Annotated in this window: 52 protein-coding genes, 1 pseudogene and 1 riboswitch; of the genes and pseudogenes, 27 read left to right on the top strand and 26 right to left on the bottom strand. The window is 73.3% G+C overall.

Features of this window, described 5'->3' with window-relative positions:
* Positions 1–277: 277 nt before the first annotated feature.
* A complete protein-coding gene (locus ACFVHV_RS26325; protein WP_380353968.1) occupies positions 278–928 on the bottom strand; it encodes a hypothetical protein in 651 nt (216 codons plus the stop codon).
* 100 nt (positions 929–1,028) lie between these two features.
* On the opposite strand from ACFVHV_RS26325, the gene ACFVHV_RS26320 reads away from it, so the two are divergent.
* Together ACFVHV_RS26320 and ACFVHV_RS26315 are read left to right on the top strand one after the other, a co-directional pair.
* Positions 1,029–1,676 (top strand): helix-turn-helix domain-containing protein, encoded by a 648-nt coding sequence (locus ACFVHV_RS26320; RefSeq protein ID WP_359905239.1) that lies wholly within the window; start codon positions 1,029–1,031, stop codon positions 1,674–1,676.
* Between the two features lie 5 nt (positions 1,677–1,681).
* Positions 1,682–2,434, top strand: a complete 753-nt coding sequence (locus tag ACFVHV_RS26315) for an RNA methyltransferase (protein ID WP_359905236.1) — start codon at positions 1,682–1,684, stop codon at positions 2,432–2,434.
* Between the two features lie 40 nt (positions 2,435–2,474).
* Here ACFVHV_RS26315 and ACFVHV_RS26310 read toward each other — a convergent pair whose 3' ends face one another.
* From ACFVHV_RS26310 to ACFVHV_RS26290, 5 genes are all read right to left on the bottom strand, one after another.
* Positions 2,475–3,818, bottom strand: coding sequence for a peptidoglycan-binding protein (locus ACFVHV_RS26310; RefSeq protein WP_380353966.1), 1,344 nt, complete (start codon positions 3,816–3,818; stop codon positions 2,475–2,477).
* A gap of 157 nt (positions 3,819–3,975) precedes the next feature.
* Positions 3,976–4,884 (bottom strand): pyridoxamine 5'-phosphate oxidase family protein, encoded by a 909-nt coding sequence (locus ACFVHV_RS26305; protein WP_380353963.1) that lies wholly within the window; start codon positions 4,882–4,884, stop codon positions 3,976–3,978.
* A 32-nt stretch (positions 4,885–4,916) separates the two neighbouring features.
* The gene (locus ACFVHV_RS26300) at positions 4,917–5,387 is read right to left on the bottom strand and encodes a VOC family protein (RefSeq protein WP_359905227.1); all 471 of its coding nucleotides are present in this window, start codon (positions 5,385–5,387) and stop codon (positions 4,917–4,919) included.
* A 195-nt stretch (positions 5,388–5,582) separates the two neighbouring features.
* The gene (locus tag ACFVHV_RS26295) at positions 5,583–6,590 is read right to left on the bottom strand and encodes an XRE family transcriptional regulator (RefSeq protein ID WP_359905225.1); all 1,008 of its coding nucleotides are present in this window, start codon (positions 6,588–6,590) and stop codon (positions 5,583–5,585) included.
* 300 nt (positions 6,591–6,890) lie between these two features.
* Positions 6,891–9,047, bottom strand: a complete 2,157-nt coding sequence (locus ACFVHV_RS26290) for a protease pro-enzyme activation domain-containing protein (RefSeq protein WP_380353960.1) — start codon at positions 9,045–9,047, stop codon at positions 6,891–6,893.
* A 256-nt stretch (positions 9,048–9,303) separates the two neighbouring features.
* Between ACFVHV_RS26290 and ACFVHV_RS26285 the strand changes: the two genes are divergently transcribed.
* The gene (locus tag ACFVHV_RS26285; RefSeq protein ID WP_359905219.1) at positions 9,304–9,870 is read left to right on the top strand and encodes a CGNR zinc finger domain-containing protein; all 567 of its coding nucleotides are present in this window, start codon (positions 9,304–9,306) and stop codon (positions 9,868–9,870) included.
* A 105-nt stretch (positions 9,871–9,975) separates the two neighbouring features.
* Here ACFVHV_RS26285 and ACFVHV_RS26280 read toward each other — a convergent pair whose 3' ends face one another.
* From ACFVHV_RS26280 to ACFVHV_RS26270, 3 genes are all read right to left on the bottom strand, one after another.
* Entirely contained in the window at positions 9,976–11,466 is a 1,491-nt protein-coding gene (locus ACFVHV_RS26280; RefSeq protein ID WP_380353956.1) for an FAD-dependent monooxygenase, read from the bottom strand.
* A gap of 145 nt (positions 11,467–11,611) precedes the next feature.
* Positions 11,612–13,312 carry a phenylacetic acid degradation protein PaaN gene (gene paaN / locus ACFVHV_RS26275; RefSeq protein ID WP_380353954.1) on the bottom strand — a complete coding sequence of 567 codons (1,701 nt, stop codon included), beginning with the start codon at positions 13,310–13,312 and terminating at the stop codon, positions 11,612–11,614.
* Between the two features lie 160 nt (positions 13,313–13,472).
* Positions 13,473–14,711 (bottom strand): hypothetical protein, encoded by a 1,239-nt coding sequence (locus ACFVHV_RS26270; protein ID WP_359905210.1) that lies wholly within the window; start codon positions 14,709–14,711, stop codon positions 13,473–13,475.
* Between the two features lie 159 nt (positions 14,712–14,870).
* On the opposite strand from ACFVHV_RS26270, the gene ACFVHV_RS26265 reads away from it, so the two are divergent.
* Positions 14,871–15,455, top strand: a complete 585-nt coding sequence (locus ACFVHV_RS26265; protein ID WP_359905207.1) for a TetR/AcrR family transcriptional regulator — start codon at positions 14,871–14,873, stop codon at positions 15,453–15,455.
* Positions 15,456–15,519: 64 nt separating this feature from the next.
* Here the strand turns inward: ACFVHV_RS26265 and ACFVHV_RS26260 are convergent, their stop codons facing one another.
* Positions 15,520–15,966 (bottom strand): Lrp/AsnC family transcriptional regulator, encoded by a 447-nt coding sequence (locus ACFVHV_RS26260; RefSeq protein ID WP_359905204.1) that lies wholly within the window; start codon positions 15,964–15,966, stop codon positions 15,520–15,522.
* Positions 15,967–16,130: 164 nt separating this feature from the next.
* Between ACFVHV_RS26260 and ACFVHV_RS26255 the strand changes: the two genes are divergently transcribed.
* From ACFVHV_RS26255 to ACFVHV_RS26240, 4 genes and pseudogenes are all read left to right on the top strand, one after another.
* Positions 16,131–17,273, top strand: coding sequence for a thiamine pyrophosphate-dependent dehydrogenase E1 component subunit alpha (locus tag ACFVHV_RS26255; RefSeq protein ID WP_380353950.1), 1,143 nt, complete (start codon positions 16,131–16,133; stop codon positions 17,271–17,273).
* A gap of 104 nt (positions 17,274–17,377) precedes the next feature.
* The gene (locus tag ACFVHV_RS26250) at positions 17,378–18,346 is read left to right on the top strand and encodes an alpha-ketoacid dehydrogenase subunit beta (RefSeq protein WP_359905247.1); all 969 of its coding nucleotides are present in this window, start codon (positions 17,378–17,380) and stop codon (positions 18,344–18,346) included.
* Positions 18,346–19,701, top strand: a pseudogene (locus tag ACFVHV_RS26245) (dihydrolipoamide acetyltransferase family protein); the annotation flags it as partial. The gene ACFVHV_RS26250 and the pseudogene ACFVHV_RS26245, both read left to right, overlap by 1 nt.
* On the top strand, positions 19,696–21,699 hold the full coding sequence (locus tag ACFVHV_RS26240; RefSeq protein ID WP_380353970.1) for a globin domain-containing protein: 2,004 nt from the start codon (positions 19,696–19,698) through the stop codon (positions 21,697–21,699). The pseudogene ACFVHV_RS26245 and the gene ACFVHV_RS26240, both read left to right, overlap by 6 nt.
* Here ACFVHV_RS26240 and ACFVHV_RS26235 read toward each other — a convergent pair whose 3' ends face one another.
* The gene (locus tag ACFVHV_RS26235; protein ID WP_359905196.1) at positions 21,700–22,272 is read right to left on the bottom strand and encodes an NUDIX domain-containing protein; all 573 of its coding nucleotides are present in this window, start codon (positions 22,270–22,272) and stop codon (positions 21,700–21,702) included.
* Positions 22,273–22,510: 238 nt separating this feature from the next.
* On the opposite strand from ACFVHV_RS26235, the gene ACFVHV_RS26230 reads away from it, so the two are divergent.
* Entirely contained in the window at positions 22,511–23,410 is a 900-nt protein-coding gene (locus tag ACFVHV_RS26230; protein ID WP_359905193.1) for a helix-turn-helix domain-containing protein, read from the top strand.
* A 196-nt stretch (positions 23,411–23,606) separates the two neighbouring features.
* Positions 23,607–24,032 carry an SsgA family sporulation/cell division regulator gene (locus ACFVHV_RS26225; RefSeq protein WP_359905190.1) on the top strand — a complete coding sequence of 142 codons (426 nt, stop codon included), beginning with the start codon at positions 23,607–23,609 and terminating at the stop codon, positions 24,030–24,032.
* Positions 24,033–24,134: 102 nt separating this feature from the next.
* Here ACFVHV_RS26225 and ACFVHV_RS26220 read toward each other — a convergent pair whose 3' ends face one another.
* On the bottom strand, positions 24,135–24,515 hold the full coding sequence (locus ACFVHV_RS26220; RefSeq protein ID WP_359905187.1) for a phage holin family protein: 381 nt from the start codon (positions 24,513–24,515) through the stop codon (positions 24,135–24,137).
* Between the two features lie 120 nt (positions 24,516–24,635).
* Here ACFVHV_RS26220 and ACFVHV_RS26215 point away from each other — a divergent pair, with 120 nt between their 5' ends.
* Together ACFVHV_RS26215 and tenA are read left to right on the top strand one after the other, a co-directional pair.
* Positions 24,636–24,953: a cupin domain-containing protein gene (locus tag ACFVHV_RS26215; RefSeq protein ID WP_359905184.1), complete on the top strand. Its 318-nt coding sequence runs from the start codon at positions 24,636–24,638 to the stop codon at positions 24,951–24,953.
* A 26-nt stretch (positions 24,954–24,979) separates the two neighbouring features.
* Positions 24,980–25,651 (top strand): thiaminase II, encoded by a 672-nt coding sequence (tenA, locus tag ACFVHV_RS26210; RefSeq protein ID WP_359905181.1) that lies wholly within the window; start codon positions 24,980–24,982, stop codon positions 25,649–25,651.
* A gap of 93 nt (positions 25,652–25,744) precedes the next feature.
* On the opposite strand, the gene ACFVHV_RS26205 is transcribed toward tenA, so the two are convergent.
* Positions 25,745–27,016 (bottom strand): hypothetical protein, encoded by a 1,272-nt coding sequence (locus ACFVHV_RS26205; protein ID WP_380353946.1) that lies wholly within the window; start codon positions 27,014–27,016, stop codon positions 25,745–25,747.
* A 278-nt stretch (positions 27,017–27,294) separates the two neighbouring features.
* Here ACFVHV_RS26205 and ACFVHV_RS26200 point away from each other — a divergent pair, with 278 nt between their 5' ends.
* Both ACFVHV_RS26200 and thiC read left to right on the top strand, forming a co-directional pair.
* Complete coding sequence (locus tag ACFVHV_RS26200; RefSeq protein ID WP_049653234.1) at positions 27,295–27,495, top strand: DUF5326 family protein; 201 nt, start codon at positions 27,295–27,297, stop codon at positions 27,493–27,495.
* A gap of 221 nt (positions 27,496–27,716) precedes the next feature.
* Positions 27,717–27,851, top strand: a riboswitch (TPP riboswitch).
* A complete protein-coding gene (thiC, locus tag ACFVHV_RS26195; RefSeq protein ID WP_380353943.1) occupies positions 27,846–29,660 on the top strand; it encodes a phosphomethylpyrimidine synthase ThiC in 1,815 nt (604 codons plus the stop codon). It overlaps the preceding riboswitch by 6 nt.
* Before the next feature lie 66 nt (positions 29,661–29,726).
* Here the strand turns inward: thiC and ACFVHV_RS26190 are convergent, their stop codons facing one another.
* Genes ACFVHV_RS26190 through ACFVHV_RS26180 form a run of 3 tightly spaced genes read right to left on the bottom strand, consistent with a single transcriptional unit; the run spans position 29,727 to position 30,963 of the window.
* Positions 29,727–30,146, bottom strand: coding sequence for a nuclear transport factor 2 family protein (locus tag ACFVHV_RS26190; RefSeq protein WP_359905173.1), 420 nt, complete (start codon positions 30,144–30,146; stop codon positions 29,727–29,729).
* Complete coding sequence (locus tag ACFVHV_RS26185; RefSeq protein WP_380353942.1) at positions 30,143–30,589, bottom strand: SRPBCC family protein; 447 nt, start codon at positions 30,587–30,589, stop codon at positions 30,143–30,145. Before ACFVHV_RS26185 ends, ACFVHV_RS26190 begins: the two co-directional genes overlap by 4 nt.
* A gap of 17 nt (positions 30,590–30,606) precedes the next feature.
* Positions 30,607–30,963, bottom strand: a complete 357-nt coding sequence (locus ACFVHV_RS26180) for a VOC family protein (RefSeq protein WP_380353939.1) — start codon at positions 30,961–30,963, stop codon at positions 30,607–30,609.
* Between the two features lie 113 nt (positions 30,964–31,076).
* Here ACFVHV_RS26180 and ACFVHV_RS26175 point away from each other — a divergent pair, with 113 nt between their 5' ends.
* On the top strand, positions 31,077–31,877 hold the full coding sequence (locus tag ACFVHV_RS26175) for a helix-turn-helix transcriptional regulator (RefSeq protein ID WP_380353937.1): 801 nt from the start codon (positions 31,077–31,079) through the stop codon (positions 31,875–31,877).
* Between the two features lie 15 nt (positions 31,878–31,892).
* Here ACFVHV_RS26175 and ACFVHV_RS26170 read toward each other — a convergent pair whose 3' ends face one another.
* Positions 31,893–32,318: a CBS domain-containing protein gene (locus ACFVHV_RS26170; RefSeq protein ID WP_359905161.1), complete on the bottom strand. Its 426-nt coding sequence runs from the start codon at positions 32,316–32,318 to the stop codon at positions 31,893–31,895.
* A gap of 277 nt (positions 32,319–32,595) precedes the next feature.
* Between ACFVHV_RS26170 and ACFVHV_RS26165 the strand changes: the two genes are divergently transcribed.
* Together ACFVHV_RS26165 and ACFVHV_RS26160 are read left to right on the top strand one after the other, a co-directional pair.
* The gene (locus tag ACFVHV_RS26165; RefSeq protein ID WP_359905158.1) at positions 32,596–33,084 is read left to right on the top strand and encodes a DUF5994 family protein; all 489 of its coding nucleotides are present in this window, start codon (positions 32,596–32,598) and stop codon (positions 33,082–33,084) included.
* A 164-nt stretch (positions 33,085–33,248) separates the two neighbouring features.
* Positions 33,249–33,686 carry an SRPBCC domain-containing protein gene (locus ACFVHV_RS26160; RefSeq protein WP_359905155.1) on the top strand — a complete coding sequence of 146 codons (438 nt, stop codon included), beginning with the start codon at positions 33,249–33,251 and terminating at the stop codon, positions 33,684–33,686.
* Positions 33,687–33,777: 91 nt separating this feature from the next.
* Here the strand turns inward: ACFVHV_RS26160 and ACFVHV_RS26155 are convergent, their stop codons facing one another.
* Positions 33,778–34,164, bottom strand: coding sequence for a VOC family protein (locus tag ACFVHV_RS26155; RefSeq protein ID WP_359905153.1), 387 nt, complete (start codon positions 34,162–34,164; stop codon positions 33,778–33,780).
* Positions 34,165–34,293: 129 nt separating this feature from the next.
* Between ACFVHV_RS26155 and ACFVHV_RS26150 the strand changes: the two genes are divergently transcribed.
* Positions 34,294–35,217, top strand: a complete 924-nt coding sequence (locus tag ACFVHV_RS26150; RefSeq protein ID WP_380353932.1) for a LysR family transcriptional regulator — start codon at positions 34,294–34,296, stop codon at positions 35,215–35,217.
* Between the two features lie 48 nt (positions 35,218–35,265).
* Here ACFVHV_RS26150 and ACFVHV_RS26145 read toward each other — a convergent pair whose 3' ends face one another.
* A complete protein-coding gene (locus ACFVHV_RS26145; RefSeq protein ID WP_380353929.1) occupies positions 35,266–36,102 on the bottom strand; it encodes a helix-turn-helix domain-containing protein in 837 nt (278 codons plus the stop codon).
* 101 nt (positions 36,103–36,203) lie between these two features.
* On the opposite strand from ACFVHV_RS26145, the gene ACFVHV_RS26140 reads away from it, so the two are divergent.
* A complete protein-coding gene (locus tag ACFVHV_RS26140) occupies positions 36,204–36,800 on the top strand; it encodes an NAD(P)H-dependent oxidoreductase (protein WP_359905145.1) in 597 nt (198 codons plus the stop codon).
* A gap of 83 nt (positions 36,801–36,883) precedes the next feature.
* Here ACFVHV_RS26140 and ACFVHV_RS26135 read toward each other — a convergent pair whose 3' ends face one another.
* The 5 genes from ACFVHV_RS26135 to ACFVHV_RS26115 form a co-directional block, all read right to left on the bottom strand.
* Positions 36,884–37,444 carry a hypothetical protein gene (locus tag ACFVHV_RS26135; protein WP_359905142.1) on the bottom strand — a complete coding sequence of 187 codons (561 nt, stop codon included), beginning with the start codon at positions 37,442–37,444 and terminating at the stop codon, positions 36,884–36,886.
* 214 nt (positions 37,445–37,658) lie between these two features.
* On the bottom strand, positions 37,659–39,200 hold the full coding sequence (locus ACFVHV_RS26130) for an alpha/beta hydrolase family protein (protein WP_380353925.1): 1,542 nt from the start codon (positions 39,198–39,200) through the stop codon (positions 37,659–37,661).
* Positions 39,201–39,368: 168 nt separating this feature from the next.
* On the bottom strand, positions 39,369–40,274 hold the full coding sequence (locus ACFVHV_RS26125) for a hypothetical protein (RefSeq protein WP_380353922.1): 906 nt from the start codon (positions 40,272–40,274) through the stop codon (positions 39,369–39,371).
* A gap of 334 nt (positions 40,275–40,608) precedes the next feature.
* Complete coding sequence (locus tag ACFVHV_RS26120; protein ID WP_380353920.1) at positions 40,609–42,060, bottom strand: metallophosphoesterase; 1,452 nt, start codon at positions 42,058–42,060, stop codon at positions 40,609–40,611.
* 172 nt (positions 42,061–42,232) lie between these two features.
* Positions 42,233–43,390, bottom strand: coding sequence for a LacI family DNA-binding transcriptional regulator (locus tag ACFVHV_RS26115; protein WP_359905133.1), 1,158 nt, complete (start codon positions 43,388–43,390; stop codon positions 42,233–42,235).
* 340 nt (positions 43,391–43,730) lie between these two features.
* Between ACFVHV_RS26115 and hisC the strand changes: the two genes are divergently transcribed.
* The 5 genes from hisC (at position 43,731) to ACFVHV_RS26090 (ending at position 49,310) form a co-directional block, all read left to right on the top strand.
* Positions 43,731–44,810, top strand: coding sequence for a histidinol-phosphate transaminase (gene hisC / locus ACFVHV_RS26110; protein ID WP_359905131.1), 1,080 nt, complete (start codon positions 43,731–43,733; stop codon positions 44,808–44,810).
* A gap of 362 nt (positions 44,811–45,172) precedes the next feature.
* The gene (locus tag ACFVHV_RS26105) at positions 45,173–46,546 is read left to right on the top strand and encodes an efflux RND transporter periplasmic adaptor subunit (RefSeq protein ID WP_380353917.1); all 1,374 of its coding nucleotides are present in this window, start codon (positions 45,173–45,175) and stop codon (positions 46,544–46,546) included.
* 8 nt (positions 46,547–46,554) lie between these two features.
* Positions 46,555–47,379 carry an ABC transporter ATP-binding protein gene (locus tag ACFVHV_RS26100; RefSeq protein WP_359905125.1) on the top strand — a complete coding sequence of 275 codons (825 nt, stop codon included), beginning with the start codon at positions 46,555–46,557 and terminating at the stop codon, positions 47,377–47,379.
* Complete coding sequence (locus ACFVHV_RS26095) at positions 47,376–48,587, top strand: ABC transporter permease (RefSeq protein ID WP_380353914.1); 1,212 nt, start codon at positions 47,376–47,378, stop codon at positions 48,585–48,587. The genes ACFVHV_RS26100 and ACFVHV_RS26095 overlap by 4 nt, the downstream gene beginning before the upstream one ends.
* A gap of 12 nt (positions 48,588–48,599) precedes the next feature.
* A complete protein-coding gene (locus ACFVHV_RS26090) occupies positions 48,600–49,310 on the top strand; it encodes a DUF5666 domain-containing protein (RefSeq protein ID WP_380353911.1) in 711 nt (236 codons plus the stop codon).
* 84 nt (positions 49,311–49,394) lie between these two features.
* Here the strand turns inward: ACFVHV_RS26090 and ACFVHV_RS26085 are convergent, their stop codons facing one another.
* Complete coding sequence (locus ACFVHV_RS26085) at positions 49,395–49,646, bottom strand: hypothetical protein (protein ID WP_380353909.1); 252 nt, start codon at positions 49,644–49,646, stop codon at positions 49,395–49,397.
* Positions 49,643–50,005: an ATP-binding protein gene (locus ACFVHV_RS26080; protein WP_380353907.1), complete on the bottom strand. Its 363-nt coding sequence runs from the start codon at positions 50,003–50,005 to the stop codon at positions 49,643–49,645. Before ACFVHV_RS26080 ends, ACFVHV_RS26085 begins: the two co-directional genes overlap by 4 nt.
* A 217-nt stretch (positions 50,006–50,222) precedes the next feature.
* On the opposite strand from ACFVHV_RS26080, the gene ACFVHV_RS26075 reads away from it, so the two are divergent.
* The 3 genes from ACFVHV_RS26075 to ACFVHV_RS26065 all read left to right on the top strand — a co-directional run bounded on the left by ACFVHV_RS26075 (position 50,223) and on the right by ACFVHV_RS26065 (position 51,961).
* Positions 50,223–51,089, top strand: coding sequence for a helix-turn-helix domain-containing protein (locus ACFVHV_RS26075; RefSeq protein WP_380353905.1), 867 nt, complete (start codon positions 50,223–50,225; stop codon positions 51,087–51,089).
* Positions 51,082–51,285, top strand: a complete 204-nt coding sequence (locus ACFVHV_RS26070; RefSeq protein ID WP_359905113.1) for a DUF397 domain-containing protein — start codon at positions 51,082–51,084, stop codon at positions 51,283–51,285. The genes ACFVHV_RS26075 and ACFVHV_RS26070 overlap by 8 nt, the downstream gene beginning before the upstream one ends.
* Positions 51,286–51,373: 88 nt before the next feature.
* A complete protein-coding gene (locus ACFVHV_RS26065; RefSeq protein WP_380353902.1) occupies positions 51,374–51,961 on the top strand; it encodes a GNAT family N-acetyltransferase in 588 nt (195 codons plus the stop codon).
* The last annotated feature ends 6 nt before the right edge of the window (positions 51,962–51,967 follow it).

Genomic DNA, 51,967 nt, shown 5'->3' with positions numbered 1-51,967 from the left:
GCCCACTCCGAGGGGTGGGGCGTGGAGACCGTTGGCAGTCTGAAAATCACCCGTCACGCCCCTCTCCGCACCCACCCCCTGCGCCGCCCCCTTCCGCAGCGCGTCCCTCTCGCGGGGGAGGGAGGGGCCCGATCGCGGTGTGGGGGTGCTCCTCTCGGTGGGGGTGGGGGACACCTTTCGCGGTGGGGGGTGGGGGTGCTCCTCTCGGTGGGGGTGGGGGGACACCTTTCGCGGTGGGGGGTGGGGGTGCTCCTCTCGGTGGGGTGGGGTGTTGGGGTCAGGCGGCGTGGGCGGCTTGGAGCCAGTTGGTGAACTCGCAGGCGAAGTGCCACTGGTGGCCGGTGGGGAGGAGGTCGGGGGCGGCTTCCGGGAACTGGACGGTGAGGCGGATGCGCAGGCCGTCGGGGGTGTCGGCGAATTCGTGGAGGACGTGGAGGACCTCGGTGCCGTCGGCGAGGGTGCCGGTGCCGCCGATGCGGACCGGGAAGGTGTCGTCGCCGGGGAGGTCGTGGTGGAAGTGGAGGAAGAAGCGGGCCGGGCCGGTGCCGATGGTTTCGATGATCTCGACCTGCTCGCCGGTGGAGTCGGCGAGGTAGTGCTCGGGGTTGGCGGCGAGCAGGGCGGCGCGGTCGCCGTCCTGCAGGCGGGCCTGCCACCAGGTGAGGAAGGCGTCGGCGTCGATGCCGGTGGCGGTGAGTTCGGTGACGGCGGTGCGCCGGCGGCCGGCGGAGGCCCGGGCCCAGCCGGCCAGGGCGGTGTCGGCGGCGGTGGTGTCGGGGGTGAGCAGTTCGCGCGTCCGGTCGTCGCCGAGGCGCTGCTTGAGCAGGCGCAGGGCGGCGCGGGCGCGGTCGAGTTCCCAGGCGAGGACGGCCTCCCGGGGGTGGGAGGTGCCGTCGATCTCGGTGCGGATGGTGAGGCCGGGCTGCATGGCGTCGCTCCTTGAAGAGGGCGAGAAGGCGGAAGAATTTTCTCCGCTTCTGGTGACGCTAGCATAGGGGGAGAGATTTTCTCCGGTTAGGGAGTTGTGGATGAGGGCCGACGCGGAGCGCAGCCGGCGCAGGATCCTGGACGCCGCCTGCGAGGTGTTCCTGGAGCGGGGCCCGGACGCCCCGTTGGACGCGGTGGTGCGGCGGGCCGGGGTCGGCCCGGGCACGCTCTACCGGCGGTTCCCCGACCGGGAGGCGCTGGTCCGCGAGCTGGTCACCGACCTGCTGGCCCGGCTCACCGAGGCCGCCGAGCAGGCGCGGGCGGCCGAGCCGGATCCGTACCTGGCGCTGCGCCGCTTCGTGCACGCCGCCGCCGATCTGCGGATGGGGGCGGCGATCGTGGTGCTGTTGGAGCACCTGGTGGTGGACGAGGAGCTGGTGGCGGTTCGCCGGGGCACCGTCGTGGCGGTCGAGGGGCTGCTGCGGGCCGCGCGGGAGGCCGGGCGGCTGCGCCCCGGCGTGGGGATGGGGGACCTGGTGCTGCTCTGCGTCCGGGTGTCCCGTCCGCTGCCGGGGGCGCTGGCGGCGCTGGACGCGGACGGCTCCCTGGTCCACCGGCACCTGGACCTCGCGCTGGCCGGGTTGGCCGGCGAACCGGACGGACCGCCGGGGCGGGCGTTGGGCTTCGACGAGGTGATCGCCGCGGCCGGGCGGCCCGGTGAGCCGGTTCCGGGGCGGGTGACAGAGTGACCGCCATGGACGAGGACGAGCTGGTGCGGGCCTGGCGGGCGGGCGAGCGGGAGCCGGGGGCGGTGCTGCTGGACGGGTTCCACGCGCTGAAGCACGCGCTGCGGTTCGGCGGCGAGGTGCGGCGGGTGCTGACCGCCGACCGGGCGGCTCTGCTGCTGTTGGCGGGTGAGCTGGCGCCGGATGTGGTGCCGGCACTGGAGGGGCTCGCGGTGGAGGTGCCGGAGGCCGTGCTGCGGGGGCTGGTGCCGCGGTTGCACCCGACCGGGGTGGCCGCTTCGGCGGTGCGGCCCGGTGCGCGGGCGAACCGGGCGGTGCTGGCCCGTCGGCCGCGGGCGGCGCCGGTGGTGGTGCTGGAGAATCCGCGCAACCTGGGGAACGTCGGGGCGGTGATCCGGCTGGCGGCGGGGTTCGGTGCCACCGGGGTGGTGACCACCGGGGACCTGGATCCGTGGCACCCGAACGTGCTGCGGGGCAGCGCGGGACTGCACTTCGCGACCGCGGTCGAGCGCCTGGATCCGGAGCAACTGCCGGACGGGCCCCTGTACGTGCTGGATCCGGAGGGGGCGGACATCCGGGACGTGCCGTTCCCCGACGAGGCGCTGCTGGTCTTCGGCACCGAGCGGCACGGCGTGTCGGAGGAGCTCAAGGCGCGCGCCGACCACCTGGTGGCGGTGCCGATGCAGCCGGGGGTGTCCAGCTTCAACCTGGCGACCAGCGTCGGGATGGGCCTCTTCCACTGGATGTCGGGGCGGCGCTGAGGCGCGGTGCCCGGGCGGGCACCGCGCCCCGGCGGGGCCGTCAGGAGAAGAGCCGGCGCCAGGTGTCGGGGCCCGGGTAGCCGTCGGCCTCGCCGCCGCGCCAGCCCTGGGCCTGCTGGAAGGCCTGGACGGCGCGGCGGTCGCTCTCCGTCCAGCGCGGGCCGGGGCCGACGCCGTACGAGCCGCCGAAGCCCTTGCGGACCAGCTGTTCGCCGAGCAGACGGACGTGGTCGTTGTTCTGGCCGGGGCCGAAGTACCGCGCACCGGGGAAGGCCGAGCCGCCGGTGGTGGGCGGCGGGGGCGGCAGCGGGGTGCCGCTCCCGCCGCCGATGTCGCGGCCCTTGCCGTTGACCAGGTAGTCCCAGGTGTCCTTGCCGGGGATGCCGTCGGCCTCGTTGCCGCGCCAGCCCTGGGCCTGCTGGAAGGCCTGGGTGGCCCTGCGGTCGGCCTCGCCCCAGCGCGGGCCGGGGCCCTCGGAGTAGAACGCGGCGCCGCCGCGCCGCACCAGCAGTTGGCCGAGCTCGGTGACGTACGCGTTGTTGGCGCCGGGGCCGAACTTGGCGGTGCCGGGGAAGGCGGTCGAGGAGGTGCCGCCGCCGCCGTTGCCGCCGGCGGACAGGCCGGTGTAGCGGTACGGGACGTAGCCGCCGGAGTTGTTCCAGTACGCGTACGGGGTGGAGCGCTTCTTGGTGGCGGGGCCGGTCTGCTCGTAGGCGACGTACTTGGTGCGGGAGGAGTCGGTCCAGCCGCCGAAGATCGTCACGTGCGAGCCGGCCTGGGGGTTGGCCGGGTTGTTGTAGATGAGGACGTCGCCGGGCTGGAGGTCGTTCTTGCCGATCCGCTCGGCGAAGTCGGGCAGTGTCCAGGTGGTCTGACTGCTGCCCAGGCCCCAGGCCATCGAGACGAAGCCGGAGCAGTCCTGGCGGTAGCCGTCCGACCAGTAGCGGCTCATGCTGTACGGCACGCCCTGGTCGACCCAGGTCTGGGCGCGCTGGATGATCTGGGCCCGGGTGAGCGGCGCCGCGGCGGTGCGCGGGGCGGCGAAGGCGCGGGCGCCGGGGGCCTGGCCGTAGAGGCCGCTGACCTCGCCCTGGGGGGTCTGTGACCGGGCGCTGCTGCTGCCGCCCGGGGTGGGGCCGGGCGCGGGGGCCGCGGTGGCGGAGCCGGCGGCGGCCGTTCCGCCGCCTATCGCGGTGCCCACGGCGGCCATCAGGACGGCGGCCCGGCGGCGGACGCTGCGGGCGGCGGCGTGGCCGCCCTCGTGGACCGGCGCGGCGTGCAGCCGTGCGCGTCGGCGGGCGTTGCAGCCCCCGCATATGCAGTCCTCCGCCGGTTCGACGTCGTCGAACTCGATGAGCGGGGACAGGGGGTCGGTCAGGGTCATGCTCCGCCTCTTTCCCGGACTATTCCGCGTGTTATCCGGACCAAAGTCCCAAAGCGGGCGGGATGAGTCACGGTGGGTTAGGCCGAACGGGTGAGACCCGTTCGGCTCCCGGGCGTTGCGTCGATCGGCGGGAGGGCCCAGGGGAGGTGAGGCGCGGTCAGCGCGGGATGGCGGCCGAGTACTCGGGGTCGCTCCAGGTCAGCGGGGTGGCGTCGGCCAGTTCGACGACGCCGGTGACGGTCAGTTCGACCATCCGTTCGGCGCCCGGGACGCCCTGCCGGGCCTCCTCGGACCAGTCGGCGCGGGCCTCGCCGGTCACCAGCAGCGCCCCGCCGGTCTCCCAGTCGGGCAGCAGCAGGCCGGCGCGCGGGTCCAGCTCCAGGTTCCCGAGCGTCAGGAACATGCTGTTGCCCGGGTACTCCGGCCAGCGCAGCCGGTCCGGTGCCACCGGTCGCAGGAAGCCGGGGAGGCCGCCGCGGTGGGAGGCGTCCACGCTGCCGTCCGGGCCGGTGCTGGCGATGAAGAAGGTGTCCGCGGTGGCCGCCGCCAGGCGCTGCGCGGTGGTCAGCGCCGGACCGGTGGCGACCGTGCGGGGCGGGCCGGCGGCCGGGCGGTCCGTCGGGGTGCGGCGCTGGATGTACTTCGGGCAGTTGGCGACCACCTCCTCGGCGTGCACCAGCAGCCCGCCCCGGCCGTCCGGGACGGAACGCCCGTTGAGCCGCATCCGGCGCCGGCCGGCCGGGTCCAGTGCGATGGTGCCGACCCGGGCCGGGCGGTCCAGGGCCCCGGCCAGCGGGTCGGCCCCGGCCGGGAGGGCGGCGACGGCCAGGGTGTGTTCGTCCGGGGCGGAGAGGAAGCCGGCCGGGCCGGCCAGCTGGGTGGCCCAGACCCGGCCGTCCCGGTCGGCGGCGCCGACGACCAGCATCCGGCGCTCGGTCAGGAAGCGGGCGGCGACCGTCGGGACGGTGCGGCGGATCGACCGGCCGGCGTGGTCGGCCCGTCCGGTCCGGTCGGCCCGGGCCTGGACGGTCCGCTCGCCGGGGTGGTACGGCGTGCTGGTGGTCATGGTCGGCTCCCTGGCGGTGGTCGGGGCGCGTTCTAGAAGAAGCCGCAGGTCGGGGCATCGGCGGTGGGGGCTTCGGCCTCGGTGCCGTCCACGCCGGTGCGGGTGTAGACCTCCAGCCGGATGCCGTCCGGGTCGGTGAAGAAGATGCCGCCGGAGGACGAGCCCTCGCTGTGCGGGACGACGCCGTCGTAGGCGAACTCCGCGCCGAGCCCGCGCAGCAGCCGTTCGGTGGCGCGGACCTCGTCGAGGCTCTCGACCTCGAAGGAGAGGTGGTGCAGGCCGGGGCCGGTGGTGGCGAAGGTGCCCGCGCTCTGCTGCCAGAGCGTCACCACCAGGCGGCCGTCGCGGCCGAGCAGGGCGTAGCGGCGTTCGGGGTCGGTGCCTTCGGCGGTGACCTCCAGGCCGAACACGGCGCGGTAGAAGTCGAGCGAGCGGGCCAGGTCGGTGACGTTCAGTCCCACGTGGCCGGTCTGCAGGGTGCGGAGCTGGGTGGTGGCGGACATGCCTGGTCACTCCCGGAGGCTTCGGGGTCCGGCGAGGCTGCTGCCTAACCGGTACTCATGAGAGTAGGAGTTAGGTGATGCAGCGTCAACCAGTGAACGGCGGTGGAACGGTTAGGTTTTGCGGTGGGCACGCGAAAGCCCCGCCGGGCCTGACGGTCCCGACGGGGCTCGGAGGGAGGGAGGCCCGGCCCCTGGCTAGGCCCACTCCCAGCGGATGCCGATGTGGCCCGGCTGCTGGTCCGGGGCCAGGACGTGGGCGCTCGCCGAGGCACCGATCCACAGCTGTTCGCGGCGGTGGTCGACGTCGGCGCCGGGCTCGCGGTCGTAGCGCTCGCAGTGCGCGGGGACGGCCGCCGGGTCGAAGTGCACCTGGAGCACGTACTCGCGCACCGGGCTGGCGAAGCGGCGGCTGTACTCCATGGTCGGGCCGCCGGGCGGGATCTCCACCTCGTACTCGAAGACCGTGCTGTCGCCGAGGCCGAGCGGGCGGTCCAGCATCAGCTCGGCGACGATCAGCCCGGCCTCGGGGCGGCGGCGCACCCGGCCCAGCCGGCCGTGCCGCACCGAGGTGATCTCCGGACAGCCGGCCGCCTCCTCGTCGGCCATGTGCACCACCAGGCAGCGGCCGACGCCGCCGACCGTGGCGCGCACCACCTGGCGCATCCGCAGCAGGTTGCCGCGCCGCTCGGCGTCCACGTAGTAGGAGTCGTGGATGCTCAGCCGCTCCAGCTCGCCGGCCGGCGGGGCGTTCAGCTCGGCGAAGATGTTGGCGATCTCCTGCTCGCCCGGCCAGACGTCCTCCAGTCCGAGGTGGCAGGTGTTGGCCGCGGCGGCCCAGCGGCCGCGCGGGCGCGGCGGGCCGAGCAGGGAGGAGAGCGCGCTGTGCGGCAGGCCGAGCAGTTCCTCCAGCAGGTGGACGGCGCGCAGCGAGCTGGCCCGTTCGGGCTGGCTGCGGCCGCGCCGCCAGTAACTCAGGGTCGTGACACTGACCCTGACACCCCGTCCGGCGAGGGCGGCGCGGATGCGGTCCAGGCTGAGGCCGCTGGCCTCGATGGCCAGGTGCAGGGTGTCCGCGAAGCCGCCGACCGGGGCGAGCCGGCCGGGCGTTGGTGCGGGGGCGCCGGCGGGAGCCGGTCCGGGGCGCTCCGTGTGCGACCCGACCAGCCGCAGTCGCGCGGCGTCCTGTGGTTGCTGTGCGGCCATGCGGTGACCCTCCCCACCAGGTGAGTTCGGCGGGACCGGGCCGGCGCCGGGGCGCGCCGCCAGCGGCTTCACCGAGCTTTGGGGAACCCTATGCACGGTCGAGAGGCTACGTCATCAGTCGTGCGTATGACAGTGGTCACGGCAGGTGGACCGAAGGGTTAGCGATCTTGAAACAGTCCGGAAACACGAGCCGCCGACCTGGGCCCGCACACCGCCGTGGGCGGGCCCGGACGGACACCGCCGGGGCGGGCCATGACGGCTCCGCCCCGGCGGGGGTTCGGTGGTGCTACCGGTCGGTGATCAGCTCACGTTCAGCGCGACGTCGTCGATCACGAAGCTGGTCTGCTGCGACGAGTCCTCGGTGCCGGTGAACTTGATGGTCACGGTCTGGCCGGCGAAGGAGGTCAGGTCCAGGGTGCGCTGGACGTAGCCCGCGGCGGCGTTCGCGTTGGAGTAGGTCGCCAGCGTGGTGCTGTTGGCCTGGACGGTCAGCTTGTCGTACGCGGTGGTGCCGGTCTCCGCGGTGTCGATGTGCAGCCAGAAGGTCAGCTTGGCGGAGGCGCAGCCGGCCGGGATCGAGACGGTCTGCGACATGGTGTCGGTGTGGGCCGAGCCGTAGCCGTTCATCCAGGCCTTCCAGCTGCCCGAGTGGGCCGCCTGGGAGGAGCTGTTGTCGACCACGCCGCTGGAGGTGGTCCACGGGGAGGCGGTGCCGGTCTCGAAGCCGCCGTTGGTGACGAGCTGGGCGGCGGTGCAGCCGCCGGACGGCGGGGTGGTGCCGCCGCCGAGCAGGGCGGTGGTCAGCGCGTCGGCGACCGGGGAGCCCCAGCCGGTGACCTGGTCGTAGCCGGCCTTCGCGGAGAAGTCCTGGTTGGCGCCGGTGGTCACGTCGTGGAAGGTGCTGCCGTAGGCGCTGCTGTTCGCGACCGAGTACAGCCGCGGGCTCGCCTCGCCCAGGACCGGCTGCCCGGCGGTCTTGGCCTTCTGGTTGAACTGGGCCGCGTAGCCGGACCAGAGCGGCGCGGCGGCGCTGGTGCCGCCGTAGACCTGCCAGCCGCCGGCGGTGTAGATCGCGAAGCCGCTGGCCGGGTCGGCGTTGGAGGAGACGTCCGGGACGGTGCGCATGGTGCCGCTGACACCGGTGCCGGTCTGCCAGCTCGGCTTGGCGAACACGGTGGAGACGCCGCCGCCGGCGGTGCTCCAGGCGCTCTCCGAGGAGTAGGCGTTGCCGCTGGAGACCTTGAGGTTGGTGCCGCCGACGCCGGTCTGGTGCGGGCTGGAGGCCGGGAAGTCGACCGCCTTGACGGAGGAGCCGCTGGTGGAGCGGGTGCAGTCGCGGGAGCCGTCGTCGCCGGAGGCGGAGAAGATCGAGATGCCCTGGGCGGCGGCCTGCTTGAAGGCGTTGTCGACCGCGGTCATCGAGGCGGCGGTGGTGTCCGGCTCGCAGGAGCCCCAGGAGATCGAGACCACCGAGACCTTGTTGTCGGTCACGATCTTGTTGGCCATGTCGATCTCGCCCTGGTCGCTGTTGGGCGCCTCGTAGACCAGCTGGGTGGCCTTGGGCGCCGCGCCGCGGACGATCTCGCTGTCCAGCTCGACCTCGCCCTGGCCCTGGCCGGGGGCGGAGTCGTAGTTGGCGCCGTCCACCGAGACGGTGGAGACGGCCGGGCCGGACAGGCCGTACTGGGAGTCGTAGGTGGTCAGGTTGGTCTTGCTGTAGCCGTCGAACTCCCACAGCGCGACCGTGGTGCCGGTGCCGTCCGCGCCGGTCCTGTTGAGGTTGTACGCGCCGGTGTACTGGGCCGGGGCCATGCCGCTCGGGGTGGCGGTCGCCGCGTTCGGGGTGACCGCGTTCGGCGTGGCGATGCGGTTCTTGCGCACCGCGTGGTTGTCCAGGCCGCTGATGCCCTGGACCACGGCGGCCAGGTCGGAGGGGATCGAGGCCGCGGCGTCGTTGGCGAAGAAGGCGCGCTGCAGCTGCGGGTCCAGGTACGAGCTCTCGTGGGTGCCGAAGGCCTGGGAGACCTGGGCGGCGGTGCCGTGGGCGTTGACCACCTGGCGGTTGGCGCTCACCTCGCCGACGGTCAGGCCCTGCTGGGCCAGGTACGTCCTGACCTGGTCGACGGCGGCCTGGGTCGGGCCGAACCGCGCGGTGAACTGCTCCGGCGTCAGGTAGTGGCCGTACTCCGGGGTGCCCGGGGTGGCGACGGCGGTGAGGAAGCGGTCCAGGGCGTCGCTGTCGCGCAGCTTCAGGCTGACGGACACCGCGATCTGCTGCGCGGCCGGAACGTCACCCTTCTTCTCCGAGTGGGCCACCGCGGGGTTCACGGTGTTCGGCAGGGCGACGCGCGGGGTGGCGTTGGGCGTGGCGGCCTGCGCGGTGGAGACACCGAGCGAGACGGCGGTCAGCGGCAGCACGGCTATCGCCGCGGCGAGGGCAAGGGAGCGGGGACGCAACGGATCCTCCTCTGGCCGGCTGTGGGGGCCGGCAAGGGGCCAGGCGTTCAGGGGGTCGAGAACGCTGGCTCGAACATGACAGAACCCGTGTGCGAATTGGCTCATGGCCGGGCAATTCGTTGCTAAAAAACAGTCAACTGTGGAGGGTGGGAAACTCGGCGGTTCCATACAGTGAATGGACGGGATTCCGGGGCCGGTCCGACCCGGTTCGGCCGAGGGGGGCGGACGTAGAATCGGACCGAGCCGAGGGAGAGCCATGACCGATGCGCAGCCCGACCCGAGGGACCCGCGACCGCTGATCGGCGAGCCGCTCGCGCTCGACCTGCTCAACACCCGCTGGGCCGGAACGCCCGTCAACGACCTGCTCACCGACGTCGAGGGGTACGCGATCTGGCTCTCCTCCGCCGGGCTGGGCGGACGCTGCGCGGCCGACGAGGCGGGCCTGGCGGCGATCCGGCAGACCCGCGAGGCGATCCTGTCGGCCGCCCGGGACGCCCGCGAGCAAGGCGAGTTGGGCGCCGCGGCGCGGGACGGACTGGACGCGGTGCTGGCGCGCGGACGGATCCGGCGCACGGCGGCACCGGGCGGGGCCGAGGACCGGATCGAGGCCGACGGGCCGCAGTGGCTGGCGCCCTGGCTGGCGGCGGACGGCTTCCTCGCGCTGCTCGGCGAGGGGGCCCACCGGATCAGGCAGTGCGCGCACGAGGCGTGCATCCTGCACTTCTTCGACGCCTCGCAGAACGGCCGCCGGCGGTGGTGCCGGATGGCGGTGTGCGGGAACCGGGCGAAGGCGGCGCGGCACTATGTGAAGGCCCGGGGCTGACGGGCCTGCGGGCTGACGGACTGACGGGCTGACCGGCGGGTCGGCGGGCGGGCCGGAGCAGTGCGGGCGGACGCGCGACTCGGCGCGCGCCCGCCCGCGGGACGGTCAGGCCGGGGTGCCCAGCCAGTCGGTGAGGGCGGTGCGGAGCTCGCCCTGGCCGGGGTCGACGGCGCCCCAGGCGACGTAGCCGTCCGGGCGGATCAGCAGGACGGTGTCGCGCAGCTTGCCGTGCGGGTCGGCGGGGGCGGCGCAGACCACGCGGTCGGTCCAGGGCTCGGCGGCGGCCAGCTCGTCATTGCTGACCAGGACGAACTTCCCGGCGCGCAGCGCCTCGTAGAGCCGCTCCGGGGCGGCGGGGGCGCCCTCGACGGGCTTGCTCAGGGCGGTCAGCCGCAGGTCCGGGACGCGCTTGCCGACCTGCGGGTGGGCGTCCTTGGGGGCGGGGTAGGAGATGCCGATGCCGGAGACCAGCCTGGCGCCGCGCTCGGTGACCGGGTCGAGGTGGCCGCCCAGCGCGGTCAGCGCCCCGCGCAGGGCGCGGGTGGGGGCGGACTCGGCGAGCGCCAGCCGGATCAGCGCGCCGGAGGTGCGCAGCACCGTCCGGCCGACCGGGTGCCGCTCGGTCTGGTAGGTGTCCAGCAGGGCGTCGGTGGCGTGGCCCCGGAGCGCGGCGGCGAGCTTCCAGGACAGGTTGGCGGCGTCCTGGAGGCCGGTGTTCATGCCCTGGCCGCCGGCCGGGGAGTGGCAGTGCGCGGCGTCGCCGGCCAGGAAGACCCGGCCGGAGCGGTAGTTGGGGGCCTGTCGCTCGTCGCTGTGGAAGGTGGAGCTCCAGCGCACCTCGTGCAGGCCGTGGTCCTCGCCGAGGATGGCCCGGGTGAGGTCGGTGAGCTGCTCGGTGGTGGGGGTGGTGCCGTCCGGGTACCGCTCCTCGCGGTCCCAGGCGATGATCCGGAACCAGCCGTCGCCGAACGGGGCGATGAAGGCGAAGCCGGCCTGGTTGGCGCCGACGGTGATCGCCTGGGCGGGCTCGCGGTCCAGCCGGACGTCGGCCAGCACCACGGAGTCGACCACGGACTCCCCGGGGAACGGGATGCCCAGCAGGTCGCGGACGGTGGAGTGGACGCCGTCGGTGGCGACCGCGTACGCGGCGCGGTGGCTGTGCCCGTCCCGGGTCTCCAGCGTCACGCCCTCGGCGTCCTGGTGCAGCCCGGTGACCTCGGCGCCGCGCAGCACGGTCGCGCCGGCGTGCTCCGCGCGCTCCAGCAGCACCCGCTCGACGTTGTACTGCGGGGTGATCAGGACGAACGGGAAGCGGGTGGGCAGCGAGCCGAGGTCGACGCCGAAGCGGTCGAACATCCTCAGTTCGGCGAGCGGACGGCCGGTGGCGATCAGCTCCTCGGCCAGGCCCCGGGCGTCCAGCAGCTCCAGGCTGCGGGCGTGCACGGCGAAGGCCCGGGTGAGGTTGGACTCGGTGGCCCGCTTCTCCAGCACCGTGACGCCGACCCCGGCGGCGGCGAGGTCGCCGGCCAGCAGCAGTCCGGTCGGTCCGGCACCGACGATCAGGACGTCGGTTTCGGTCGTCGGCTTCACGGCCATGTATTCAGCTCCCGTTCCTCGGAGGGCGGTCGGACGCCGTTCCCGGCGTTCTCCCAGCCTCCATCATCGCGGGCGCCGTCGGGGCTGTGAACCGCCGGGTCCCGGCGGTGGGTGACCGCCGGGATCCGGGTACGGGTCGGACGGCTCAGGCGTGCCGGCGGATCTCCACCGTGCGGAACCGGTTGGCGACGAACGCGCCGTCGCAGTAGGCCGCGTTGGCGGCCGGGTTGGCGCCGGTGCCGTGCAGGTCGGAGAAGGCTGCGGTCTGGTTGGGGTAGACCCCGCCGGTGAGGTTGAGCGAGAGCGAGACGCCGGAGTCCAGCGCGGCCTCGACCAGCAGCGCCTCCACCGCGGGCGAGGTGGTGTAGCCGGAGGCGGTCATGGCGCCCTTCTCGCGGACCGTGGTGCGCAGCAACTCGACGGCGGCGGCGGTGGATTCGACGGCGACGGCGAAGGAGACCGGGCCGAAGCACTCGCTGCGGAAGACCGCGCGGTCGTCCGGCTTGTCGGCGTCCAGCTTGACCAGCGCGGGGGTGCGGACGGTCGCGCCGGGGAAGTCCGGCGAGGTCACCGCGCGCGGGGCGAGGGCGAGTTCGCCGTACTCGCCGCCGGCCGCGGCGGCCGAGCGCTGGAGCACCCCGGGGTTGACCACGGCGCCGAGGATCGCCGCGGCGCGGGCGTCGTCGGACAGCAGGCCCTCGATGGCGCCGGCCAGGTCGGAGACCACCTGGTCGTAGGACTTGTCGCCCTGGTCGGTGGCGATGCCGCCGCGCGGGATCAGCACGTTCTGCGGGGTGGTGCACATCTGGCCGCTGTAGAGCGAGAGCGCGAAGGCCAGGTTGCCCAGCATGCCCTTGTAGTCGTCGGTGGAGTCGATCACCACCGCGTTGACGCCGGCCTTCTCGGTGTACACCTGCGCCTGCTTGGCGTGCTCCTCCAGCCACTCGCCGAAGGCGGTGGAGCCGGTGTAGTCGATCAGCTTGATCGCCGGGTGGACGGCGAGCGCCTGGGCGACGGTGCCGCCCTCGTGCTCGGCGGCCAGGCAGACCAGATCGGCGTCGAAGCCGGCCTCGGCGAGCACCTCGCGGGCGATCCGCACGGTCAGCGCGAGCGGCAGCACGGCCCGCGGGTGCGGCTTGACCAGCACCGGGTTGCCGGTGGCCAGCGAGGCGAACAGGCCCGGGTAGCCGTTCCAGGTGGGGAAGGTGTTGCAGCCGATCAGCAGCGCGAGGCCGCGCGGGACGACGGTGAACTCCTTGGTCATCACCAGCGGGTCGCGCTTGCCCTGCGGCTTGGTCCAGCCGGCCTGCCGGGGCAGCCGGGTCTGCTCGGCGTAGGCGTAGGCGACGGCCTCCAGGCCGCGGTCCTGGGCGTGCGGGCCGCCGGCCTGGAAGGCCATGCCGTAGGCCTGGCCGGTGGTGTGCATGACGGCCTGGGCGAACTCGTGGGAGCGGGCGTTGATCCGGTGCAGGATCTCCAGGCAGACGGCGGCGCGCTCCAGCGGGGTCGCGGCGGCCCAGCCGGGGCGGGCGGCGGTGAGCGCGGCGATCAGCGCGTCCGGGGCGGCGTGCGGGTAGGTGATGCCCAGCTCGACGCCGTACGGGGAGGCCTCGCCGCCGACCTGGTCGCCGTCGGTGGGGTGGCCGTCGAGGGCGAAGGGCTTGCCGAGCAGGGCGTCGAAGGCGGCCTTGCCGTCCGCCGGGCCGCTCTCGCCGTAGGCCTTCGGGAACTCGGGGTAGGGCGACCAGTAGTCGCGCTCGGTGGCGGCGGTGAGCGCGGCGTCCAGGGTGGCCTGGTGGCGCTCGACCAGCTCGCTGACGAGGGGGTGGGTGACCGCTGCGGACATCTGTGCGCTCCTCGGAGGGCCTCGAAAAGCAGGACGGGACACGTCACAGAGTAACCGAACGATCGGTCGGCTCAAGGGGGTGCAGCGGGGGAATCCGGCGGGAACGCACAGGGGGCGCGTCCATGGCGGACGCGCCCCCGTGGGCTCGGGTGGTCCGGGTCTACGGCACGCCGAGCTCGAAGAGGACGTACCCGGCGTACCAGCCGGAGGCGACCGCGCCGGTCCCCAGGACGGTGGCCAGCACCGGCAGGCTCAGCTTGCGCATCGCCACCGCCAGCGCGATGAACAGCGGGAACACGGGCATCAGGTAGCGCGAGACGTTGCCGAAGATGCCGAGGCTGCCGAGCACCGAGACGATCGTGGCCAGCGTGTAGGCGGTCAGCACCAGCGGCGGGCGCAGCCGGACCAGCAGCACGATCAGCACCGGCAGGCTGAACACGATCAGGGTGGCGAGGAGGTCCGGCACCGGGAAGCCGTAGGGGTAGTCGCTGCGGCCCAGCATCACCCCGCGGATCGCGTGCCAGGTGCCCTGGCCCCAGTCGAAGTAGTGCATCCAGGCGTCCTGCTGGATCCGGAAGTAGCCGCCCCACTCGCCCGTCCGCCAGCCCACCCAGCCGACGTAGCCGAGCAGGCCGACCGGGGCCAGCACCATCGCGGTCAGCGGGCGCAGGACGCCGCTCTCCCGGCGGTACAGCTCGACGATCGCGGCCAGGCCGACGGCACCGATCAGGGCCGCGGAGGTGGGCCGGTTGAGCCCGGCGACCAGGGTGATCACCCCGGCGGCGATCCACTGCTTGGTCATCACGCAGTAGCAGGCCCAGGCGGCCAGCGCGACGAACAGCGAGTCCGAGTAGACGGCCCACTCGGCTCCCGACCCCGGGACGATCGCCCAGATGCCGGCCGCGATCACGCCCGAGCGCGCGTCCGAGGTGAGCTTCTCCACGACGGCGTAGATGCCGGCCGCGGCGAACAGCGAGGACACCACCGAGACGAGCATCCCGGCGCCGTACAGGCCGAGGCCGGTGGTCTCCGAGACCATCCGCATCAGGCCCGGGTAGAGCGGGAAGAAGGCGGCCGAGTTCTGCTCGATGGTGTAGCCGATCGGACCGTTGGGGATCGGTACGAGCGCCGGATGGTAGCCGAACTGCGCCACCTGCTGGTACCACCAGCCGTCCCAGGTGGCCAGCACGTCCCAGGGGTTGGCGCCGCCGCCGAACCGGGCCGGCTTCTTGGCGTAGTCGCCGGCGAAGGAGAGCAGCTTCATGAAGACGGTGAAGCCGATCAGCTTCAGCACCGCGTAGCACCACACGGCCGGTCCGTAGCGGACCACCAGCCGGCGGCCGCGTTCCTGCCAGGTGCGCCCGGTGTCCGCCGGCTCCTCGCTGCGCTGCTCTGGCATGTCGGAGGCGACTGCCGGTATTGCGTTCATCAGCCGTGGACCCCAGTGCTCTGGACGTGGACGGATCGTCCGGAGATTCTAGGGCCTGCCTTTCCGGGCTGGTGTGGACCAGTCGGACCCGATCGCGTAACGCGGGGGGCGGCCGGGGATACTCGGAGGATGGCCGATCACACCACGCGCACCGCCTACACCGTGGAGTCACTGCTCGCGGTGACCGTCGACGTGTTCAACGAGCGCGGCTACGACGGCACTTCCATGGAGGACCTGTCCCGGGCGGCGGGGATCTCCAAGTCCTCCATCTACCACCACGTGCGCGGCAAGGAGGAACTGCTGCGGCTGGCGGTCGGGCGGGCGCTGGACGGGCTGTTCGCGATCCTGGTCGAGCCGGCCGCGGTCCGGGGCCCGGCGGTGGAGCGGCTGGAGCACGTGGTGCGGCGCACCGCCGAGGTGCTGCTGGAGGAACTGCCGTACGTGACGCTGCTGCTGCGGGTGCGCGGCAACACGGCCACCGAGCAGTGGGCGCTGGAGCGCCGGCGGGACTTCGACCACCAGGTGGCCGAGCTGCTGCGGGCGGCGGTCGCGGACGGCGCGCTGCGCGCGGACGTGGAGCCGAGGCTGGCCACCCGGCTGCTGTTCGGGATGATCAACTCGATCGTGGAGTGGTACCGGCCGGGGCTCAAGGCCGCCGACGGGGTCGCGGACGCGGTGGTCCACCTGGCCTTCGACGGGCTGCGGGCGCGCTGACCGGCCCGGCCCGCCGCGGCGGGCCGACCGGTGGGCCGGTCGGTGAGACCGGCGGCCCGGCCGGTCAGATCGGCGGCACCTGGTCGGTCTCCTCGAAGACCAGCATGGTCCGGGTGCCGAGCACCTGGGGAATGGACTGGATGCTGCCCAGCACCAGCTCCCGCAGGGCCTGGTTGTCGGCGGTGTGCACCAGCAGCAGGACGTCGAAGTCCCCGCCGACCAGCGCGATGTGCGCCACCCCGGGCAGCTCCAGCAGCCGTTCGCGCACCGTCCGCCAGGAGTTCTGGACGATTTTCAGGGTGACGTACGCGGACGCGGTCTGACCTGCCCGTTCGTGGTCCACCCTGGCAGTGAAGCCGCGGATGATGCCGTCCTCGACCATTCTGGAGATCCGGGCGTACGCGTTGGCCCGGGACACGTGCACCCGCTCGGCCACCGAGCGGATGGAGGCGCGACCGTCCTGCTGCAGCAGCCGAAGGATCGACCGGTCGACCTGATCGAGTCTGGACATCTGTTCAGCAGACATGACCCCCCACCCCCACCGATTGGACACACTGCCACCAGTCGACCGCCGAACAGGCCGAATGTCCACCACCTTGTCACGCTTCTGGTCAAGATGAACAGACGACCGAACAATCGGTAGGGAGCCCCCGCCACCCCTGGAGGTGCCCCGAGATGACCGTTCTCGACCACAGACACCACACGAGCGTGCCCGGCTGGCTGCCCGGGGCCACCGCTCCGCGCACCGACCCGGCGCCCCTCCTCCCGGACCCGTCCCCCGTCCGGGCGCTCGGCACCCCGGCCCTGGAGAAGTACGACCCGGCCCTGCTGCGCGAGCTCTACCGCCGGCTGGTCGTCGGCCGCCGCTACAACCAGCAGGCCACCACCCTGACCAAGCAGGGCCGGCTCGCCGTCTACCCGGCGTCCACCGGCCAGGAGGCCTGCCAGGTCGCCGCCGCGCTGGTGCTCGGCGAGCACGACTGGCTCTTCCCCAGCTACCGCGACACCCTCGCGGTGGTCTCCCGGGGCGTCGACCCGCTGGAGGCGCTGACCCTGCTGCGCGGCAACGCCCACACCGGCTACGACCCGCGGGCCAGCCGCACCGCCCCGCTCTGCACGCCGCTCGCCACCCAGGCCCCGCACGCCGTCGGGCTGGCGCACGCCGCCCGGCTGCGCGGCGAGCCGGTGGTCGCGCTGGCGATGCTCGGCGACGGCGGCACCAGCGAGGGCGACTTCCACGAGGCGCTGAACTTCGCGGCCGTGCTCGGCGCCCCGGTGGTCTTCCTGGTGCAGAACAACGGCTACGCGATCTCCGTCCCGCTCAGCGCCCAGTCCGCCGCACCGAGCCTGGCCCACAAGGCCGTCGGCTACGGCATGGCGGGCCGGCTGGTGGACGGCAACGACGCGCCCGCCGTGCACTCGGTGCTGACCGAGGCGGTCGAGCGGGCCCGGGCCGGCGGCGGCCCGACCCTGGTCGAGGCGCTGACCTACCGGATCGACGCCCACACCAACGCCGACGACGCCACCCGCTACCGCACCGAGCCCGAGGTGGCCGCCTGGCGCGAGCACGACCCGATCCTGCTGATGGAGCGCGCGCTGCGCGGGCTCGGCGTGCTGGACGACCGGCTGGTGCGGGAGGCGGCCGACGAGGCCGAGGCGCTGGCGGCCCGGATGCGGGCCGAGTTCCACGCCGACCCGGCCCTGGACCCGATGGCGCTGTTCGCCCACGTCTACGCCGAACCGACCCCACAACTACGGGAGCAGGAAGCCCAGTTGGCCGAAGAGCTGGCCGCCGAGGCGGAGGTGGCGGACCGGTGAGCACCTCCCACCCGTCGCCCGCGCCCACCCTCGGCGGGGCCTCCCCCAGCCTCCGGCCGGGGGGACCCCCATCGCGGCGCCCCTCCGACGCCCGCCCGTCGAGCATGGCCCAGGCGCTCAACTCCGCGCTGCGGGACGCCATGCGCGAGGACCCGGCGGTGCACGTGCTCGGCGAGGACGTCGGCGCGCTCGGCGGCGTCTTCCGGATCACCGACGGGCTCACCGCCGAGTTCGGCCCGGAGCGCTGCCTGGACACCCCGCTGGCCGAGGCCGGCATCCTCGGCACCGCGATCGGCATGGCGATGTACGGGCTGCGCCCGGTCGTCGAGATGCAGTTCGACGCCTTCGCCTACCCGGCGCTGGAGCAGCTGTTCTCGCACGTCGCCAAGATGCGCAACCGCACGGCCGGCAGGATGCCGCTGCCGATCACCGTCCGCATCCCGTACGGCGGCGGCATCGGCGGCGTCGAGCACCACAGCGACGCCTCCGAGGCGTACTACACCAGCACCCCCGGCCTGCACGTGGTCACGCCGGGAACGGTGGCCGACGCGTACGGGCTGCTGCGCGCCTCGATCGCCTCCGACGACCCGGTGGTCTTCCTGGAGCCCAAGCGGCTCTACTGGGGCAGGGCCGACTTCGACCCGGCGACGCCGGTCGAACCGATCGGCCGGGCGGTGCTGCGGCGCACCGGCACCTCCGCCGTGCTGATCACCTACGGCCCCTCGCTGCCGGTCTGCCTGGAGGCGGCCGAGACGGCGAAGGCCGAGGGCTGGGACCTCGCGGTGCTGGACCTGCGCACCCTGGTGCCCTTCGACGACGAGACGGTCTGCCGGGTGGTGCGCTCGCTCGGCCGGGCCGTGGTGGTGCACGAGGCGAGCGGCTTCGGCGGCACCGGCGCGGAGATCGCCGCCCGGGTCACCGAGCGCTGCTTCCACCACCTGGCCGCGCCCGTGCTGCGGGTCACCGGCTTCGACATCCCGTACCCGCCGCCGATGCTGGAGCACCACCACCTGCCCGGGGTGGACCGGATCCTGGACGCGGTCGCCCGGCTCCAGTGGGAGGACCGAGGATGATGCCCGTCGTGCGCGAGTTCCGGCTGCCCGACCTCGGTGAGGGTCTCACCGGGGCGGAGGTGGTGCGCTGGATGGTCGAGGTCGGCGAGGTGATCGCCGTCGACCAGCCGGTGGTGGAGGTGGAGACCGCCAAGGCCGTGGTGGAGGTGCCCTGTCCGTACGGCGGGGTGGTCACCGCGCGGTACGGCGAGGTGGGCGAGGAGATCGCCGTGGGCGCGCCGCTGGTGACGGTCGCGGTGGGGCCGTCGTCGTCGGGGAGCGGTCCGCAGGCTCCGGATGAGCCGGGCGTCGTCGCCGCTCCCGCGGCCTCCGAGGTGGAGCGGCCGCTGGTCGGGTACGGCGTCGCCGAGCCGGGCCGGGGCGGGCGCCGGCGCCGGGTCGGGGGGCCGGCCGCGGTGCCGGCCCCGGTCGTGGCCGGTGGCGGTGCCGCTGCTGGTGCTGGTGCTGGTGCTGCGGCCGGTGCGCCGGCGGGTGCGGTGGCCGTGCGGGCTCCGGCGGTGCCGACCGGGCCCGCGGTGGTGCCGGTGATCTCGCCGCTGGTGCGGCGGCTGGCCCGGGAGCAGGGGGTCGACCTGACCGCGCTCGCCGGGAGCGGGCCGGACGGACTGATCATGCGTGCGGACGTCGAACGGGCGGTCGCGGCCAGGGTGGCCGCTCCGGCGCCCGCCGGGCCGGCCGTGCGGGACGGTGTGGTCCCGCTGCGCGGACTGCGCAAGGCGGTGGCCGAGAAGCTGAGCCGCAGCCACCGGGAGATCCCGGCGGCGACCTGCTGGGTGGATGCGGATGCCACCGAACTCATGGCGCTGCGAAGGCAGTTGAACGCCACGCCGGGGCCGAAGGTGAGCGTGCTGGCGCTGCTGGCGCGGATCTGCACCGTCGCGCTGGCGCGCTTCCCGGAGCTCAACTCCTCGGTGACCGAGGACGGTTCGGGCATCGTCCGGCATTCGGCGGTGCACCTGGGCTTCGCCGCGCAGGGCGAGCGCGGGCTGGTCGTCCCGGTGGTCCGGGACGCGCAGAACCGCAGCACCGAACAACTCGGCGAGGAACTGGCCCGGTTGACCGAGGCTGCGCGCGGCAGTGAGCTCACCCCGGCCGAACTGACCGGCGGGACCTTCACGTTGAACAACTACGGGGTGTTCGGCGTGGACGGTTCCACCCCGATCCTCAACCACCCGGAGGCGGCGATGCTCGGGGTCGGCCGGATCGTGGCCAAACCCTGGGTCCACCAGGGGGAGTTGGCGGTGCGCGAGGTGACCCAGCTGTCGTTCACCTTCGACCACCGGGTCTGCGACGGCGGGACGGCGGGCGGCTTCCTGCGGTTCGTCGCCGACTGCGTGGAGCAGCCGGGGATGCTCCGGCCACCGATGGAACCCGGGCCCCCCTTCGGGGGGTTATGGGTCGCCCGGGGGGGGCGGGGGGCCCCCCCGCGCCACCGCGGACCGGGGAGAGTAGCGCGTCCCCGGCCCGGATGTCCGGGCTTCGCGCGATTCGTCGGAGGAGCGCTCCGGCCGTGCCACGCTGCCCTGGCGCCAGTAGGGACAAGCCGAGTGGTGGCGCAGCCGGCCGGAGGCGAAACGATTCTCTTGGGTACTCGAAACGTAGCGGTGAAGTCCCGCGGGACAGTCCTGGTCCGCACCGGACACGGCTCGGCGGGGGCCGCCTCCGTCCCGGGCCTGCCGACGGGCGCGCCCGGGCGGGCCCCGGCGCGGGAGGTGGTGCGGGAGGTGGCCGTCCGGCCGTCGACGCCGCTGGACCCGCTGGACCCGCTGGACCTGCCGCCCCTGCCGGCGGCGGAGGCGCCGACGGCGGTGCTGCCGCCGGTGTCGCTGCTGGAGCCCGTCCGGCCGGTGATCCCGGCCCGGCCGCCGCACCCGCCGGCCGTGCCCGCCCCCGCCCCCGCCCCCGCCACCGGCCCCGCCACCGGCCCCGGCCCCGCTTCCGGTTCCGGCGCCGCGCCCGCCACCGGCGCCGTCCTCGCTCCGGACCCCACCTCCTTCCGCCCGCTGTTCGCCGACGCGCCCGGCCTCAACTGGGCCGGGCCGGGCGACCGGTGGACCGAGGCCTGGGGCGTGCGGACCCCCGTCGGGCAGCTCCCGGCCGCACCGCCCGCCGTCGCGCTCCCCGCTGCCGGGCTCCCCGCCGTCGGCCTTCCCGCTGCGGGTCAGGACGGGACCGCCGGCCGACCGCCGCTCACCGGCCGGGAGGTCGCGCTGGTCCGGGCCGGCCTCGCCGCCGTCGGGCCGGACGCCGACCGGGCCACCGCGCACTTCTTCGCGCTGCTCTTCCTGCGCCACCCCGAGCTCCGCCCCTCCTTCCCCGCCGCCATGGACGTCCATCGCGACCGGCTGTTCCGCACCCTGCTGGCCGTCGTGCGCGAGATCGACCAGCCGGTGGCCCTGCGCGCCACGCTGACCGGGCTCGGCCGAGACCACCGTCGGTACGGCACGCTGACCGGGTACGACGCCGCGGTGGAGGAGTGCCTGGTGGCGACGCTGGCCCGGTACGCGGGCGGCCACTGGGACGCCGAGGCCGAATCGGCCTGGCGCCGCGCCTACCGGATGATCTCCTCGGCCGTGATCGAGGCCGCCGAGGAGGACGCCCGGACCTCGCCGCCCTGGTGGCAGGGCGAGATCGTCCGGCACGAGCGCCGCACCCGGGACGTCGCGGCGATCACCGTCCGCCCGGACCAGGCGTACCCGTTCCGGGCCGGGCAGTACGCCGCCCTGGAGACGCCCTGGTGGCCGAGGGTCTGGCGGCAGTACTCCTTCGCCGGGGCGCCCCGTCCGGACGGGCTGCTGACCTTCCACGTCAAGGCCGTCCAGGCGGGCTGGGTGAGCAACGCGCTGGTCCACCGGGCCGCGCCCGGGGACGTGCTGCGGCTCGGTCCGGCGGCCGGCTCGATGACCGTCGACCACGCGGCGGGACCGGACCTGCTCTGCCTCGGCGGGGGCACCGGCATCGCGCCGATCCGCGCCCTGGTCGAGGAGGCGGTCGAGCACGGCGTGCCCGGCCGCCGGGTCGAGGTGTTCTACGGGGCCCGCCGGGCCGAGGAGCTGTACGCGCTGGGCGAGCTGCGCGAACTGGCCGCGCGGAACCGGTGGCTGACGATCCGTCCGGTGCTGTCCGGTGGCGCCCCGGCGGGTGTCCTGCTGCCCGGGGGTCCGCTGCCCGGCGGGCCGCTGACCGGCGAACTGCCCGAGGTGGTGAGCCGGTTCGGCCCGTGGACCGGGCGCGAGGCGGTGCTCAGCGGGCCGGCCGCGATGGTGCGCACGGGCGTCGGGGCACTGCTGCGGGCCGGGGTGCCGGCCGAGCGGATCCGGCACGACCCGGTCGGCGACCCGACCGCGGGTTGATCACCCGAGGTCGGGTGCGAGGAGCGCGCGGATGCCCTCGATGTTGGCCGCCAGGTACGCCCGCAGCCGGGGCGGGACCACGTTGACCGAGGTGACGCCCTCGCGGGTGAACGGCAGCCGGACCACCTCGTACTCGCCGTTGGGGTCGGTCACTTCGGGCCCGTGCCGCCGGCTGAGGTCCATCGAGGCGAGCCGGCAGACGAAGAAGTGCTGCACCTTGACCCCGTGCGGGTGCGGCAGGGTGCCGTCGTCGACGGCGGCACCCCCGGCCGGTGGCTGGGGCATGGTGTGGCTGATGGTGTCGACGAAGGCGGGCACCACGTCCACGACCTTGCCGCCGAGCTCCTCGTCCACCTCGCGGTGCAGCGCCTCGACCACCGTCCGGTCCTCGCGCTCGACCCCGCCGCCGGGGGTGATCCAGTACGGGTGCGGCGAGTCCGGCCGGACCCGCCGGATCAGCACGATCGACGCCGGGCCGTACGGATCGTCCGGGTCGAGCTCCAGCAGGATCGCCCGCGCGGTGCGCTTCACGACGGGGCGCGGTGGCGGCGGAGTGCGGTTCTCGGGGCCCATGGCCACCTCCGGGACTGGCGCGTTGTGCGGGATTCTCCCGCGCCGGGGCGGGGGCGAAACCCGGGGAACAGGGCGAAACACACCGGGAACGGGTCGAAACGCCGACCCGGTCGGGTGCATCCGTTCGGGGCCCCGCTGTGCTGCAATGAGCAGCTATCGGGCAAATCGGAGGTTTCGCTCCGCATGCCCGTTCTGGGCACGGACCTGTACGAGGGACTCGGGCTGGGGGTTGGGTGGCATGGATCGGATCGCACGGCCTTCCGGGAAGACGCAGCCGCTCGGGAAGGCACAGTCCTGCGGGAAGTCGCAGCCGTCCGAGCGGACGCGGCCGTTCGGGACCGCCCGGGAGCCCAGGATCGCGCGGGAGTCCGGGGCGGCCGGGTCGCGGCGGGCGGCCGCGGACCGCGGGCCCACCCTGATCGGCTCCGTCCAGCGGGCGCTGCGGCTGCTGGAGGCGGTCGGCGGCTTCCGGCACGGCGCGACCGCCAAGCAGCTGGCCCGGGCCGCCGGACTGCCCCTCGGCACCGCCTACCACCTGCTGCGGACCCTGGCCCACGAGGGCTACCTGCGGCGCTCCGAGGGGCGCTTCTTCCACGGGGAGGCGCTCGACGGCATAGCCCGCCCCGGCGCGCGGCCCGGCGATCCCGACCTGCGGACGCGGATGCAGTCCCTGCGGGACGAACTCGGCGCCGCCGTCTACTTCGCGCTCTACCGGGACGGCGAGGTCCACGTGGTGGAGGTGGTCGAGGGCCCGAGCCGGCCCGCCGTCGAGCCCTGGGCGGACTTCCGGGCCACCGCCCACGCGCACGCCATCGGCCAGTGCCTGCTCGGCCAACTGCCCGAGGAGGAACGCCGTGACCACCTCGCCCGCCACCCGCCGGCCGGGCTCACCCCGTCCACCCTCACCGGTGAGAGCGCGGTGCTGCGCCGGCTCGCCTCGCTGCGGCCGACCATGCCCGTGCTGGAGCGGCAGGAGTACGTGCTCGGCACGGTCTGCGCGGCCGTCCCGATCACCATAGGCCCGGTGGTCGCCACCATGGCCCTGTCGCTCCCGGTCGACCAGGCCGACCGGCTGGGGCCCGCCGCCCGCCAACTGCGGCGCGGGGTGGGGGCGATGAGCCCGGCGTTCATCTCCTGACACCACTTGGTCTGGACCAGCTCCGGCTCGTTCACCATTTGAAAAAGCACACCTTGTCCGCTACATCCCCAAACGGGACGATGATGATCGAACGTGGATTGGTTGCATAAACCGTCACAAAAACCGTCGAAAACATGTCCGGCCGCCATCGGGCCAGCAGACCGACGGCGCGGGCAGAACGAGAGGTACTGGCGCCATGCAGCACAGCACAGTCCAGGGTCACCTGGTGATGAACCTCGTGGTCTCGCACGAGCTCTCCTTCCGCCTCCCGGTGGACCTGGCGTACGAGGCCGACGATCCGTACGCCGTCCGGCTCACCTTCCACCTCCCCGGAGACGCCCCGGTCACCTGGTACTTCGCGCGGGAGCTGCTGCTCGACGGGATCAGCGGGCCGGCGGGCGAGGGCGACGTGCACATCCGCCCGGTCGGCGACGAGCTCTCGGAGGTCCGCATCGTGCTGCGCTCCCCCGACGGCGACGCCCTGCTGTGCGCCTCGTCCGCGCCGCTGATCGCCTTCCTGGCGCGCACCGACCGGCTGGTGCCGATGGGACAGGAGTTCACCGGGCGGGACATCGACGCCCAGCTCGCCGACCTGCTCAAGGGGCGCGAGAACGCGGGGTGAGCGGTCCGGCGCCGACAGGCCGCGCGGCGAGAACGGCGAAGGGGCCCGTACCCGGTGGAACACCCGGGTGCGGGCCCCTTTCGGCTGTCCGCGCGGCGCCGGTCAGTCGTCGTCCAGGGCCAGGTGCAGGCCCCACGAGACCAGGCTGATGATCAGCGAACCGACCAGCGCGGAAACGAAGTTGGTCACGTGGAAGTCCAGGCTCAGCTTCCCGGAGGCCCAGGAGGTGAGCAGGAGCATCAGGGCGTTGATCACGAAGGTGATCAGACCCAGCGTGAGGATGAACAGGGGGAGCGAGAACAGCTTGACCACCGGCTTGATCAGCCAGTTCACCACGCCGAACACGACGGCGACGCCGAGCACCGTCAGCGCCTTGTGCTGCCAGTCCGCGTTGCCCTCGGCGAGTTGGATGCCGCTGACGATCCAGGCGGCGACCCAGATGGCCGCCGCGTTGATCAGTGTCTTGATGACGAAACCCTTCATGCCGCCCAAGCCTGACAGGTACCCCCGTCCCGGCGGAACCACCGGACGGCGGGGTGGTGTTGAATGCCCCTGGTCCGGGAGGTGGACGGACGGGCCCGAGAACGAGGGAGGACGGCGGCGGTGAAGCTCTTCCGGCTGGACGGACTGGACGCCGAACGGGCGGCCAACGACGGTGCGTACCTGCGGTTCCTGCGCGAACCGCGGATGTCCGCCGGGCTGTACGCGCTCGCCCCCGGCGACACCGACACCCAGACCGCGCACGACCAGGACGAGATCTACCAGGTGATCAGCGGCCGGGCCGAGCTGACCGTCGGCGCCGAGACCGCCACGGTCGGCCGCGGCACCGTGGTGTACGTGCCGGCCGGCACCCCGCACCGGTTCCACCACATCACCGAGGAGCTGCGCGTCCTGGTGGTGTTCTCCCCGCCGGAGGACTGAGCGCCCCGCCGGTTAGGGTCGGCGTCATGAGCACCAAGACGCTGACCGAAGAACTCTGGGCGGCCATCGAGCCGGTGTACGCCGAGATCCTCGCCCACCCCTTCCTGGCCGGGCTCACCGACGGCACCCTGCCGCGCGCGGCCTTCCGCCACTTCGTCGTCCAGGACTCGCACTACCTGCGCGACTACGCCCGCGCGCTCGCCGTCTGCGCCGCCAAGGCGCCCGGCGAGCAGGACGTCCGGGCCTTCGCCGACGACGCGGTCGGCGCGCTCGCCGCCGAGCAGGGCATGCACGCCGAGTTCCTGACCGCCTTCGGCGGCAGCGCCGAGGAGGCCGCCGCCGAGCCCGTGCTGCCCACCACCCGGGCCTACACCAGCTACCTGCTGGCCACCGTCTACGGCGGCTCCTTCGCCGAGGCGGTCGGCGCGGTGCTGCCCTGCTACTGGATCTACGCCCGGGTCGGCGAGGCGCTGCTCGCCCAGGGCTCGCCCGACCCGCTGTACAGCAAGTGGATCGCCACCTACGGCGACGAGGCCTTCCAGTCGGTGGTCCGCCGGGTGCTGGCGCTCACCGACCGGCTCGGTGAGGAGCTGTCCGCGGCCGAGCGCCGCAAGGTGGTCGAGCACTTCGTGACCACCTCGCGCTACGAGTGGATGTTCTGGGACGCGGCCTGGCGCGGAGAGCGCTGGCCGGTCTGAAGCCGCGCGGGTGCGTCCGCCGGTCGTCCGCCCGCCGTCCAGGTGCCGTACGGACGACGGGCGGGCGCTGCCGGGACGACGGGCGGTGCCGGGTCAGCCGGTGACGAAGTAGCCGGTCAGGTCGGCGACGACGTTCACCGGGCCGCCGTGGTTGAAGACCGAGTAGGTGCCCCCGCCGGTGACCCCGGTGGTCACCGAGTTGGCGACGGTCTGCCCGGGTTCGACGTTCACGGTGGAGGTGTTCGGCGGCAGGCCCCCGCCCGGGAACACCGTGAGGTGGCCGGAGTCGGTGACGTCGGTGATCGTGACGTTGGCCTCGACACCCAGCACGTTCGGGACGGAGCCGTCCGCGGGCACGGCCTGGACGGCCGTGGTCGCCCCCTGCTGGAGCTTGCCGCCGGTGATCCGGGTGTCGAGGTTGCGGACCGGCGTCGTGAGCGCGCTGAACAGGCCCCTTCCGGACGGCCCGTAGTAGCCGACGACGTCGACGATCACGTGCACCCAGCCGGCGCGGTTGTAGACGTCGATCCGCCCGTCCGCGCCGACCGGCACCACGACCTGGTTCGCGACCGTCGATCCCACCGGGAAGTTGACGTTCGAGCCGTAGGCGGGCCGCTGCGTCCCGCTCGGGTACGCGGTCAGGAAACTGTCCCAGGAGCCGTCCGTGGTGGTGACGTTGAGGACCACCGAGGTGGCGTCCGCGGTCCCCAGCTCGGGGCGGGCGACCTGGTAGCTGCGCACCGCGTCGCCGCCGAGCCGCCCGGTGCCGTCGCTGCGGCTGTCGGCGATCCGGGTCGGGGTCAGCGGGCCGTACTTGTCGGGCGCCGCGGTCCGGTAGTACCCGACCACGTCGAGCACGACATGGGCGGTGCCCGCGTTGTTGTAGACGTTGATCCACGGGGCGCCCCGGCCGACCGGACCGACCGCGATCGTGACCAGGTTGGAGATGGTCTGGCCGGCCTTGAAGTTGATGCTGGAGGTGGCGGGCTTGGTGCCGGCCGGGCCGGCCTTGGCGGCGAGCGTGACGAAGCCGTCGGCGGTCGGGTCGGTCACGGTGAGGTTGACCACCACGGCCGTGGCGTCGGTCGGCACGGCGGAGCCGCAGTACATCGGCGGGTGGCTGCCGCAGCGCTGCGACACCGGGGTGCTGTAGTACTCGCCTTCCTTGAGCGGTCCGAAGTGGTCGTGCGACGGGGTCTGGTCGTAGGAGCGGGTGTCCAGGATCCGGGTCGGGGACATCCCGACGAACCCGGCCGGTGCGGTCACGTCGGCGGCAGCGGTCACGGCCGCCGGTGCCGCGGTCGCCGGGACCGCGGCGAGCGCCGCCACGGTCAGGTTGAGCGCCGCGAGAGCGGCTGTGGACACGGCTGTTCTGGCCCGCATGATCAGGTTCCCCCCTGGTCGATGGCACCGGACGGGCGTTCTTCCGGCACTGGTTGGACGCTTGGGAACGCCGGGGGTTGTACGCCGCCGGACGAATTCTCGGGGGTCACCCGGGGGGTCGGGCTCGGGGTGATCTCGGGGTTCTCTCCGGGCCGTTGGGCCTCGTTCCGGCACTCGCGCCACCGTACGATCGAAGTACCGAAAGCAAGCGGGATGCGGCACCGGACGGCGGCCGACCCGAGGGGAGAAGAGGAACCGACATGGCTGAGCTCTGGAAGTCGCTGCCCTCCTGGGTGCGCAACATCGTCATCCCGGTGCTGGTCCTGGTGCTGGCCTGGAACATCGTCGCCTTCGTGTTCGGCGTCGTCGGCGCCCTGCTCTCGATCGTGATCAAGCTGCTGGTGGTGGTCGGCATCGCCGCCGCCGTGGTGGTCCTGGTGAAGAAGGCCGCCAAGAGCTGACCCACCACCCCGTAACGCCGCCCTGAGGCCCGGCCCCCCACGAGAGGGGGGACCGGGCCTCGGCCGTTCTCCGGTATCCGATCGGCTACTGGTTGCGGTAGTAGCCGAAGAGGTCGACGACGACATCGGTCGTGCCGGCGCGGCCGACCGGGCGGGGTGGGGCGCTCTGGACCTGCGGCGATCGGCTCGCTACGGTGTTGGGCGTCGTGTGCAGGCAACACCGCCTGCGACGCGGGAGCTCGGAGCACCGGGCTGAGAGGACGCTGACCGGGACGTCGACGGACGGACCGACGGCTGCGTCGACCGCAGGAACCTGACCGGGTAATGCCGGCGTAGGGAGTAGAGGTCAGATGACCACGTTCGAAGCACAGCCGCAGTCTGCCCAGGGCGCCCCCAGCAGCGAGCGCACCGGCTACCCGACCCCGGCCTGGCGCAAGTCCTACCGCGAGGGGTCGCGTCCCGACCTGCGCGTTCCGTACCGCGAGGTGCGGCTCTCCAACGGCGGGTCCGTCCCGCTGTACGACACCTCCGGCCCGTACACCGACCCGTCCTTCGAGCCCGATGTGCGGCGCGGCCTGCCCGCCCTGCGGGACGCCTGGATCCGCCAGCGCGGCGACGTCGAGGAGTACGACGGCCGCGAGCCGCGCCCCGAGGACGACGGGATCAAGCACACCTCGCCGCGCGGCGGGAACCTGCGCAACCTGGACGCCGTCTTCCCGGGCCGGCCGCGTCGCCCGCTGCGCGGTCGCGGTGGCGCCGCCGTCACCCAACTCGCCTACGCCAAGCGGGGTGTGGTGACGCCGGAGATGGAGTTCGTGGCGCTGCGCGAGGGCCTGGCGCCGGAGTACGTGCGCGCCGAGGTGGCCCGCGGCCGGGCCGTCATCCCGGTCAACGTGAACCACCCGGAGGTGGAGCCGGCCGTCATCGGCACCAACTTCCTGGTGAAGATCAACGCCAACATCGGCAACTCCGCCGTCACCTCCTCGATCGAGGAGGAGGTGGAGAAGATGACCTGGGCCACCCGCTGGGGAGCGGACACCGTCATGGACCTCTCCACCGGCCGCAACATCCACACCACCCGCGAGTGGATCCTGCGCAACTCCCCGGTGCCGATCGGCACCGTGCCGCTGTACCAGGCCCTGGAGAAGGTGGACGGCAGGGCCGAGGAGCTGAGCTGGGAGGTCTACCGGGACACGATCGTCGAGCAGTGCGAGCAGGGCGTCGACTACATGACCGTCCACGCCGGCGTGCTGCTGCGCTACGTCCCGCTCACCGCGCGCCGCAAGACCGGCATCGTCTCGCGCGGCGGCTCGATCATGGCGGCCTGGTGTCTGGCCCACCACCAGGAGAACTTCCTCTACACCAACTTCGAGGAACTCTGCTCCATCCTGGCCTCCTACGACGTCACCTTCTCGCTCGGCGACGGCCTGCGCCCGGGCTCGATCGCGGACGCCAACGACGAGGCGCAGTTCGCCGAGCTGAAGACCCTCGGCGAGCTCGGCCGGATCGCCCGCGAGCACGACGTCCAGGTGATGATCGAGGGCCCGGGCCACGTCCCGATGAACAAGATCAAGGAGAACATGGATCTCCAGAAGGAGATCTGCGACGAGGCGCCGTTCTACACCCTCGGCCCGCTGACCACGGACGTCGCCCCCGGCTACGACCACATCACCTCGGGCATCGGCGCGGCGATGATCGCCTGGTGGGGCACCGCGATGCTCTGCTACGTGACCCCCAAGGAGCACCTGGGCCTGCCCAACCGGGACGACGTCAAGACCGGTGTGATCACCTACAAGATCGCCGCCCACGCCGCCGACCTGGCCAAGGGCCACCCCGGCGCCCAGGCCTGGGACGACGCCCTCTCCGACGCCCGCTTCGAGTTCCGCTGGGAGGACCAGTTCAACCTGGCCCTCGACCCGGAGACCGCCCGCGCCTTCCACGACGAGACCCTCCCCGCCGAGCCCGCCAAGACCGCGCACTTCTGCTCGATGTGCGGCCCGAAGTTCTGCTCGATGAAGATCTCCCAGAAGATCCGCGACGAGCACGGCGACGGTTCCACCGCCGTGGACACCGAGTTCGACGCCGAGGCCCTGGCGGGCATGGCCGAGAAGTCCGCCGAGTTCGCGGCCCAGGGCAACAAGGTCTACCTGCCCCTGGTCGACTGACCCGGGACGCCTGAGCGCCGCCCCGATCACCTCGGGGCGGCGCTTCGCCGTCCTCGCCGTCCTCGGCTACTTCTCGGCGTCGCCGAAGACCATGCGGTGTCCGCGCGCGGTGTCCATGTACTCACGGACGCGGTGGATCAGCCCGTCACGGAGTTCGAAGACCAGGCAGTAGTCATTGGCGTAGTGATTGCCGTTGGCGAGCGTCGCGGTCATGGTCTCCTCCACGATCACGCGCTCGCCGTCGGCGTGGAAACCGTGGAAGGTGACGTCGACGTCCCTGACGAACAGGCGGGAGAAGTCCTCGGCGAGGAAACGCGTGATCATTTCCCTGCCGACCATGTGACTGGGGCGGTCCAGCGCGGTGGCCGTCGCGTTTCCCGGAGGTGCCAGCCACTCGGCGTCCTCGGTGAAGACCGCGGAGATCTGGTCGGCGTCGTGGCCGGCGAACGCCTTCCAGGCGGCCCGGACGATGTCGTGGCTGCTCACCGGGGTTCGGTCGGGACGGGTGCCGGTCCGGGCGCGGCCGATGAAGCGGCCTCCAGCGTGCGGCGGATCACCGCCGAACCGTGCTCGACGGACTCGGCGATCGGTGCGGCCAGCGCGTCGGGCAGGACATCGGTGTGCCACACGAATCTCGTCCGGCCGCCGGCCTCCGGAAGGGCCTGCATGGACGCGTGGTGGTGGGACGGATGGAGGCTGCCGCCGACGACCGTGTAGGCGACCCGCATCGCCTCGTGGTCGAGGTCGACGAGCCGTTCGAACACGATCGTGCCGTCGGCGAAGGTGATGGTGCGCGTGTCCGAGCTCAGCCGGGTGTCGGTGACGAACCCGGGCGCCAGCCGCTCGTGCACCGCGCCGTAGTCGCTGAGCACCGACCACACCGCCTCGGGGCGGGCATCGATGACGATTTCCTTGTGGATCGAGGCCATGGGTGATCGACTCCTCGTCAGGCCGAAGCGATGCAGAACAGGTGGCCCTCGGGGTCGGCGAGAACGGTCCACTCGCCTTCGCCGGGCTGGAACTCCGGCTTGGTCGCCCCCGCCGAGAGCAGCTCCTTCACCGTGGTCTCGGGATCGGCCACCGTGAAGTCGAGGTGGGCGTGCTTCGCGGCGTCGGGCCAGCCGGGCCCCCGGTAGCCGACGACCCGCTGGAAGGCCAACCGGACCGGCCCCCTGCCGAGTTGGACGAAGTCGTCGTCGCCCTGCCCGAGGTCCCAGCCGGTGACCTTGCGGTAGAACTCGGCGAGGGCCCGGGGATCGGCGCAGTCGATGGTGATCGCGGTGAGTTCCGCGTGAACGGCCATGGATGGCTCCCTTCGTGTCATCACGTGAGCCCCAGCATCCGGGGCAATGGCGCCGAAGGTCTTGAAGATCCTTGCGGGCCGTTCTGTCGTACCCGGCGGATACCGTTCGCGGCATGCTGTCCGCATCGACCCTCGCCGCCCGGCCGGAGTTCACCGTGGCCGTGGTGGGGTGCCGCTCCGACCACGCCCGGTGGTCGCAGCCGGAGACCCGCGACGACCACCGCCTGGTGCTGGTGCGACGCGGCAGGTTCCGACGGTCGGCCGACGGCGCCGACATCGATCTGGACCGGACCACGGCCTACTTGGGCGCGCCCGGCGAACAGGAGCGCTTCGCCCATCCGGCCGGCGGCGACGTCTGCACGTCGGTCAGCTTCGAACCCTCCCTCCTCGGGCGCCCGCCCGCCGCGACGACGGTGTATGTCGACGCGCGCGTCGATCTCGCCCACCGCCGTCTGGTGGCCGCCGCGGCCACCGGCGACATCGACTACGCGCTGGCGGAGGAACTGCTCCGCCTCGTCGCGGCCGTGGCCGGTGAGCCGACCTTCCGCTCCCGGCCGGCCGACCGGGCGCTGGCCGCCGCGGCGCGCGGGGCGATCATCGAAGAGGCCCCGGAGGCCGGAGGGCTCTGCGCACTGGCCGCGCTGCTGGAGGTGTCGCCCTACCGACTGAGCCGGGTGTTCTCCAGGGAGACGGGCGTCTCGCTGACCCGCTACCGCAACCGCGTGCGCGTCACCCGGGCCATGGACCGGATCGCCGAGGGCGAACCCAGCCTCGCCGCCCTGGCAGCACAGCTCGGCTTCGCCGACCAGGCGCACCTGACCCGCATCGTCCGCGAGCACGTGGGACACACACCGACGGTGCTGCGTCGGCTGCTTGCCCCGGTTCGCGCCCGCCATGAGCCGACGGGCCGATGAACATGCCGCCGTGGGTCACGCGGGCTCGGCGGCGAGCAGGTCGGTGGTGCGGTCCGCGGTGAGCACGCCGAGGATGTAGCCGTCCTCGTCGACGACGGGCCAGACCGCCAGGTGCTTGATCCGCATGGCGATCGCGGCCAGGGTCAGGCCCATGGTCGGCCAGGCGAACGGGCCGCGCTGGTGGGTGGTGGCGCTGATGGCGGTCCGCTCGGTGTACCAGGAGCGGGTGAGGAACGGGTGGAGTCCGGTGCGGGTGACCAGCCCTTCGCACCGGCCGTCGTGGCCGCGCACGAGGAGGTAGTCCAGGTGGGCGCCGCGGAGGATGTCGTCGGCCCGGTCGACGGTGCTGTCGTCGGCTATCTGGTAGTCGCAGGGTTCCATGGCGTCGGCGACCGTGAGGCCGTGGCCGGGCCGGGCGGGCTGGGGCGAGTGAGTGGTCACGGGCGAGTGAGTGGTCACGGCGTTCACCGTTCCCGTCTCCGGCCGCCCGCCGGGGCGGGGTCTGCCGGGCTGTCCTGCACCCAGAACGAAGCCGGAACGGGGACCGGGATACGTGATGCCCTGGATGTCTCCGAGGCTACTCCTGCGGTGGTCGGCCCGGCGGAGGCTACGGCGGAGTAGCGTGGGGAGCAACCGAGGACATTTCGGACACCGGCATCAGCGTCGACGTCGCCCTGGGTCATGACGGGTCCCTCGTGGACCGGACGGGCGGCCTCAGATGATGCCGATCCCCCTTCCCATTCCTTCCTCCCCCGGGCCGTGGACGGTGCCCGGTGCCCCGCTGCTGCCGCGCTTGGAGCTGGAGCCGACGATGTCGCGGGAGGGTGTCTTCGACGGGGCCTGGTGGCCGCGTTCGAACGAGGTCCTCGCCGAACTGCCGGACCTGATCACCGCGCTCGGCGCCCACTTCGGGCGCATCCTGCGGGTCGGCCTCGACACCGAGGCCTGGGACGGTGTGCCCCGGTCCGTCGCTGCGAACGGCCTGATGGTCAGGATCAACTGGTTCGCCGGCAGCGACGGGACGATCAGCGTCACCCGGGGCCTCCAGGACCACTTCCTCCTGCTGGTGGTGCCGCCCGGCACCGACGAGACGACGGCCGCCTCGGCGATGGCCGGAGCCTCCGCGACGGGGAACCACACCCCGGCGGCGGAGCTGCTGCTCGGCCGGCCGGTGGTCGTCGTCGCGCCCGGCCGGGTTCACGGCTGAAGCCGTTCTCCATCGATGGAGAACACCGGTGGGAGAAGTCGTCGATGGAGAACACCGGTGGGATGAAGTCGTCGAAGAATCTTCGCGGGGAGCGATGAGCTTCCGGGACGCCCGGGGTCTACCCCTGTGCAAGCGACGGACGTGACCACGGAGGAGATCCCGAGATGACCGAGAACCTGGGCGAGCTGACCATCACCCGCGAGCTGCCGGGCGCCCCGGCCGCCGCGTTCGAGGCGTACTTCGAGCCGGAGCAGTTCGTCCGCTTCTGGGGTCCGGTCGGCACCCACGTGCCGCTGGAGACCGTGACCGTCGAGGCGAAGGAGGGCGGTCGCTACGACAGCACCATGGTGATCGACGCGACCGGCGACCGGTACCCGCTGAAGGCCGAGATCACCGAGATCCGGGTCGGCGAGTTCTTCGCGATGGTGGAGGAGGGCTCGGGCATGCGCTCCACCCTCACCTTCACCGGGCTCGACGGGGGCGGCACCCGGGTGGTGCTGCACCAGACCGGGGTGCCGGAGATGTTCCGCGGCCCGGAGGCCGAGGCGGGGCTCAACTCCAGTTTCGACCGGCTGGTCGAGCACCTCGCCGGCCGGAACTGACGGGCGCGGCGCTTCCGGCGTGCCCGCCCCGGGCCACCCCCGTGGGCCCGGGGCGGGGGCGCGGTCCGTTGGCCGCGCTGGGGGCGGACGGTCAGTTGGCCGCGTCCTGGGGGTACCAGCGGAGCTCGACGGTGTTGCCGTCCGGGTCCTGGACGTAGACGGAGGTGGCGGTGCCGCGGGCGCCGTAGCGGGGGACGGGGCCCTCCAGGACGGTGAAGGTGCCCGCGTCGATGACCTCCTGCCAGTCGAGGGGCTCGACGGTGAGGCAGAAGTGGTCGACGTTGGACTCGTGCCGGGGGCCGTGGGCCAGGTCGATGATGGTTTCGGCGCTGACCCGGATCGACGGGAAGGACACCTTGCCGGCGCGCCACTCGTCGACGCGGACGGGCTCCAGGCCCAGGAGGCCGGCGTAGAAGGCCAGCGAACGCTCGACGTCGGCGACGTTGAGGACCAGGTGGTCGAAGGCTACGACGCGCATGGGTGATCGGCTCCGCTCGGGTGGGGCTGTCGGGGACGGGTTCAACGATCCTCTCGGCCGCGCGGGTGATCAATGCGCGATCGCCGTAGGATCGTTGAGCCGGATTCAACGATCGAGGGGCGGGGCGGGATGCTGGAGCGGTTGGAGATCGAGGTCTTCCTCGCGCTCGCCGGGGAGCTGCACTTCGGCCGGACCGCGGAGCGGCTGCACCTGACCACCGGGCGGGTCAGCCAGGTGGTGAAGAAGCTGGAGCGCCGGATCGGCGGGCAGTTGTTCGACCGCACCAGCCGGTCGGTCCGACTCACCCCGGTGGGGCGGCAGTTGGCGGACGACCTGGTCCCGGTGGTGGCGGCGATGGAGGCGGCGCTGCGCCGGGCGGAGGACGCGAACCGGGGCGTCACCGGGGAGCTGCGGGTGGCGTTCCTCGGCGAGTGGACGGCGCCGGTGCTGCTCAAGGCGGTCGCGCTGTTCGGCGAGCGGCACCCGGACTGCCGGGTGGACGTGCGGGAGGTGCAGCTCTCCAACTCCCGGGCGAGCCTGGTGGACGGTTCGATCGACGTCCTGATCGCCTCCTACCCGTTCGACGGCATGGCCCGCGGGCCGGTGCTGCTGACCGAGCGGCGGGTCCTGGCGGTGGCGGCCGGGCACCCCTTGGCCGGCGAGCGGTCGGTGTCGCTGGAGGTGCTCGCGGACCATCCGGTGGTGCAGTACCCGGAGGTCACCTCGGCGGGCTTCAAGCGCGACCGCACCCCCGGCCGGACCCCGTCCGGCCGCCCGGTGCCCAAGGGGCCGTCCGGCGGCACCTTCTCCGAGATGCTCAGCCTGGTCGCGATGGGCCGCGGCGTCCTCCCGGTCGGCGAACACTCCCGCCGCTACTACCCGCGCCCGGACGTCGCGTACGTGCCGATCCACGACGCGCCCCCGATCGAGCGCGGCCCGGTCTGGCTGGAGAGCAACACCACCGCCCGGGTCCGCGCCTTCGTCCGGGCGGCCACGGACGCCGTCGCGGAGTCGGCCGACCGGGCGGCGCCGTTGTGCGTGCCGGCGGAGTGACCGCGGCAGGCGGAGTGACCGGTGCCGGCGGGGTGGCCGGTGGGGGTTTCAGGAGATCGCGCGCAGCCGGGGCCGCTCCGGGGCGAGCAGGCGGTCGAGGTGGGCGGCGGTGTCGTCGTCGGCGGGGAGCAGGACGAGGAGCTGCTGGGCGTCGTCGGTGAGGTCCAGGGTCTCGCGCTGGAGCCGGAGTTCGGGGCCGGACGGGTGGCGGAGGCGGAGCGGGCCCCGGCGGGGGACGAGGTGGTTGCCGATCCGGCGGGTGAACTCGGGGCCGGCGAGCGGGGCGAGTTCGGTGCTGAGCCATTCGGCGGACTCGACCGAGGGCCCGAGCCAGATGTCGAAGGCCTGTTCGTCGGCGATGTCGTCCCAGTCGGCGAACAGGGTGCGGGCGCGCGGGTCGGTGAAGACGTAGCGGGTGAGGTTCGGGGCCGGGGCGTCGAGCAGTCCGGCCGCGCCGAGGACGGCCGCGTAGCCGCTGGTGTGGGCGAGGACGTCGCCGAGGCGGTTGGTGACGGCGGCGATGCCCGGTTCGAGCAGGCGCAGGGTCTCGCGGACGGTGGGGCGCAGCTCGCGCGGGGCGGGGGCGGGTCTGGCGTGGCCGGTGCACGCGCCGCCGGTGATCTTGGTGAGGTAGCGGATGTGGTTGCGTTCGGCGGGGTCGAGACTGAGGGCGTCGGCGAGCGCGTTGACCACGGCGGTGGAGGGGTTGCGGTCGCGGCCCTGCTCCAGCCGGGTCAGGTACTCGACGCTGATTCCGGCCCGGACGGCCAGGTCGGAGCGGCGCAGGCCGGGCGAGCGGCGGCGGCCGTGGTCGGGCAGGCCCAGCGTCTCCGGCTGGATGCTGTCGCGCTTGGCGCGGATGAAGTCCCCCAGTGGTGTGCCCATGTGGCGAGCGTACGGTTGATCGTCGCGCGGAGGGTGGCCCTGCGGGGGCCAGCCTGGGCACGGCCTGGTTGCGGCCGCTCGGCGGGCGGAGAGTGGTCGCCATGGAGACGAACACGCACAAGCTGGTGATCATCCTCGGCAGCGTCCGGGAGGGCCGGTTCGGCCCGGTGGTGTCCTCGTGGGTGGCCGAGCAGGCCGCCTCCCACGGCGGCTTCGAGGTCGAGACGGTGGACCTCGCCGAGGTCGATCTGCCGCTCGAACTTCCCGCCGCCTCACCGAAGTTCGCGGGTGACGGTTATCCGCGTCCGGCCGGGATGGCGAAGCTGACCGAGGCTCTGGAGGGCGCCGACGCCTTCGTCGTCGTCACGCCGGAGTACAACCACAGCTACCCGGCCTCGCTGAAGGCCGCGATCGACTGGCACTTCACCCAGTGGACGGCCAAGCCGGTCGCCTTCGTCAGCTACGGCGGCGCGGCCGGCGGCCGGCACGCCGTGCTGCACCTGGAGAACGTGCTGACCGAGCTGCACGCGGTGACCATCCGGGACGGCCTGGCCTTCCCGAACTACTTCACCGCCTGGGCGGACGGCCGCCCGAACGACCCGCAGGCGCCCGGCTACGCCAAGGTCCTGCTCGACCAGCTGTCCTGGTGGGCGGGCGCGTTGAAGAACGCGCGGGCCGCCGCGCCGTACCCGGCATGACCGGAACGGGGAAGCGGCCGGAACGGGGAAGGAGGCGGAACGGGGAAAGGTAGCAAGGAAGGTGCCGGAGCGGGGAAGGAGCCTCAACCCGCCCTGCGCCGACGGTAGTAGTGCACGGTGAGCACGGCGAGCAGCGGTCCCCAGGCGGCCAGCGGAAGGTAGCCGGCCCAGAACACGACCGTCTGCCAGCCGTGCGTGATGATCCCGTCCTTGTCGCCCCGGATGGTCAGGCCGAGCGAGAACATCACCATCGCGTACGGGAAGACCATCAGCGCCGCCGAGCCCAGCCCGGCCGGGACCACGGCGGCGAGCACCGGGACCGGGCGGCCGCCGAGGACGGGGATCCAGCGCGGCCACACCTCGCCCCAGCGGGCGACCAGTCCGAAGCAGAGGAGCGCCAGTGCCTCGCTGACCACGCTGAGCGCGAGGATGTACGCCCAGCCGCCGTCGAACGAGGCCGGGTCCTGCTCCGGGGGCGTCGGGCCGTGGTCGAGCAGCGGCAGCCCGAGGATGAAGCCGCCGATCCGCCAGAGGCAGGAGGGCAGGACCGCCAGGGTGATCGCGTAGCCGGTCCGGACCGCCCAGCGGGGTACGCCCGGTGCCGGTGTGCCGTGCAGTCGTGCCGCGATCGTCCGTGCGCCCATGGTTCCGCCTCCGGCCCGGGCGGACGCCGTCCGTCCGCCACCGGCTCCGACCCTCCCGGAGTGCGCGGGCGGTGGCGTCCTCACCCGGGCTGAAACCGGGCGGGCCCGCTCCCCCGGGCGGGGGAGCGGGCGGTCGCCGCGGTGGGAGGCCACGGGGGCAGGAGGTCGCCGCGGTCAGGGGGCCACGGCGGTAGGAGGCCACCGCGGTGACGGGTCAGGGCAGCAACAGCCCCCAGGACAGGGCCCAGGGCAGGAAGACCACCCCGGCCAGCAGCAGGGCGCCCAGCCGGACCCGGTCGGCCGCCGGGGCGGCGGCCAGGGCGGCCCGCTCCCGCCGGGCGCCGGCCGCGGCGACGGCGGCCGACCCGAGCGCGAACAGCGCGAGCAACTGGACGGCCAGCCAGACCACCGGGCGGCCGAACAGGACCGGGCCGGGGAACATCGCGGCGGTGACCGTCAGGAAGAGCAGGTACCCGAGGGCGCCCAGGAGGGCGGCCGTCCCGGTGAGGGCGGCCCGGCGGGCGGCCCGGGGCAGGGCGGCGGGGCGCGGCCGGCGGCGCAGGCGGCGGGCGGCGCCGGTCAGCGCGTAGCCCGCGAAGCCGGTCAGGCACAGCAGGGTGGCGACGGCCTCGACCCAGGTGGACTCGTACCAGGGGAGCGGATCGAGCGCGCGGCTGCGGGTGTCCTGCTGCGGGGCCGGGTCGGCGGAGGCGGTGGGCAGGCCGGTGGCGAGCCGCTGGATCCAGGCGGACTCGGCCTCGGCGTAGTCCGCCGGGAGCCGGTCGGGCCGGTCGTAGCCGTCGTCCGCGGTGAGGTGCAGGTTGTGCCGGACGTCGGGGACGGTCCGCAGCGTGTAGTGGGTGTTGCCGCCGCGGTCGAGGGCCCGGCGGATGATCGTCGCGCTCTCCTCGGGGGCGGCCTCGCGGTCGAGGGTGCCCCACTCGGCCAGGACCGGCTGCCGGACCCGCTCCCACGCCGGCACCGGATCGTAGTCGGCCTGCGGGAAGAGTCCGGCGGCGGTGAGCTGCCGGACGGAGGTGTCCGAGAGCGCGTCGATCAGCGAGCCGTGGACGCCCGCGTGGCGCAGGTAGCCCCGGTACGCCCATGCCTGTTGGCGAGCGGGGGTGAGGCCGACCGCGCCGACGGCGACCAGGTACGTCGCCTCGGTGGAGCGGGTGGCGGCGAGCGAGGCCACCCAGGCGCCCTCGGACAGGCCCCACAGGCCGACCCGGTCCGGCGCGACCTCCGGCCGGGCGCGCAGCAGCCGGACGGCGGCCAGGGCGTCCTCGGCCAGCTGCCCGTAGTCCCGGTGGGTCATCGAGTAGCCGTCGGTGCGCTTGTCGAAGACCAGCGTGGTGACGCCGTGCCGGGCGTACGCCTCGGCGGCGGCCCGCAGTTCGGCCAGCGGGCCCGGCCCGGCCCCGGGGACCATGACCAGCCCGGGGCCGCGGGTGCCGGCCGTCGCGGCGGGGGCGGCCAGCAGCAGGCCGTGCAGGACGGTGCCGCCGGCGCCGGTGAAGTCGACCGGGCTGGCGACCGGATCGCCCGTCGCCGACGTGGCGTTCGCCGACGTGGTGTTCGCGGGCGTGGTGTTCGCGGGTGTGGCTCTCGCGGGTGTGGTGCTCCCTGCCGTGCCGCTCACGGCCGCGGCGCCCGCCGGTCCGCCGGTGAGGAGCAGCCCCGGCAGGGCCGCGAGCAAGGCGGTGAGCAGCAGCGCCGCTCCGGTGCGTGCTGGTCGGACGGGTCCGGTGCTCATCGCCGCTCTCCCCCGGTCGTTCTCCTCTTGTGGGTTCCAGCCTGGCGGGCGGCGGAGCCCGGGGCGATGGTGGTCGCACCCGGACCGGGGGTGGGGATGTCCCCCGGAAGCGTCCCTGGAACCCCTGGAACCCCGGGCACCCCGGGCAGCCGGGGCGTCGCGGAGGGCTCAGCGGACCTCGTCGGGCCCGGTGAAGTCGGGCGGTGTGTACCCGGGGCCGGTGAAGTCGGGCGGGGTGAAGGCGGCCGGGCGGGTCGTGCGGCCCCGGGGGTCGGTCAGCCCCTCGGGGCCGGGGCTGGTGAACGCGGGCGAGGTGTAGCCGGGGCTGCTGAAGTCGGGGCCCTCGTAGCCCGGGCCGTCGTGGTCGGGGCTCTCGTGGTCGGGGCTCTCGTGGTCGGGGTCGTCGTGGTCGGGCCGGGTCGCCGGGCCGGGCACCGGCGGCAGCGCGTCGAGCAGGTACGGGAGGATTCCGCGCTCGCGCAGCGCGCCGCGCCACTCGCGGTGGGCGTCGCCGAGTTCGGCGGCGAGCTCCGGGTCGGTGCCGGCCGGGGCGGTCGCGGCGCCTTCGCGCAGGGCGGTGAGCAGCAGCCCGATGACGCCGATGGCCATCGCGGCGACCCCGGCGGCGAGGGCCACCCACCCGGCCGTGACCAGGGAGCGGGCGAGGGCGGGGTTCGGACCGGAGGCGCGCAGCAGGTAGCCGATCAGCAGCAGGAACAGGGCGGCGGCCCAGGCCAGGATCGGGGTGAGCACGGTGAGGACGGGGAACAGTCCGGCGCCGCCGCCCCCGGAGCGCAGCTGGCTGAGCAGCCCGGGGGCGGCCGGTTCGCTGCCGGGCGGCGGCGGGGGCGTGCTGTGCAGGCTCTCGCGCAGCCGGGTGTAGTGGGTGTACTCGGTGGCGGCCGCGGCGTTGACGCGGTCGGCGTCGCGCAGGGCGCGGATGCGCAGCTGGTCGGTGGTGAGCGCGCCGGGTGCGCGCAGGGCGGTGAGGACGGTGCGGTCGCGCAGGGCTTCCGTGAGGAGGCGCTCGTACTCCGGGCGGTCCTCGGCGAGCAGTGGCGGGGGGTTGGACATGGGGACCCCGTTCGTGCGGACCCCGTTCGCTCCGCCCCGGGGGCGCGCGGCCCTCAGGACGCCGAAACGGGCGCGGAGGCGGGCCGCCGGACGGGCGGCCGGGTGTGGTGTGCCTCATGGTAGGGGCGGGCGCGCCCGGGCTGACAGTCGGTTTCCGGAATTTCGCGCCCCGGGACGCGCGCGTGCGACCGCCCGAGCGCCGGGAACAACTGTTCTACGGCGATGGTCGGTTGACGATCGGTCGGCAGCCGGAGGGCGATCCGGCCGGCGGCCTGCGAGCGCTCCGTGCGAGCGCTCCGGCCGAGCGCTCCGGCCGAGGGAGCGGCCGCGCGCCTCAGCCGATGGGCAGCCGGGCGACCAGCAGCCGCCCCTCCATGGTGACGCCGCCGTCCATCGCCACCGCGAGGTCGTCCGCGTACACGTACGGCCCGGGGATGTGCGGCGGCTGGCCGTCGTCGTTGTGCACCGCGCCGGTGAGGTACGGGATGGGGCTGTGCCCGTGCACGATCCGGCTGCCGCCGTAGGTGTCCAGCAGCTCGTGGACGGCCATCGGGCCGGCGTCGCCGCGGAAGGCGAACCGCTTGGTGAAGCGGCGGAAGCAGTCCCACCACTCGTCCACGCTGCCGTCGGCGAGCAGGCCGTGCACCGCGTCGTTGACGTCGGGGATGGACTCGCCGTACTCCAGGTACGCGGTGGTGTCGGAGTGCAGCAGCAGGTGGCCGTCCTCGACCGCCATGGCGGGCAGCCGGGAGAGCCAGCTGATGTGGTGCGCCTCCAGCCGGTCCAGGTCGCTCTGCTGGCCGCCGTTGAGCCGCCAGGCGGCGAGGAAGGAGGCGGTGCCGGCGGTGGACTGGACGGGCTCGTCGCCGTACTTGGCGGCGCCGAGGAAGAGCAGTTCGTGGTTGCCCATCAGGGCGCGGCAGTAGCCGCCGGCCGCGGCGGCCTCGGCGGCCAGCTGCATGACCAGGTCGATGACGCCGATGCCGTCGGGGCCGCGGTCGGTGAAGTCGCCGAGGAACCAGATCCGGGCGCGGCCGGCCGACCAGTGGCCGTCGGCGTCGATCAGGCCCTGGCCGTGCAGCGCGGCGCGCAGCTCCTCCAGGTAGCCGTGCACGTCGCCGACGACGTAGACCGGGCCGGGGGGCTCGCCGGGGCCGGGGGCCGGGTACGGGTAGGTGGGCGCGGCGGGGTCGGGCAGCGGCGGGCCGAGTTCGATGGTCGGCGGGTCGTCGCGGCCGTCGAGCCCGAGTGCGGGGGAGGGCTGGTCGGGCAGGGTGGGTTCGTAGCCGGCCTGGTCCCGGCCGTCGTAGCCGCCCGGCTCGCGCGCGTCGTAGCCGGTCCGGTCCTGGCCGTCGTAGCCGGCCTGCTCCCGGCTCTCGTAGCCGCCTTGCTCCCCGCCCGTGTAGCCCGTGCGCTCCTCGTACCCGGGGCCGTCCTCGTAGCCGCCCTGCCCCTGGTGTCCCTGGTGCTCCTGCTGTCCCTGGTGTTCCTGATGTCCCTGCTGCCCCTGGTGCGAGAAGGCCGGGGCCTGGTCCATGCCGATGCCCTGGGCGTGCACGGTGTGGCCCTGGCCGTCGGCGGGCCAGTGCTGCTCCAGGTAGCGGGCTCCGCCGTAGCCGCTGTAGGTCTCCCCGTCGTGGCCCTCCCCCTCGTAGGGTGCGGCGGGGTAGCCGGTGGCGGCGTCGGGTTCGTAATAGGTGCCGTACGGCAGCACGTCGAGGTCCGGCTGGTGGCGGGGGACCGAGTGGGGGTGCTCGGGCCCGGGGAAGCGGTCCTCGGGTGTCATTCGCCCATCATAGGAAGACCACTCTCCCGGCGTCGTCACCTGGTGGGTATCCAATCCTCCGGAGCGTCAGCCGGGCGGTCCCGCAAGGTCCGTTTTGTCCCGGCTCGGCATGGTCTCGTCAGCTGTGGCGGAGCCGCGCGGCCCGGCCTCGGGGCCGCTGCGGCGTGGTGGTCTATACCTCGCCCGGGGCCCGGGGCGGGCTGACGGTGGTGCGCGGACTCCGGCGCTGGGAGGACGCGCGGACGATCAGCTCGGTCGGCATCAGGGTGCCGGGCGGCGGCCCGGTGCCGGCGGTGCGGAACCGCGGCGGGAAGAGCCGGGCGATGTCGACGCCCGTCCCGGAGTCCACGCCCTCGATCGCGTCGATGAGCAGGTTGACCACCGTGGTGCCGATCTTGCGCGGTTTGAGCGAGAGCGTGGTGATCGGCGGCTCGGTGGTCGCGTAGACGTCGCTCTCGCTGCAGCAGACCAGCAGCAGGTCGTCCGGCACCCGCAGGCCGTAGCGGCGCGCGGCGGCCAGCAGGTCGGTGCCGTTGGGGTCGAACAGTCCGTAGACGGCGTCCGGCCGGTCGGGGCGGGCGAGCAGCCGGTCGGCGGCGACGGCGCCGGCGGCCGGGTCGTGCGCCGGGTAGGTCTCGTACACCGGCTCCTGCCCGACCTTGGCGCACCAGCCGAGGTAGGCCTCGGTGGAGAGCCGGGTGTAGGTGTCGGTGCTGGTGCCGGTGAGCAGGCCGATCCGGCGGGCGCCGGCCTCGGACAGGTGGTCGAGGATGCCGAGCACGGCGGCCTCGTGGTCGTTGTCGACCCAGGCGGTGACCGGGCAGTTGCCGGGCTTGCCGTCGCTGACCACCGGCACGCCGGACCGGTACAGCTCGCTCACCAGGGGGTCCTGGTCGGGCGGGTCGATCACCACGGTGCCGTCCAGGGCGATGTTGCCCCAGACGTCGTGGCGGGAGGAGGCGGGCAGCACCACCAGCGCGTAGCCGCGGCCCAGGGCGGCGCTGGTGGCGGCCCGGGCCATCTCGGCGAAGTACGCGAACTCGGTGAAGGTGAACGGCTCTTCACCGTAGGTCGTGACGGTCAGGCCGATCAGGCCGGACCGTCCCGTGCGCAGGGTGCGGGCGGCCGCGGAGGGGCGGTAGCCGAGGCGCTCGGCTACCTCGCGCACCCGGCTGCGGGTCTCGTCGGGCAGGCGGCCCTTTCCGTTCAGCGCATCGGAGACAGTGGTGATCGACACTCCGGCGGCTGCTGCCACATCCCGGATGCCGGCCCGCTCCAGACGCCGTGAGGTGGTGGGACGCCGACCGCTCTGGTTGGCTGCTGCTGTCATGGCGGACCGATCGTATGGCTCCTGACAAGGGTCTGTGACCGGCGCATCGGAAGCCCCCGGAGATACGTTTCTCCAAGAGTGAGCCGGGGTGCGCCCCTTCGATACCCGCCTGAAACCAGGCCTCTTACCTCTGACATGTGCCAAAGGAACCGGGCAGAATGGCTGATCTGCGCCTGTAACCCGACCGGGCATCTCACTCCTACGGGTGAGGGCGGTCGGTATCGTGCAAAGCACCCGACCGGGGAGTCCGGGCGCGTCACGAGGTCCGGGCACGGAGGCGACCCCGTCCGTGGCGGGCGAGCGCACCGGAGAGTTCCGCAACTGGAAACGGAGTACGACCGTGAGCAGTGGTACGTCAGCGCAGGGCCCGCGGCTGCGGCCGACCCTCGACGGCATCCCCACGTACAAGCCCGGCAAGCCGGCCGGCGCCGACGCCTACAAGCTGTCCTCGAACGAGAACCCCTACGAGCCGCTGCCCGGTGTCCTGGAGACCGCGGTCAAGGCGGCCGGTTCGCTCAACCGCTACCCCGACATGGGGGTCACCGAGCTGACCTCGGTGCTGGCCGAGCGCTTCGGGGTGCCCGCCGAGCACATCGCCACCGGCACCGGCTCGGTCGGCATCGCCCAGTCGCTGGTGCTCGCCACGGCCGGCCCGGGCGACGAGGTGGTCTTCGCCTGGCGCTCCTTCGAGGCGTACCCGATCGTCGCCACGGTCTCCGGGGCGACGCCCGTCCCGGTGCCGCTCAAGGCGAACGGCGACCACGACCTGGACGCGATGCTCGCCGCGGTCACTCCGAACACCCGGCTGATCTTCGTCTGCAACCCCAACAACCCCACCGGCAACGTGATCCACCGCGCCGAGCTGGAGCGCTTCCTGGACGCCGTCCCCGGCGACGTCCTGGTCGTGGTGGACGAGGCCTACATCGAGTTCATCCGCGACCCCGAGGTGCCCAACGGCATCGACCTCTACCGGGACCGCCCGAACGTGTGCGTCCTGCGCACCTTCTCCAAGGCGTACGGCCTGGCGGGCCTGCGGGTCGGCTTCGCCATCGCGCACGAGCCGGTGGCGGCCGCGCTGCGCAAGGTCGCCACCCCCTTCGGCGTGAGCCGGATCGCCCAGGACGCCGCCATCGCCTCGCTGCGCGCCGAGGAGGCGCTGCTGGAGCGGGTCGAGGCGCTGGTCGAGGAGCGCACCCGGGTGGTGGCCGGACTGCGCGCCCAGGGCTGGGAGATCCCGGACTCGCAGGCCAACTTCGTCTGGCTCTGGCTCGGCGAGCGTTCGCCGGAGTTCGCCGCCGCGTGCGCCGAGGCCGGCGTGATCGTGCGGCCGTTCCCGGAGGGCGTGCGGGTGTCGATCGGCGAGGCCGAGGGCAACTCGATCTTCCTGTCGGTGGCGGAGGCCTTCCGCAAGTCGCTCTGACGTCCTGTCGGTGATCGCAGGGGCGTGCCGGTTCTCCGGTGCGCCCCTGCGGCGTTCCGCGCCCTTGGGGTGCCCCGTGCCCTCGGCGTGTCCCGGGCCGTGCGGCGTTCCGCGTCGGTGGCCGCGTTCCGCACGGCTGCCGCAGGCCCGGCCCGACTCCGTGAGAACGCCCTCAGAACGTCCTGCCGGATGCCTGGAGGTCGCTGGGAGCCCGCTGGGAGTTCCGCCAACGGCCGCCCACGGGGCGGCCAAGGCGCCCGCACGGGAGGGACGCTCTGTCCGCAATGCCCGGATCCGGCCGGTCAGGCTTCTCCCAGCCGGCGTCCAGGACGCCGCAAGAGGGCCCCGGGAAGCTGTCCCGCATGAAGGTGCTCCCACGGCGGCGAGGCGCCGTCCTCGTCAATTCCGCGCTCGGCGTGGCCCTGCTGGGCGGTGCCGCCCTGGTGTACGCCACGGTCAGCGGCAGTTCCGGCCCGGCTTCCGCGAAGCCCGTGGCCCGCACCGCGACGGTGTCCAAGGGCACCGTCCTGGCCACCGTGTCCGGATCCGGCACCCTGGTCTCACCGACCGACGCGGCCCAGGACTTCACCACCGGTGGCAGGCTCACCGCGGTCGAGGTCGCGGTCGGGGACGCCGTGAAGAAGGGCCAGGTGCTCGCCACCGTCGACACCACGGCGGCCCAGCAGCAGGTGGACGCGGCCCGGTCCGCGCTCACCACGGCCCAGGCCAACCTCACCAAGGCCCAGGCCGGGGTCACCACCACGACCACCGAGCAACTGCCGGGCGCCACCTCCGCCGCCTCTCCGGGCGCCGGGGCCGGCAGCGGTGGCCACGGGGCGGGCGGGAGCAGTACGCCCGCCCCGCAGACCACCACCATCACCACCACCAAGGTCGACGACGCGGCCGTGGCCCAGGCCCAGCAGCAGGTCGCCACCGCGCAGACCAACCTCGCCAACGCCCAGGCGGCGCTGACCGGCACCACCCTGACCGCCTCGGTGGACGGCACGGTCGCCTCGGTCTCCGGCAAGGTCGGCGACACCGTCGGGGCCACCGGCTCCGGCTCCTCGTCCTCCTCCACCAAGTCCACGGGCGGCGGCGCGAGTTCGACGTCCGCTCCGAGCGGCTTCATCGTGCTCACCAACCCGGCCGGGATGCAGGTCACCGCGAACTTCTCCGAGCTCGACTCGCTCAAGCTGAAGAAGGGCGAGGCGGCCACCGTCACCCTGAACGCCCAGTCCGACACCAAGCTCAACGCGACCGTCCTGTCGGTCAGTTCGCTGCCCACCGGCAGCGGCTCCGGCGGCGCGGCCGGCTCCGCGGCCGTCCAGTACGCGGCCACGCTCCAGATCACCGGCGACACCAGCACGCTGCGCACCGGCCTGAGCGCCACCGTCCAGGTGATCACCGGCGAGGCCGACAACGCGCTCTCGCTGCCCACCTCCGCCCTGTCCGGCACCGGAACGTCGCGCACCGCGACCCTGGTGCAGCCGGACGGCGCCTCCGAGCGGGTCACCGTCGGCGTCGGGGTCGAGGGCGACAGCACCGTGCAGGTGGTCTCCGGGCTGAAGGAGGGCGACAAGGTCGAACTCCCCACCACCAGCGGCGGCAACGGCTTCCCGAACGCCTCCTTCCCGGGCCTCGGCGGCAACCGGGGCGGGGCCGGCGGAGCCGCGGGCGGCGGGGTCTTCCCGGGCGGTGGCGCCGGCGGCGGGGCCGGTCGCGGCGGCAAGGGCTGAGACCGATCATGCGTCACGTCATCGACAAGCGCGTCCCCGCGCATCCCGTCCCGGTGATCCGGATCCGCCGGCTCACCAAGGCGTACGGGCACGGCGACGCCACCGTGCACGCGCTGCGCGGCCCCGCCGACCCGCAGACCGGCGAGCCGCAGGGCGTCGACCTGGACATCGAGCAGGGCGACTTCGTCGCCGTGATGGGCAGCTCCGGCTCCGGCAAGTCCACCCTGATGAACATCCTCGGCTGCCTGGACGTCCCGACCGCCGGCCGCTACCTGCTGGACGGCACCGACGTCGGACACCTCGACGAGCAGCAGCTCGCACTGGTGCGCAACCGCAAGATCGGCTTCGTCTTCCAGTCCTTCAACCTGGTGCCCCGCACCACCGCCCTCGCCCAGGTCGAGCTGCCGCTCGCCTACGCGGGCGTCCGCACCGCCGAACGGCGCCGCCGGGCGATGGCCGCGCTGTCGCTGGTCGGGCTCGCCGAGCGGGCCGGGCACAAGCCCAACGAGCTCTCCGGCGGCCAGCAGCAGCGCGTCGCGGTGGCGCGGGCGCTGGTGACGGCGCCCGCGATGCTGCTCGCCGACGAGCCGACCGGCAACCTCGACAGCCGCTCGACGGAGGAGGTGCTCGCCCTGATCGACGGGCTCAACGCCACCGGCCGCACGGTCGTGTTGATCACCCACGAGGACGAGGTCGCCCGGCACGCCAAGCGGGTGCTGCGGCTGGTCGACGGGCAGATCGTGAGCGACCTGAGGCAGGCGCCCGTGGAGGGGCCGCCGCCCTTCCTGGACGCGGCGTTCGCGCAGGCCGCGGTCGCGGAGGTGTCGGCGTGATCCTCTGGCAGACGCTCCGCTTCGCGGTCGGCGGCCTGGCCGCCAACAAGGTGCGCTCGGCGCTCACCATGCTCGGGGTGCTGATCGGCGTGGCCTCGGTGATCCTGCTGCTGGCGGTCGGCAACGGCTCGTCCGTGGCGGTCAAGGACTCGATCACCTCGCTCGGCACCAACTCGCTGACGGTCAGCTCCGGTTCGGCGAACGGCGGCTCCCGGGCCACCTCCGCGGTCAAGAAGCTCACGGTCGCCGACGCCAGGGCGCTGGCGAGCGACGGCGACTCGGGCGCCATCAAGTCGGTCGCCCCGGTGGTCACCACCAGCGGGACGGCGCTGTACGGGAACATCTCGTACAGCCCCGGCTCGATCGTCGGCACCTACCCGTCGTACTTCGAGACCGCCAACCAGAAGGTCGCCCACGGCGAGTACTTCACCGACGACGACGTGCTCGCCTCGCGCAAGGTCGCGGTGCTCGGCGCGACGACCGCCAAGCAGCTGTTCGACACCGAGAACCCGGTCGGCAGGTCCGTCGTCCTCGGCGGCACGCCGTTCACCGTGGTCGGCGTGCTCCAGGCCAAGGGCGGCAGCGGCTTCACCGACCCGGACGACGTGGTCGTCGCCCCGCTCCCGACGGTGCAGAACGCCTTCACCGGCTTCGGCCCGGTCAACCAGATCCTGGTGCAAGCCTCGAACGCCGACAGCACCACGGCGGCCCAGTCCGAGATCACCCGGGTACTGCTCGGCACGCACGCCATCGCCGACCCCGCCAAGGCGGACTTCCGGATCACCAGCCAGGCCTCGCTGCTCACGGCGCGGGAGAGCACCACCAAGACCTTCACCGTGCTGCTCGGCGCGGTGGCGGCGATCTCGCTGCTGGTCGGCGGGATCGGCATCACCAACATCATGCTGGTGACGGTCACCGAGCGGACGCGCGAGATCGGCATCCGCAAGGCGCTCGGCGCGCCACGCGCGGTCATCCTCGGGCAGTTCCTCACCGAGTCGACGCTGCTGTCGGTGATCGGCGCGGGGTTGGGCGTGGCGGCCGGGATCGCCGGCTCGCACTTCAGCATCGTCGGCATCAAGCCGGTGGTGATCCCCGAATCGGTGCTCGGCGCGTTCGCCATCGCCGTCGCCATCGGGCTGTTCTTCGGCAGCTACCCCGCCAACCGGGCCGCGTCGCTGCGGCCGATCGACGCCCTCCGGCACGAGTAGGACTCCACTGTCATGAGCAAAGAGATCGCCACGGTCAGCCCGGACACCGGCACTCCCGCCGAGCAGCTCGCCCTGCTCGCCACCCCGCCGGACGCCCGCGACGTGAGCGCCGAACTGGCCGCGCCGCCCCGGCGGAAGCTGCCCTGGCTCAGCCTGCTGCTGGCGGGCGGCGTGATCGCCACCGGGGCCTTCGCGGGCGGGGTCTGGTACCAGCAGAACAACGGGACTCCGGGCGGCGGGAAGTCCTCCGCCCGGCCGGCCGCCGCCGCGGCGGCTCCGGGAGGCGGCTCCGGGCAGGGGCAGAACGGCTCCCGGCGTGGCGGGCAGGGGCAGGGCGCCGGGCAAGGGGCGGGCCAAGGGGCAGGCCAGGGCGGTCAGGGCAAGGGCGGGCAGGCCGGCTTCGCCCGGGGCACGGTCAAGGCCGTCGACGGCAACACGGTGTACCTGACCGACACCAACGGCAACACCATCAAGGTCACCACCGGCGACGCGACGAAGGTCCAGCTCAACAAGGAGGGCAAGGTCGGAGACCTGCAGCCCGGCCAGAGCGTGACCGTCGTCGGCACCCCCGACGCCAACGGTGGCTACACGGCCAGCCAGCTCGTCGAAGGCGCCGCCGGAGCGGGCGGCTTCGGCGGTAGCGGTAGCGGTGGTGGCGGTGGCGGCTTCGGCGGTGGTGCCGGGGCCGGTGGCGGTGCTCCCAGGAACCCGTCCGGCGGCTGACCCGGAGCCGACGGACGACCGCGAGGCCCTCGCCCCTTCGGTGGGCGGGGGCCTTCGCATGTGCTCAGCGCGGTTCGAGGCGCCTCACCGGTTCCACACCGATTCCCGGTCCAGGTCCCGGAGCAGGTGGAGGAGGTTGAGGAGAGTGCTGACGGGCGCGTTGCCGAAGTCCACCAGGAGACGCCCGTCGAGGATGGTCTCGCCGGCCGAGGCCGAACCCCAGAGCAGCCCGTACGGGAGACCGCGCCGGTGCAACTCCCCGAGCAGCACGGTGATGTGTGCGGCGGTGAAGTCCCGCATCCGGGGGTCGTCCGGCGCGACCGGTTCGCGGGTCACGCGACGGAGTCCAGCTCGTACCAGACCGTCTTGCCGCGCTTCTGGGGGTCGACGCCCCAGCGGTGGGTGAGCCCGGACACGAGCCGGAGGCTCCGGCCGGTCTCGGCGAGGAGGGGGAGGTCCTTCCCGTGGGGGAGGGTGGTGCTCTCGTCCGCGACGCAGACCCGGAGGGTGCGGTCGTCAAGGGAGAAGTAGACGACGGGCGAGGCGGTGTGAGCGTGCCGCCACGCGTTGACGATGAGTTCGCCGAGGGCGAGTTCGGCGTTGAAGATGGTCTCGGTGTCCCAGGCGGCGCGGGTCAGGACGTCCCGCAGGGCCTGCCGGGTGAGGGTGAGGGAGGGGGTGTTCAGGGTGCACACAGGAACCTCCGAGAGGCATGAGTGTGGAGGGGGAAGCCGTGAGCCAGGCCAGGGGGTGGTTGCTCTTCGGCGGGCGGGCAGCAGGCGCCTACTGCGCTGAACCAAAGCGTGTCTGACGATCCATCGGATCGTTCTGAGGATGACGATAGCGCGCATCGCCACAGATTTGTGGCGATCCGCGAGAAGTTCCCCCGAACGGGGCTGGCAGACTGGTCCCATGGCCCTTCGATCGAACCCAACACTCCGCCAGTTGAGGTTGGGTGCCGAACTTCGCAGGATGCGGGAACAGGCCGGCCTCGGCGGCAGCCAACTCGCCCGCGCACTGGGCATCAATCCCGCCCACGTGACCCAGATGGAGAGCGGCAGGACCGGTATCAGCGTCGAACGCCTGCGCACGATCGCCGCGTTGTGCATGTGCGTCAACGAGCCCTTGATCGACGCGCTGGCGGACATCATCACGGACCGGGACAAGGGCGGTTGGTGGGAGGAGTACCGCGGAAACCTCTCGCCCGACTTTCTTGAGGTTGCAGAGATCGAGGGGCGGGCGAGAGGGCTCTCTACCTACACGATGGCCTTCATCCCGGGCTTGCTCCAGACCAACGCCTATGCATCGGCCGTCTTCGCGCGAAACTTCCCGCCTCTCCCGTGCCACGAGGTCGATCTGCGGACATCCTTTCGGATGCAGCGGCAGAGGGTCGTTCGATCCGGCGAAACGCCGTACTTGGCATACATCCATGAGGCAGCGCTGCGTATGCAGTTCAGTGGACCAAAGGTTCAAGCCGAGCAGCTCGGAAGTCTCATCGAGGCTTCCGAGCTGCCGACCATCTCTGTTCGAGTTGTGCTGTTCGAGGTCGACACGCTGCCGCTCACGCACGAGAACTTCACCTATGCCGAAGGGCCGATTCCTGAGCTCGACACAGCGCAGATGGACTCGGGGCTCGGCAACGTGCTCTTTGACGCGCCAGCCCACATGACCCGGTTCCGCACCCTGCTCGCTCGGATCGACTCGGCGGCCCTCTCGGAAGGTGAATCCCGGGAGTTCATTCGATCCATCAAGAAGGATATGGAAAGCAAGTATGCCTAACTCTCCGTGGCAGAAGTCCAGTTACTCTGGCGCGAACTCCGAATGCGTAGAGGTGCGGGCCATCGCTGGTGTGATCGAACTCCGCGAGTCCGACGAGGGCGACGTCATCGTCCGCACCACTGCCCCCAACTTCGCGGCCCTCCTCCAGGGCGCGAAGGCGGGCGAGTTCGACCGCCTGGCCACCTCCCGCGCCTAGCGAACCGTTCCGGCGGCCCCTTGCTCCTCCGCAAGGGGCCGCCGGAAAATCGATGGCCGGTTCGGCGGCACCCGATGAAGATCGCTGGATGCATCCCTTCCTGCAGACCGAGCGTCTCCTCCTGCGGCCGTTCACCGAGGCCGACGTCGACGACCTCTTCGCGCTGGACAACGATCCCGAGGTCATGCGCTTCATCAACGGCGGCAAGCCGGCGGACCGCGAGGCGATCCGTACGCGGACCCTGCCCCGCCTCCTCCACGTCCACCCGTGTTCGGGCACCCGGGGCTTCTGGGCGGCCCAGGAGAAGACCACCGGCACGTTTCTGGGCTGGTTCGAGCTCCGTCCGCTCGACGACCACGATCCGGCCGTGGTCGAACTCGGCTACCGACTGAACCGGTCGGCCTGGGGCAGGGGTTGTGCCACGGAGGGTTCGCTGGCCCTGATCGACAAGGGGTTCGCCGACCTCGGGGTGGAGCGGGTCACCGCGAACACCATGGCGGTGAACACGGGGTCCCGGCGGGTGATGGAGAAGTCGGGACTGTCGTTCCTCCGCAGCTATTTCGGGGACTGGCCGGAGTCGATCCCGGGGTCCGAGCACGGCGAAGTCGAGTACGAGCTCCTCAAGGAGACCTGGGAAGCGCGGGAAGTCGGCCGTACCGACTTCCCGCGCACGTAGCGGTAG

Source organism: Kitasatospora sp. NPDC127116, assembly GCF_042677365.1.
GTDB lineage: Bacteria > Actinomycetota > Actinomycetes > Streptomycetales > Streptomycetaceae > Kitasatospora > Kitasatospora lactacystinica.
Note: the sequence above shows the minus strand (reverse complement) of the source record. Positions and strands in the feature narration are given on the sequence as shown.

Bases quoted from the DNA above. Each gene is read 5' to 3' on its own strand.
- ACFVHV_RS26325 (WP_380353968.1), bottom strand. From the start codon at position 928: ATGCAGCCCGGCCTCACCATCCGCACCGAGATCGACGGCACCTCCCAC.
- ACFVHV_RS26320 (WP_359905239.1), top strand. From the start codon at position 1,029: ATGAGGGCCGACGCGGAGCGCAGCCGGCGCAGGATCCTGGACGCCGCC.
- ACFVHV_RS26315 (WP_359905236.1), top strand. From the start codon at position 1,682: ATGGACGAGGACGAGCTGGTGCGGGCCTGGCGGGCGGGCGAGCGGGAG.
- ACFVHV_RS26310 (WP_380353966.1), bottom strand. From the start codon at position 3,818: ATGACCCTGACCGACCCCCTGTCCCCGCTCATCGAGTTCGACGACGTC.
- ACFVHV_RS26305 (WP_380353963.1), bottom strand. From the start codon at position 4,884: ATGACCACCAGCACGCCGTACCACCCCGGCGAGCGGACCGTCCAGGCC.
- ACFVHV_RS26300 (WP_359905227.1), bottom strand. From the start codon at position 5,387: ATGTCCGCCACCACCCAGCTCCGCACCCTGCAGACCGGCCACGTGGGA.
- ACFVHV_RS26295 (WP_359905225.1), bottom strand. From the start codon at position 6,590: ATGGCCGCACAGCAACCACAGGACGCCGCGCGACTGCGGCTGGTCGGG.
- ACFVHV_RS26285 (WP_359905219.1), top strand. From the start codon at position 9,304: ATGACCGATGCGCAGCCCGACCCGAGGGACCCGCGACCGCTGATCGGC.
- ACFVHV_RS26280 (WP_380353956.1), bottom strand. From the start codon at position 11,466: ATGGCCGTGAAGCCGACGACCGAAACCGACGTCCTGATCGTCGGTGCC.
- paaN (WP_380353954.1), bottom strand. From the start codon at position 13,312: ATGTCCGCAGCGGTCACCCACCCCCTCGTCAGCGAGCTGGTCGAGCGC.
- ACFVHV_RS26270 (WP_359905210.1), bottom strand. From the start codon at position 14,711: ATGCCAGAGCAGCGCAGCGAGGAGCCGGCGGACACCGGGCGCACCTGG.
- ACFVHV_RS26265 (WP_359905207.1), top strand. From the start codon at position 14,871: ATGGCCGATCACACCACGCGCACCGCCTACACCGTGGAGTCACTGCTC.
- ACFVHV_RS26260 (WP_359905204.1), bottom strand. From the start codon at position 15,966: ATGTCCAGACTCGATCAGGTCGACCGGTCGATCCTTCGGCTGCTGCAG.
- ACFVHV_RS26255 (WP_380353950.1), top strand. From the start codon at position 16,131: ATGACCGTTCTCGACCACAGACACCACACGAGCGTGCCCGGCTGGCTG.
- ACFVHV_RS26250 (WP_359905247.1), top strand. From the start codon at position 17,378: ATGGCCCAGGCGCTCAACTCCGCGCTGCGGGACGCCATGCGCGAGGAC.
- ACFVHV_RS26240 (WP_380353970.1), top strand. From the start codon at position 19,696: ATGCTCCGGCCACCGATGGAACCCGGGCCCCCCTTCGGGGGGTTATGG.
- ACFVHV_RS26235 (WP_359905196.1), bottom strand. From the start codon at position 22,272: ATGGGCCCCGAGAACCGCACTCCGCCGCCACCGCGCCCCGTCGTGAAG.
- ACFVHV_RS26230 (WP_359905193.1), top strand. From the start codon at position 22,511: ATGGATCGGATCGCACGGCCTTCCGGGAAGACGCAGCCGCTCGGGAAG.
- ACFVHV_RS26225 (WP_359905190.1), top strand. From the start codon at position 23,607: ATGCAGCACAGCACAGTCCAGGGTCACCTGGTGATGAACCTCGTGGTC.
- ACFVHV_RS26220 (WP_359905187.1), bottom strand. From the start codon at position 24,515: ATGAAGGGTTTCGTCATCAAGACACTGATCAACGCGGCGGCCATCTGG.
- tenA (WP_359905181.1), top strand. From the start codon at position 24,980: ATGAGCACCAAGACGCTGACCGAAGAACTCTGGGCGGCCATCGAGCCG.
- ACFVHV_RS26200 (WP_049653234.1), top strand. From the start codon at position 27,295: ATGGCTGAGCTCTGGAAGTCGCTGCCCTCCTGGGTGCGCAACATCGTC.
- thiC (WP_380353943.1), top strand. From the start codon at position 27,846: ATGACCACGTTCGAAGCACAGCCGCAGTCTGCCCAGGGCGCCCCCAGC.
- ACFVHV_RS26185 (WP_380353942.1), bottom strand. From the start codon at position 30,589: ATGGCCTCGATCCACAAGGAAATCGTCATCGATGCCCGCCCCGAGGCG.
- ACFVHV_RS26180 (WP_380353939.1), bottom strand. From the start codon at position 30,963: ATGGCCGTTCACGCGGAACTCACCGCGATCACCATCGACTGCGCCGAT.
- ACFVHV_RS26175 (WP_380353937.1), top strand. From the start codon at position 31,077: ATGCTGTCCGCATCGACCCTCGCCGCCCGGCCGGAGTTCACCGTGGCC.
- ACFVHV_RS26165 (WP_359905158.1), top strand. From the start codon at position 32,596: ATGATGCCGATCCCCCTTCCCATTCCTTCCTCCCCCGGGCCGTGGACG.
- ACFVHV_RS26160 (WP_359905155.1), top strand. From the start codon at position 33,249: ATGACCGAGAACCTGGGCGAGCTGACCATCACCCGCGAGCTGCCGGGC.
- ACFVHV_RS26155 (WP_359905153.1), bottom strand. From the start codon at position 34,164: ATGCGCGTCGTAGCCTTCGACCACCTGGTCCTCAACGTCGCCGACGTC.
- ACFVHV_RS26150 (WP_380353932.1), top strand. From the start codon at position 34,294: ATGCTGGAGCGGTTGGAGATCGAGGTCTTCCTCGCGCTCGCCGGGGAG.
- ACFVHV_RS26145 (WP_380353929.1), bottom strand. From the start codon at position 36,102: ATGGGCACACCACTGGGGGACTTCATCCGCGCCAAGCGCGACAGCATC.
- ACFVHV_RS26140 (WP_359905145.1), top strand. From the start codon at position 36,204: ATGGAGACGAACACGCACAAGCTGGTGATCATCCTCGGCAGCGTCCGG.
- ACFVHV_RS26135 (WP_359905142.1), bottom strand. From the start codon at position 37,444: ATGGGCGCACGGACGATCGCGGCACGACTGCACGGCACACCGGCACCG.
- ACFVHV_RS26130 (WP_380353925.1), bottom strand. From the start codon at position 39,200: ATGAGCACCGGACCCGTCCGACCAGCACGCACCGGAGCGGCGCTGCTG.
- ACFVHV_RS26125 (WP_380353922.1), bottom strand. From the start codon at position 40,274: ATGTCCAACCCCCCGCCACTGCTCGCCGAGGACCGCCCGGAGTACGAG.
- ACFVHV_RS26120 (WP_380353920.1), bottom strand. From the start codon at position 42,060: ATGACACCCGAGGACCGCTTCCCCGGGCCCGAGCACCCCCACTCGGTC.
- ACFVHV_RS26115 (WP_359905133.1), bottom strand. From the start codon at position 43,390: ATGACAGCAGCAGCCAACCAGAGCGGTCGGCGTCCCACCACCTCACGG.
- ACFVHV_RS26105 (WP_380353917.1), top strand. From the start codon at position 45,173: ATGAAGGTGCTCCCACGGCGGCGAGGCGCCGTCCTCGTCAATTCCGCG.
- ACFVHV_RS26100 (WP_359905125.1), top strand. From the start codon at position 46,555: ATGCGTCACGTCATCGACAAGCGCGTCCCCGCGCATCCCGTCCCGGTG.
- ACFVHV_RS26090 (WP_380353911.1), top strand. From the start codon at position 48,600: ATGAGCAAAGAGATCGCCACGGTCAGCCCGGACACCGGCACTCCCGCC.
- ACFVHV_RS26075 (WP_380353905.1), top strand. From the start codon at position 50,223: ATGGCCCTTCGATCGAACCCAACACTCCGCCAGTTGAGGTTGGGTGCC.
- ACFVHV_RS26070 (WP_359905113.1), top strand. From the start codon at position 51,082: ATGCCTAACTCTCCGTGGCAGAAGTCCAGTTACTCTGGCGCGAACTCC.
- ACFVHV_RS26065 (WP_380353902.1), top strand. From the start codon at position 51,374: ATGCATCCCTTCCTGCAGACCGAGCGTCTCCTCCTGCGGCCGTTCACC.